Here is a 55,763-nt window from a genome sequence, read left to right on the forward strand (position 1 = left end):
CAAGATTGGCGTACATTCTCTCGAATGCTGGATGCCTATCTTTGACCTGATTAATAAAATCAAAATTTGCACCAATAAGATCAAGTCGATGCTTTGCATATAGAGACATCACGGTAGCCAATGATCCGGAGCGTCCAAACGCCTGAGCTTGACTGTCGCCCCCAAAGGTCAAGAACCCCGAAAACGACAATAGCAAGATTAAAAAACCGCCAACCAATAGAACCACAACAAGTCCCAACCTATAACTAAGTCTAGCATCGCGACCACTCAGCTCCCACCCGGCTATTTTTGCAAACAAACCAATAAATAACATTCCAATTATTTTAAGTACGAACATATCCCACCTTTAAAATTCCACTCAACCCTAATATAGCCACTTCATTATAACGGCGGAGCTATTAACCTGGCAAATAAATAGGGCATATTAGATAATCTGTCTCCATGAAAATAGATGCCCGTAAACTCAGCCCCCAAGAACAACGTGAAAAGCGCTCCACGGCCCTACGCATGCGTGAGCAGGGTTACACCTACAAGGCTATTGGCGAAGCGGTTGGTGTTCACCCCCGCACTATTGCTCACTGGGCGCAGGTCGCAGAACATAAAGGCGAAAAGGCTGCCATTGCCGGCGGCCAGCGTGGTGTGCGCCAGGGTGATCGCCGCAGTTTGAGCTCCAGCCAGGAAGTGCTGATTCGCACCTTGATGACCGATAAGATGCCCGACCAACTCAAGCTCGGCTTTGCGCTCTGGACGCGTGATGCGGTGCGAGAACTGATCCGCCAGCGCTGTGGTTTTCTCATGCCGGTTCGAACGGTTGGTGAATACCTCAAGCGTTGGGGCTACACCCCGCAGCGCCCACTGCATCGGGCTTATCAGCAGAAACCTGAAGTGGTTCAGCACTGGCTGGATAATGAATATCCACGCATCGCACAGCGGGCCAGGGCTGAGAATGGTGAGATTCAGTGGGGCGACGAAACCGGTATGCGCAGTGACAGCCATGCTGGCCGCAGCTACGCCCCTATTGGCGAAACGCCGGTGCGCCTGGTCAGCGGCAGTCGTTTTTCCACCAACATGATTTCCACCGTGACCAATCGGGGCAAACTGCGCTTCATGCTGTATCGGGAAACGCTGACAGCCCCAGTGCTGATTCGCTTCCTGAGTCGCCTGATTCGCGATGCTCAGGGCCGCAAGGTGTTCCTGATTCTCGACAACCTGCGCGTACACCACAGCAAAAAGGTGAGCGCCTGGGTTGGCGACCGCAAAGAGCAAATCGAACTGTTCTTCTTGCCGGCCTACGCCCCGGAGTTGAACCCTGACGAGTATTTGAATTGTGATTTGAAACATCAGGTTCGCACGGGCTTGCCGGCGCGTAATCAGGACGAACTGGAAAGGCGTGTTCGCTCGGTCATGAGACGATTGCAATTACGCCCTCAAAGAATCCGTTCTTATTTCCGGCATCCACGTATCGCCTACGCAGCATGATTTGGTGTATTTGATTGCCGGGTTAATATGACATGAGCATCGACAAAGAAAAGCTGAAGGCCCTGGCTGAGGCATTCCCATCCGATCTGGATTGGGGCAGCAACACCGTCCCTTTCAGCCAACATCCGGACAGAAGCGTAATAGGTGGCGAGTCTGATGGCACCTACACCGTATATGGAAAACCGTTCCTGATTGATAGCGACGACTATGAGTACGACGGACCGACCTATATTGATCGCTGCGGAGCGGACTTTGCAGAGTTCATGGTCACGGCTCGCGAAAGTGTTCTGGCCCTGCTCGCTGAGATCGAGGCGCTGCGTGAAAGCGCAACCTTCCGGGCGGTGCAGAGCCTGCGCACTGACTGCGAGGCGCTGCGCAAGGACGCCGAGCGGTATCGGTGGCTGCGCGCGCAATTTGGCGTCACGAAGCTACCATGCGCGATCAGCGCATCTTTGGTGGCGAGGCCTACGTGGCAGACGGCAAGGCGAGTATCGATGCTGCTATCGATGCAGCCCTGGCCCAGGAGGTGCAGTCATGACCGTCTACGTGGACGACATGAACGCAACGTTCGGGCGCATGACAATGTGCCATATGTTCGCAGACAGTACCGAGGAACTGCTGGCCATGGCCGACAAGATCGGCATACAGCGGAAGTGGATCCAGAAGGCCGGCATCATCCGTGAACACTTCGACATCTGCCTCAGCAAACGCGCTCGAGCAGTTGGGATGGGCGAAGTGGAGATCAGCTACCCGGGTGACGTTGCCGAGCTGATGCGCAAGCGCAAGACCGCCGTGCTGGAGGTGCAGCCATGATCCTCCCTGTCCTGCTCTACCTCGTATGGAACATCTACAGGGGGCCAAGGCTATGACGCCACGCATCGTTTACCAGTTCAGCTGTGGCGCCGCCTCGGCGGTGGCCACCAAGCTGGCCCTGGCCGAATACGGGGCGACCCATGACATGCAGATCATCAATGCGTTCCTCGCAAACGAGGAAGCCGACAACCGCCGGTTCGCCCAGGACTGTGAATCCTGGTTCGGCCGACCTATCACAGTGCTACGCGACGAGAAGTACGGCGCCGTTCAGCTCTCAAGGAGCGCTTATCCGCAACGGAAATCCGTACGATTCGAAAAGATCCCAAACGTCCTCGCGATCGAAGAGCCGCCACCCCAGTGTAGTGAACCGCATCAGGTCATCCTCGCTGGGAAAGGAGTAGTAGGCCCCGGCAGATGGATCTTGAGACGTCCCCGTCATGGGCTCACCGCGTTCCAGGCGCCTGATGGCGTTCATGATGAGACGCGCGCCTGGTTGATAAAGTGAAAGGATGTGCCACAGCAAGGAGCGCTCCTTTTCGACTGCCACACGCGCAGTCTCAATGATGCGACCAACATCAATGCCGGGACTGTCGATCCAATGGAGAGTACAGCCGATCTCCAGGTCCCCGTTCAGCAGCGCCCGGAAGGTCGCGAGAACACCTCGATATTGAGGTAAGAGGCCAGAGTGAAGATTGAGGACGCCGCGTGGCGGAATTGCCAACGCTTCATTCTTCAGAATTTGACCAAAGCGGATTGAGATGAACAGATCCGCTCCCGCATCCTGCAGCATTTGCAGGCCCGCAGGATCCCCCAAGCTGGGCAGTACCCGCACAGGAACCCCAAAGCGTTGCTGCAGTTCTGCAAAACCGAATCGATGCCTGCTGCTGACCGGGTCACTCGATCCGATTAACCCAGGGGCCAAGGCATTGAAGAGGTCCTGCTCGATCAATGCCAATTGTCCGAGCATGCGTGGCACCTTCCTGCCCGATCCCACTTTCTCCGAGAGGAAAATTCCCACTGTGCTCTCGTGAATCTCGGGTAACAGGAAATTGAGAGTGAGATTGCTCTCCACGTCCCGGTTTACTAGAAAAGCGATTCGCAACTTCAGACCTCCGGCAGACCTTCCTTGAGATGGAGCAACGGCCGATTCAACACAAGCGAATCGATCCCACTCCCATTGTTTTGCCATGACGTATGGACGCAAGGCCCGACCTGCTCGATCAATTCCGGCATCGGACCTAGCATAGTTGCTCTTTCGTCATTGCTACGTCCGCCAGCAGCTCCTGGCCGTTCTCTGCCGATCATGGTTACAAAGCGTGCTGGTGAAATCCGATGCGATCGGTGATCAGAACGAATGCAAATGACTGGTCAAGTCGAATGCAAACGGGGGGTCAAGTGGAGTGCAACTGCGCAAAGGAGGAGGCCGAAAGCTGCCGCTCGTGGTCGGATGAGCGCGATGTCCTGCCGCCGCGCGAGCTAGCCAAGGGCACCTTGGGCCTTTACGCCGTCCACTTTCGCCGCTTTCGAAAGCACTTCGAAGGCCAGGCCCTCGACCAGATCACAATCCGTATGATCGCTAAGATGCTAGACGCCCTCACCCCGCGCACGGCCAACCAATGCCGCGCCCTGCTGATCAACATCTTCAATCATGCCGCGGCGAAGGGGCTGTGTCCGGACACCCCGGCAGCCAGCACCATCAACAGAATCGAGAAGAAGCAACGTAAACGACACACCATTGAGGGTTTGAAAGCCATTCGGGAGAAGTCGCCGCCCTGGCTGCAGAACGCAATCGACCTTGCGCTGATCACGGCGCAGCGTCGTACTGACATCCTCAATATGCGATTTGATGGGGTTCGGGAAGGGTTTCTGTATGTGGTGCAGCAGAAGACGGCCAAGGCCAGTGACGCGGCATGGATACGGTTCAAGGTGACTGATGAGCTACAGGCCGTAATCAGCCGGTGCCGGGATGACATCGTCTCGCCTTACCTGATCCACCGCCGGCCTGACCGTAAAAAGCAGGTGCAGGCGCAGACGAAGGACCACTGGACGCAGGTCGAAGAACGATATTTGACGCGCGCCTTCAAAGAAGCCCGGGAAGCGGCGGATTGTTACAGGGGATGGAAAGAGGAGGAAATGCCTGGCTTCCATGAAGTGCGGGCGCTGTCGCTGCACCTGTATCAAAAAGCCGGGAAGGATGGTCAGAAGATCGCCGGCCATGCCAGCGAGGCCATGACCAAAAACTACCAGAAGGACCATGCTGAAATCGTCTGGTCGGAAGCCATTCCTGACCTGAATATCAGCGAAATAACGGGGTAGTTTTGCGTCAGTTTTGCGCAGGCACAAAAAAGCCGATCATAGGATCGGCTTAAGTGTCTGATTTTACTCAGGAATATGGTCGGGACGGAGTGATTCGAACACTCGACCCCTAGCACCCCATCTCCTTTTTCATACTTCTTGAAAGACTCCAAAATTTTACTTTGGATTTTTCTAAGCTAGTATTTACTTGAGCTCCAGCGGTGTTCTGCTCTACGAGAGTCCAGGAACGTCCATCAAGAGCCGGCGTTTTTGTGGGGGTAAAAGTAGGGGGAACCTATTTTATGGTTAAAATCACCATCAAAGAACTCGAGTCGCTGACCGTTGAAGATGCCGGCCGAATACTCAGGGAGGATGGCAATCTGGCCGGTCGAATCTCAGTGCGCAAGAACGGCGTGTCGGTCAGCTTTTTCTATCGCTATCGGTGGGGCGACCAAAACAAAGAGTACTCCTGCGGGTCCTGGCCGCGCAAATCCCTGACGGACATCCGCAAGGCCCGCAACCAGGCCCGTGCGCTCATCGATGAGCAGATCAATCCCAACGAGCACAAGAAGACCGCCAAGGCACAGGCGCATGCCGCTGCTAACGTTGAGGCCGAACAGGAGAGGACGCGCAAGGTGCAAATACTGACCGTCCAGGATCTGGCCAAGGCCTGGCTGTTGGATGGCGTGGCGCGTAAAGACGGAAATGCCGAGTTGCAACGACGCTTTAACAAGGACCTTTTTCCGGCACTCGGCAAGACAGCGGTGAACAATGTTTCCGAACACGATGTTCGGGCGCTGATCCGGGCCGTGGTCAACCGCGGCGCTCACCGGCAAGCCATCAGCTTCTTCGCCGACCTCACCCAGATGTTCAGCTGGGCTAGAAAGCGCCAACCCTGGCGGGCCTTATTGATCGAGGGTGATCCAACTGAGCTGGTCGACATCTCCCCCCTGATCCCGGCCGACTACGAGGCCGAAAGAAGCAGGATCCTTTCGTCGGCTGAGCTGTCGGAACTGCACAACCGCTTCCAGCAAATGACCGCCGACTACAACGCCCTCCCCGCGGGTCAAAAGTACGACGGCATTCGGCCGCTAAAGAAGGAAACCCAACTTGCGCTCTGGATCAGCTTGGGCACCCTGTGCCGGATCGGCGAGTTGCTGCAGGCCGAATGGAAAAATATCGATCTGGACCGGCAGACCTGGTTTCTCCCCAGCGAAAACGTCAAAGGCACTCGCGGCAAAAAGCAGGACCACCATGTCTTCCTCTCCCCCTTCGCCCTGCATTTCTTTCAAGAACTCAAGACCCTGACGGGAGACTCACAATGGTGTTTTCCGAACAAGCAGGATGATGGGCATGTGGACGTGAAAGTGGTGAGTAAACAGGTCGGTGATCGCCAGGCCCGGTTCAAAAACCGCAAGGCCCTCTCAAGAAGGCGTCACGACGACACGCTGGTCCTCGCCGACGGCCAAAACGGCGACTGGACGCCGCATGATCTGCGCCGCACGGGCGCGACCATGATGCAGGCTTTGGGGGTCAGCCTGGACGTCATCGATCGCTGCCAAAACCATGTGTTGGCCGGCTCTCGGGTGAGACGCCACTACCTGCATCACGATTATGCCGAAGAAAAGAAGCGCGCCTGGAACCTATTAGGTGATCGCCTCAGTGCAGTGCTGTCCTCAACCTATGAGCACACACCGACTGAGTCGATGATGTCTTTTCCAGACTACGCCGCCAATGGATCCCAGACGCCCTCAATCGGATAATCAAAGTGGGTTTCCCGAAGATTCCAACTAAAAACGGACGGAGGAATGCTCAGGGTCTTCAACCATCCTAGGAAAAAAACGAGCCGGGTTGATGGACAGAGATCGACTGCCCCGTAATTTTCTCCAGAAACTGTTCTGGAAGAATGCGCTCAACTGCTGAGAGAAACGTCTCGATCAGTGACCTGAAATGATCAAGCTCCCCTTCCTGTATCTGCCGCCATAGGCTTGGACGATAGCGAACCAGAATGGACAACGCATAGAGCAACACCAAACATGTCGCTCGATACTCATTTATCGTTCCAAAGAGAGGCAGCATTAGCGCATGTCTTTTAAATGGACTGTGATGTAGCTGAAGTGCATCCCACCAAATACTCGACTCCGGATGATCAATTGCCACACGGAAATGGCTTGCTGATGACCTAGACGAAACTTGGATGATCTCGCGAATTGCCCCAGGAAAAGCAGCAATATCATCCATAGTCATTCGCCCAGACTCATCTATCAAAAGAGCGTAGGTCGTCGTCGCACGGTGGTGTCGACCATTACTTTCTTGATCGTAAGCAGGAGTAACCCAAGAAGGTTTACCTTCAAATATGTCCTCAAAAAGATCCGCAACCTCAGGTATCCGAGAAAACAGCTGCTCCATCGTAAGCCAGCTTTCAACGGGCAGTGCTTTCAGTGCATCCAGACCGTCTGGTTTCCGTTTGGCAGCGACAAGTGAGTTTGCAGTCATCGATTTAACCCAACTTGGGAAAAAACCCGAGACGAGCGCGCCAATGGCCAGACTCTCAAATCGGTCATCTAAACCATCATGGGTGTAAAGGCCATGCCCTTTTTTGGTTGTTGCCTCCAACTCTGAAAGGGTTTGAGGACCACCTGGTGAAGCAAGCATCTCGGCAAATGCGAACGACATTGTGCCGTAATACAGATTGAGTACACGTTGACTGACATTTCTTCGATTAATGGCACTGAAATAATCGGTGGCATTTCGGAGCGCGAAAGCAACGCCCTCTCCCTTTGACACAATGGTCGACGGCTCAAGACTTAGGCTTTCAAGTTGAGCGCGACGGTCGACCATCTTTCGAGCAAGAGTTGCACTTTTTAACTGAGCAAGCCTCGCCCAGACTGCTTCTATCGGAGTCTCTGAAAGCAGCACTCGCCGCGGTGCTTGCAACTCTTCAAGGCTCGTCTCTTCTGCTTGCGTTGTCGTAGGAGCAAACTTTCCAGTGCTGCTTTCACGGTTCCATTCGATGAGAAAGGGTTGAAAATCGTCAATCGGCTTCACGGGAATGGATACCCCCATAGCGAATGACTCAACCATGTACGGCTGTCCGTTAAAAAAGATAACGGACACCTCTCCAGCCAGTTGCTTGTATACATTGTTGCTCGTCGCTGACGAATAGAGTACTGCGGCCGAACGCTCCGCCCCGCCTCTAGACGCCTTTACGACCACATACTCTCCTGCGGCAACCTCACGGACTATGGACGCTTCCCAGCCATGTCCGACTAGCTTATCAAGCATATTTCTTTTCACTGCGTCCCGCAGAATATCTAAGCGCGCCTTCCATCCGCTGTCTTGCATATGCCTTCTCCTTGCTCTGTCTCTCTACCAAACACTATCGCAGCTTCATTCATAGCATTGATCGATCGAATCCACAGCCAATAGCGGCCATACACGCTCCGTTACTGAATAATTGGTTTTCGTAAAAAGCGGGTGGCAGAAGCCGACGCGACATTACGCTCCGGCTACTTCCATTACCGCCATTTCACTTTTTGATGGATACAATCGTGGCTCGGCCACCCTCTAACCGGAATGAAAACGACACTCGGTCTCCGGCCGTCAGCCCTGTCAGCTGATCTTCCGTTACGGAAAAAGCCATGGTCATAGCAGGCCACTGCACGGCTGGCACGGCGCCATGAGCGATAGTCACTGTCTGCTTCTCGGAGTTAATTGACTTGATCGTGCCCTCCGCTTTGGCTATCGGAGCCTGCTTTACGTCCTGCTTCATCTCCATGCCCTCCATACCGTCCATTTTCATGCCCGGCACGTCCTCTGCCAGGGCAGAAAGAGACAGCGCAAATACGGTGCTTGCAACTGCAATCAGGGTCAGTTTCATAGGACGTTTCCTTGAGAGTTAATGGGTTCAACTGAGAGGTGCCGGCGACGCATCAGGCGATAGGCTGCCGGAATGACAAACAGCGACAGCAAGGGTGCGGTGATCATGCCGCCCACCATGGGCGCGGCGATGCGACTCATCACCTCGCTGCCGGTGCCGCTGCCCAACAGGATGGGTAACAGGCCGGCAATGATCACGGCCACGGTCATGGCCTTGGGTCGAACGCGCTGCACGGCCCCTTCACGAATGGCCGCAATCAGCCCACGCTCAGTGTTGTCACCGAGGTCTTCACGTTCGGCCCAGGCGTTTTTCAGGTAGAGCAGCATGATCACGCCAAATTCGGCAGAAACACCGGCCAAGGCGATAAAGCCGACCCCGGTGGCGACCGACAGGTTGAACCCCAACAGATAGAGGAACCATGCCCCGCCAGTCAGGGCGAATGGCAGAGTGGCCATGATCAGCAGGGCCTCGTCGAAGCGGGCAAACGTCAGGTAAAGCAATACGAAGATGATCAACAGCGTGGCAGGCACCACCAGTTTGAGTCGTGCGTTGGCCCTTTCGAGAAATTCGAACTGTCCTGAGTAACTCAGGCTCATGCCGGGCTGAAACTTGACCTGCTCGCTGACGACCCGGCGTAGATCGGCGACTACCGAGGCAATGTCCCGGCCACGCACGTCGATGTATACCCAACCAGAGGGCCGTGCATTCTCGCTCTTGAGCATCGGCGGGCCGTCGCTGACCTTGACCTTCGCCACTGTGCCGAGGGTGATCTGGCTCCCTAGCGGGGTGTAGATCGGCAATTGCTCCAGGGCGCCGAGCGAGTCACGCCACTCCCGAGGGTAACGTACGTTGATCGGGAAACGTGCGAGCCCTTCAATGGTCTCCCCGACGTTCTCACCGCCGATAGCACCGGCCACGATGGATTGCACATCGGCGATGTTCAGCCCGTAACGAGCGGCTGCCTTACGATCGATATCCACATCGATATAGCGACCTCCCGTCAGACGCTCGGCCAGCGCCGAACTGACGCCGGGCACATCCTTGGCCACCCGCTCGACCGCCTGGGTAGCGGCATCAATCTCGGTCAGGTTGGTGCCGGCAACTTTCACCCCAATAGGACTCTTGATCCCCGTGGCCAGCATGTCGATTCGGTTGCGAATCGGTGGTATCCAGATATTGGTCAGCCCAGGAACTCGCACCACTCGATCCAGCTCTTCCACCAGTTTTTCCTGAGTCATACCTGGGCGCCATTGCTCCTGTGGCTTGAACTGGATGGTGGTTTCGAACATCTCCAACGGCGCCGGGTCGGTGGCAGTTTCAGCACGACCGGCTTTACCAAAGACATGTTCGACCTCCGGCACGGTCTTGATCAGGCGGTCGGTCTGTTGCAGCAGTTGCGCCGCTTTCTGCGCCGACAATCCCGGCAGAGCCGAAGGCATATAGAGCAGGTCGCCCTCGTCCAAAGGCGGAAGAAACTCGCCACCCAAGCGCGACATTGGCCATAGTGCGCTGATAAAAACCAGCAACGCGACCAGCAGCGTGATCTTCGGTCGTCGCAAGACTGCATCCAGAGCCGGCTGGTAGATCCGGATTAGCCAGCGGTTCAACGGGTTCTGTTGTTCACTGGGAATTCGTCCCCGAATCCAGTAGCCCATCAACACCGGCACCAAGGTCACTGACAATCCCGCCGCTGCGGCCATGGCGTAGGTCTTGGTGAAAGCCAGCGGGCCGAATAGCCGCCCCTCTTGGGCTTGCAGGGTGAACACCGGAATGAACGACAGGGTAATGATCAACAAACAGAAGAACAGTGCTGGTCCAACTTCAGCCGCCGCTTCGGTCATCACGTGCCAATGACGTTCACCCTTCAGTTCCTCCCCCGGATTGGCCACGTGCCAAGCCTCAACCTTCTTGTGCGCGTTTTCAATCATCACCACGGCAGCGTCGACCATGGCACCGATGGCGATGGCAATTCCGCCCAGGGACATGATGTTGGCGTTGATCCCTTGATAACGCATCACGATGAAGGCGATCAGCACCCCCACCGGCAGGGAGATGATTGCCACCAGAGATGAACGCAGGTGCCAGAGGAAGATGCCACACACCAACGCGACGACGATGAACTCTTCGAGCAGTTTGTGGCTGAGATTTTCCACCGCGCGGTCGATTAGTTTGCTGCGGTCGTAGGTGGTGACGATTTCCACCCCCGCCGGCAAGCTGCTTTTCAACTCGTCGAGTTTGGTCTTGACCGCCGCAATGGTTTCGCGAGCGTTCTTGCCGCTGCGCAGAATTACCACACCGCCAACCGTCTCGCCTTCGCCGTCGAGTTCGGTGATGCCACGCCGCATTTCCGGACCCAACTGGATCGTGGCGACATCGCCAAGGGTCACAGGCACACCACCCGATCCCAGCTTGAGTGGGATCGCCCGAAAATCATTGAGCGTTTTCAAGTAGCCGGAAGCACGCACAATGAACTCGGTCTCTGCCATCTCCAGGACGGCGCCACCGGTTTCCTGATTGGCCTTGCCGATCGCTTCGGTCACCTCAGCCTGAGTGATACCGAGGCTGGCCAGTTTGAGGGGATCAATCTGGACCTGGTACTGCTTGACCATGCCGCCCACGGTGGCCACTTCCGCAACGTTGGGCAGGGTCTTGAGTTCGAACTTGAGGAACCAGTCCTGAAGTGCGCGTAGCTGCGCCAGATCGTGTCCTCCACTGCGATCCACCAGTGCGTACTGATAGATCCAGCCCACTCCCGTTGCATCCGGCCCCAACGCCGGTTTGGCGCTGGCCGGCAAGCGACTTTGTATTTGGCTCAGGTACTCCAACACCCGCGAGCGGGCCCAATACAAGTCAGTACCGTCTTCGAACAGCACATAAACAAAGCTGTCACCAAAGAAGGAGTAGCCGCGCACGGTCTTGGCGCCAGGCACCGAAAGCATGGTGGTGGCCAACGGATAGGTCACCTGGTTCTCGACGATCTGCGGTGCCTGTCCCGGATACGGGGTTCGGATGATCACCTGAACATCGGAGAGATCCGGCAGCGCATCGATGGGCGTGCTCTGCACCGACCAGATGCCCCACGCCGTGACAAACAGTGTCGCCAGTAGCACCAGGAATCGGTTGGCTACTGACCAACGAATCAGGGCAGCAATCATAGCTGGCCCCCTGATTTCTCTAGACGCTCAACACGCAAGCCATCGTCGGTTTGACTCACTGCAATCCGGACCTTGTCGCCCGTTTTGAGGCCCTGCATCAGCGCCGGATTGGCGAGCGGGAACGTCATCGTCATGCCAGGCATGCCCAGCGTTTTGAAGGGGCCATGGGCGAGTGTGACTTCTTTGTCGTTGATCTCAACGATCTGCCCATCCGCCTCATGAAAACTGGAGGCTGTCGCGTTGATTGGTGACTGTTCCTCTGAGTTTGCAACGATGCCCTTAAGACTGGCCTCCGAGTCGAGCAGGAACTGGCCAGAGGAAACCACCTTCTGGCCCTCTTCCAGACCTTTCAAGATCGCCGTCTTGCCATCGTTTTCCTGCCCAATCAACACTTCAACAGGACGATAGCGGCCAGCGTCTTCAGCGAGCATCACCAGGGCACGTCGACCGGTGCGAATGACGGCCTCGCTCGGCACCCACAACACACTTTGCTCCGTTGAACGATTGAGGCTCACTCGTGCGGTCATACCCGGCCTGAGACGGCCTTCTGGGTTAGGTAACTCGACGCGTACGCGAAGGGTGCGGCTATCCGGATTGGTTTCCGGAAGAATCGCGCCGACGACGCCCTTGAGCACAACCCCAGGGAACGCGGGCAAACGCGCCTCTGCCGCTTGCCCCATGAGGATTGATCCAGATTCAGTCTCCGGAACGGCCAGGGCCAGCCAGACGCTACTCAAACCATTAACGCGTGCCAGTGTCTCGCCGGCGGCCACCGTCATACCCTCGCGCACATTGAGCTCTTGCAGCACACCACTAATAGGGCTGGTGAGGGTCAGGTTTGGTTGGACTTTGCCACTGCGCTCTACTTGAGCAATTAATGCCGCCGGCATCCCGGTGAGCCGCAAGCGCTGGCGAGCCGCTGCCAGCAAGCCCGCATCGCCACTGCGCTTGAGTGCGAGAAACTCCTCCTGAGCCGCAGCCCACTCAGGTACAAGGATATCCGCCATGGCGGCATTGGCTTTGATCACGTCGCCAGGAGCATGGGCATACACGCGCTCGACGAAACCCGCCGTACGGGCTTGAATGACGGCGACGTCCCGCTCGTTGAAAGCCAACACACCGACAACGTCCAGACTCGAAGCAAACACACCTCGACTGACGGTAGCCAGTCGCACACCGAGATTCTGAGTCAGGCTTGGATCAATGCGAACGGCTGCGCTGTCCCCTTTGATGTCGGCGTACTGAGGGACCAACTGCATGTCCATGAAGGGCGACTTACCCGGCTTATCGAACTTTTGCTGCGGGGACATAGGGTCGTACCAATACAGCACTTTGCGTTCGTCCAGAGAGGGGAGGCTCTGCTCCGGGGCTGCCCCAGGTACTTCGCTCATGCCCTGCTGAGCGAACCAGTAACCACCGGCAACACCCAATACCAGCGAGAGGCCTACCAGCAATGCCCCGTTCCACTTTCTAAGGTTCATTGGCTGGACTCCCCGTAAGCAAAATACAGACGCGCACTGGTCAGCGCTCGCTGCTCTTCCACGTCAATCTGTTTGAGGCGGGCTTCGATGAGCTCGCGCCGAGCGGCCACGACGGAGCTCAAATCGCCTTTGCCGGCGCGGTAGCTGGCCATGCTGAGCTCGACCTTCTCCTTGGCCAAGGGCAGCAAACTGTCCTGGGTTCGATGGACGGCACGATTCAAGCGTTCATAGTCGGCCAGCTCGTCCTCCAGTTGCTGGGTGTGCTCGCGTGACAGGGCTTCACGCTCAGCCTCAAGCTGGTTGAGTTCAGCGTGCTTGGCCGCAATTTTGGGGTTTTGCCGAGAGTCAGGAAACAGTGGTAGATCCCAGGAAAATTGCACGCTGACCATGTCGCCGAACTGTCGGCCGCGATTCTGATAGTCGACTTCCCAGCTCCAATCCGACTGTTTTTCCGCTTCGGCTTCACGGACCTTGGCTTGCGCTTCGCGGGTCATTGGCGCAAAAGCAGCCAATTCTGGGTGGTGTTGCAGCTTATGAGAGTAGTCAGAGGCTTCGACAGGCCATTCAGGCAAGCTGCCCACAGGTTTGTCATTGGCGGCTGGTCCAATCCAGCGCTTCAGGGCCGCTCGGGCCTGTGCTCTCTGACGAATCAGATCGTCCTGCTGCTCTTCCAGTTGTGCCGCTTCCTGTTTGGGCGTTACTGCATCAGCAGGTTGAGCGCGGCCGCCGGCAATTTGTGCCCGGACGGTATCGGCCAGCAGACGGTTTTCTTTGTAGAAGTCCTGAAACAGCGCGTCTTTACGCTCAACCGAGTAGCTGTTGATCCAGGCCAACGCCGTGGCCTGACGAACCTTTAGACGTTCGACCCGGCGCTCAGCCGCGGCGCGGTCAATGGCCGCATCAGCGACCTCGATTCGGGCTTTGCGCTTGGCGCTGTTGGGCATCTCCTGACTGACTCCGACCATTCGCATAGTCATGAAGTCCTGGTCGATGCTCCAGCGATCCGGCCCCCCAATGGGGTAGTTCTGTACGCCTAGCAGCAACTTGGGATCGGGTAGTTCACCAGCGGGGATGGCCGCACTACTGGCAGCCTGAATTTTCGCGTCTTGTGCAGTCAGCGACGGCGCATTGTTTTCAGCCAGCTGCAAAGCTTCATCGAGTGTCAATGCGGCAGCGAGACTCGGCAATGCCAGTACGCTTGCCGCCAGGCCGGCCACGAGGGACCACCCTGTGCAATAGCACTTGGAGTTCATGTTCACGATTCCTGTGATGATCCACTGCGCGCTTCATCAGAGATGCACGCAGATATGCCATCCCGCTAACGCGGAATGAGGCTCAGTGTGGTACAGGAATCAAGTGCGGGGCGGTCGCCATACCCCTGACGGGGTTTGTACTGGATGGGAGTCTAGGGAGAAGGACAGTACGAGGGGGCTGGATAAGGTGATAGGAGGCTTGATGATGGAGACTTGCAGCATGCCACCAGTCTTGCACTCCTGACCTGACTTACAGGGTTTGCCGTGCTCGGTGGGACTTTTCATGTCCTGGCAGCAGTCTTGCTCCATGCCGTGCATCATCGCCATGCCCATGGTTTTCATGGGGCAGGGCTCAGTCGGCGCCTGAACACCCGCCATCCCGCTGAGGGGGAGCGCCAGGCTAATCAGGAAAATCAGGCAAAACCGTAGGTAGCGTTTCATGGGCTGGAGTGTAGCCGGTGGAAATGGCCCTTACAATTCACCTTCTAGACTCCTTAGTCGGCTGTCACCAACCTCTATTCCGCGCTCATTTCCATTTCCGGACTTAAAGTGCCTAACCATGCGACAAGACAAATTATGACGACTGCCATTAAAAACTCGAGTGTCATGCTGCGGCGCAAGGCATTGACTGCGGCAGAGTATTCTCCATTTCGAACTGACCGCTCCAATACCGGACTTAGGTGAAAGCGGTTCAGCGTGGCTAAAACGATCATCCCAGCAAAGAGCAATATTTTCAAAAACAGCAGCTGGCCATAAGTACTGAGCATCACTTCATCGAGATTTGGACCAATGACAAACAGGTAATTCACTACGCCTGTGATGCTTATGATCACTACGATTACAGCGCCGGCCGATTCAAAACCAGTCAGCACCCGTGCAAGAATTCGAGCTTCCTGTTCGCCCTTTAGCGATTTCAACCGCAGCAGTAGAGCGAATGCCAATAGAGCACCCAACCAGCCACCGGCGGCTAAAAGATGGAATATATCGGTGATGAAATGCCAGTAGCGTCGGCTGCCTTCATCCATGGCGCCGTGCCCTGTCCATGCCAACGTCGCCAACGCAATCGCTCCGCATACGGTGACGATCCAGAGACTGGGTGTCGGAAATCGCTTATTCAACGCGACGCCAATAATTGCCATCACCAAGACAGCTATTCGGACCATCCAGGTCAACCCGACGTCGGTCCCCATGAGGACCATTTCAAAAATATGGTGATGTAGCTCCATAAGCTCCGACACACCGCTCATTGCTTTCGCAAGCAACAACATGGCGACAAGGGATAGAGCTACACCTGCAACAGAAGTACCGTAAAGAAGCGACTCAAAATTCAAGGCCGTGCCCGATACTCTTTCCTTTCCCCTGAGGCTGTACAAGCCGAAAATTGCCAATCCGAATAACAACATCAGGTCGAAATAAAGAGCAAAGCGAACCACAATATTTATTGAGTCGCTCATAAATCATTTCACTTTAAATGAGAAGTTGCCGGTGATCGGGTGAGTGTCCGAGGAAACAGCACGCCATTCGACTTTGTAGGTACCGGTGGTCAGAGGTGCTGCCGGTGTAATCACCATCGTTTTCGGATCACCGCCACCAGCGACGGCGGCCTTAACACCCATTGGGGAGTTCGGCATGCCAGGCATATCGGTCATGATCAGTTTTGCACCGGAAAACTGAGTGGTGAGATTCTCAGAAAAGTGCAGTTCAATTTTCGAAGGGGCCGCCGCATTCGAGCCTTCTGCCGGAGTAGAAGAAAGGAGCTTTGGATGTGCTTGAGCAACTGCACTCAGAAGCAAACCAGCGGTAAGTGCAACAGCTACGGTCGTAGTTTTAAGGAATGACATGCAAGACTCCTCACAGCAAGAGCTGTTGATTCGAGGTTTGTTTGGGAATATCTAATTTTTACTTTTCGATTCTTGTTAAAACCACTGATGATTAGCTAGTAGCCTCCGTGTTCTAGGTCAGGTTGAACACGAGAAACTCACTAGACCCCAACGTCACAGTGCAAGAACACGATGCCACACGAACGCAAACTGTTCGATTACATTTCAGTCAGCTTGACGCGGTGTTTGGCCTCGAATTGGCGGGCGTAGCGAGACTTAAAGACGAGACCGCGTGCCCCAGATACTAGGGTTCTCACTCATTCAAAAATAACGAAAGTGGACGCTGGGCGCAGGCTGAGAGATCGCCGTTGATCACAAATGCGCCGTTGATCAGCTGACCTTCAAGTCAACACTAGGAAACTCTAGATGAAAGGCCGTTTTCCCGTCACATGATGTACACCAGATTTTGCCATCATGCGCCTCAACAATTGATCGGGTAATCGACAGCCCTAGCCCTGCGTTGCTTGGACTCCCTTCTCGCCGCGCTGGGTCCACGCGATAAAAACGATCGAAAAGCTTCTCAAGATGTTCGGGGGCAATGGGTTCTCCGTGGTTCTCCACGACGACCAATACCGACATCTCCTTCTGGAGGATTTCGACACTGATCGTCTTCCCTTCAGAGGTGTAGCGAAGCGCGTTAGAGAGCAGGTTAGAAATCGCTCTGTGGAGCATAAGAACATCGCCTCGGACGCTGCCCCTTCCTGAAACCTTGAGTTCAATCCCCCGCTCATCAGCCAAAAGGCGGTAGTACTCAAGCAATTTTTCCACGACTTCCACCAGGTCTATTGGTTTGTTCTCGTGTGTGATCAGACCGTTGTCAGATTTCGCCAGAAAAAGCATGTCATCAATCATCCGACTCATACGCTTCAAGTCATCAAGATTTGAGTACAGGTTGTCTTCGTAGTCCTCAATATTCCTTTTTCTTGAAAGCACCACTTCGGTGTGGGTCATCAAGTTGCTCACGGGGGTCCGTAGCTCGTGGGCAATGTCTGCGGAAAAGTTCGATAACCGGACAAATGCATCGTCGAGCCTGGACAACATTGCGTTAAACGACAGCACCATTTGCTGAAGTTCTTTCGGAACGGGTGCTAAGGGGATGCGCTCTTTGAGTGATTTTGCTGACATTGAGGCAGCGACCCGCGTGACCTGGCGAATGGGCCGCATGCCACTGCTTGCTACCATCCAGCCGAGTGCAGCACTGACCAATGCGCTGATCACCAACCCTATCCAAAACCATCGTTCAAGCGTCTCGAAAAAGGACATATGCCGAGTAACGTCAAAGATCAAAATGACTGTCAACGGCTTGTTTTGCCCCGTCACAACGGCTTGTGCCGTCACTCCACGGAACATCTGCCCTTGCTCCCGCCACTCCCAGACGTTGTTGTTTGTGGTTGTGCGGAACTCCTTCGGAATATCTACCGGACCGGGATCAGCAAACAGCAGCTTGCCGTCACTATCGATTATTAGGGCAGTCAAATCACGGTGAGCCCCCAGCAGCGCCTCCAGCTCAGGCTTAAATTCGCTGAATTGATCGATGCTGTTCAACCCGGACAAAATTCTCTGGGTCGAGTGGAGCTTTTCGTTCAATGCCTGCTGATCCAGCATCTTAAAGTGATGCCGGCTGAGGTTATTGAAACTGAGTCCGGCGACCGTGAGCACGGCCGTTACCGCGAGCATGAACATCAGACTCATGCGGGTCGTCAGGGACATTCGGTTCATTCCGATTCCGAATCAGGCGCGTCGAGCATGTAACCCATTCCCCTTGAGGTATGAATCAACTTGACCTCAAAGTCGTCATCTATCTTGGCCCTCAACCTTCTCACTGCAACCTCGATAACGTTGGTATCGCTGTCGAAGTTCATATCCCAAACCTGGGAGGCGATAAGTGACTTTGGCAGCACCTCCCCTCGACGTCGTAGCAACAGCTCAAGCAACGCAAACTCTTTGGCCGTAAGGTCTATGCGCTTACCTCCACGAATGGCCCGACGCTTGAGCAGGTCCACCTCCAGATCAGCCAATTTCATATAGGTTTGCGAGGGAGCGCCGTTACCCCGACGCAGCAACGTTCTGACACGGGCCAGCAATTCAGAAAATGCGAAGGGTTTGATCAGGTAATCATCTGCCCCGAGTTCAAGTCCTTTCACTCGATCTTCAACGCGGTCTCGCGCCGTGAGGAAGAGCACGGGAACATCTTTTCCGGATGCACGAACCTTCTGAAGTACTTCCCAGCCATCCAGCCCAGGCATCATGACGTCTAGAATCAGCAGGTCATAGGCCTCGCTCAAAGCGTGCTGAAGCGCCACTTTGCCATTGGTAAAGCGATCCACATTGAACCCCGCCTCCGTGAGTCCTTGCTGCAAATAGATACCTATTTTGGGTTCGTCTTCAGCAACCAGAAGTCTCATGAGGGTGGCTCTCGGATAATGATGAAGCGCAGTCTGCAACGAAACACGCCAGCCAACCAGCAACTGACAGAAAAGTAATATTGGCTTCAGGTAGATGTCAGCGAGCGCTGTCTAGGGTTCAAGCATGAGTACTTCCTGGTGCTCGACCGACTCTTCAGCATGAAACGTTTGGGAGCCGGAAAACAATTCCATAAGGAGTTGCCCCATGAATCGCCTGAAAATGCTGTTTTTTGTGAGCTCGATACTCGTCTCAGCTTCTGTATGGGCTGAAAGTGGCGGAGACCGGGTGATAGAGCGTATGGAAGGCCTGCGCGACAGGGCTGAAGCCGTACTGATTCAAGCTGAAAAAGCCCCTGAAGGACAGCGTCATGTCCACATGGCCGAGCATATGAAGATGCTCGGCGACATCATGAGCCAACTCCATAAAGATCATCCAGACGCATCAATGCCACCTCAGCAGCACCTCGCCTGGATGGAAAAGCACGACAAAATCGTCGATGACGTTTTGAGCCAAATGCAGCGCGAGCACAAATTGATGCTTTCAGAGTGCCATCAGTAATAAGTGCTCGACGCATTTCTTGGTTAGAGCTGATTAACACGGCGTCACCTGAACGCCGTGTTTTTTTGAAAACTGACAGAAATGTAGTGTTCAGGTCAGTTAACTGGCAGCTCCGTGTCTTTAGCATAGCCAGTGCTCCCACTCTTACTCTCGAGGTCACTATGAAAGCTAATCTCGTTTCCCCTGTCATCGCAGTAATCACTCTACTCTTCGGTGCTACGGCTATGGCCAGCGCAGGGCATGGAAAAGAGGACATCGGCCAGCCCGGAGTCGCCTCTGAGGTTACCCGTACGGTGGACGTCGAGATGGGCGATGTTTTCTTCAAACCTGAAAGCATCGACGTAAAGCCTGGTGAAACTATTCGATTTGTACTTCGCAATGAGGGTTCGCTGCTGCACGAGTTCAACATCGGCAAAGCCGCTGCTCATGCAGCACACCAAAAAGAAATGGCAAGCATGTTCCAGAACGGGACGCTTAACCCCACCGGTACCGGGAAAACGATGAGCGGTATGAGCCACAGCATGGGTGGAATGAAGATGGTCGGAATGGAGCACAACGACCCGAACAGCGTCCTGATTGAGCCTGGCGCAACCCAAGAGCTGATCTGGACCTTCAACAACAGCACAGGCCTTCAGTTTGCCTGCAACGTGCCGGGGCATTATCAGTCAGGGATGGTTGGTCCGTTTGACCTGAAGTAAGCCGGAACTGGCTGCTAACACCGCTTCGACGCACGAGTTAGCTACGCTCTGTCGCAGAGATCACAGCAACGCTCGCACAGTGGGGTTTAGATCATGAATAACCATCAGCATCCGGATGGAAACACCACCGCACCATTTTGGAGGCGCAAAACAGGCGTTTTACTAATCATGCTCATTGCGATTGGTGCCTTCTACGTGTTGCGGGAGCATTTCAGCCACGTTTATCCATTTTGGCCTTATCTGATTCTGTTGATCTGTCCATTGATGCATTTTTTTGGACATGGACATGGCGGACATAGCCATGGCGATCAGGCAGCAACCCACAAGGACGAAAAAGGGAAATAGCCATGCCTACCATATCGAGCCACCACGACCACAGTCACGCCCATGCTGCTCCGCTCAATGACGATGATCTACGTGACCCGGTGTGCGGAATGGCAGTCACTTCATCAAGTAAATTTGGTGAGTCTTATCAGGGACAGACATATCAATTTTGTAGCCTGAAATGCCAGGAGAAGTTTCGAGCTGATCCTGAACGCTTCAGCGGTAATGTTTCGAGCGCCGAATCCCGCGTCACCACTCCAGAGTCTGCGGTACAAACAGGCACTGAGTTTACCTGTCCGATGCACCCGGAAATACGCCAGCCCAGACCCGGCAACTGCCCTAAATGTGGCATGACATTAGAGCCGGTCATGCCCGCGCTCGATGAAGAAGAAAATCCTGAACTCCGGGATTTCGCCCGCCGCTTTTGGTGGTCGCTGCCATTAACCGTGATAGTGACCGTGCTCGCTATGGCGGGACACTCGTTACAACTCCTCCATGGCTCGATCCAAAACTGGATCGAGTTCGCTCTGGCGACACCGGTGACTTTATGGGCAGGTTGGCCCTTTTTTGTAAGGGGCATAGCCTCTATTAGAAATCGCAGTCCAAACATGTGGACTTTGATTGGTTTGGGTACCGCCGCAGCTTACCTTTACAGCGTCATGGCAACGCTCTTACCCCAAAGCTTTCCCGCCACCTTCATGCAAGATGGACGTATCGGCGTCTACTTCGAAGCCGCCGCGGTCATCATCTCGCTCACCTTGCTTGGGCAGATTCTTGAGCTCAAAGCCCGATCGCAAACTTCCGCCGCCATTAAGTCCCTACTCGGCCTGTCGCCCAAAACCGCACGCCGGATCAATGCCGATGGCCAGGAGGAAGACATTCCTCTCACCCATGTTCACCTAGGAGACCACTTGCGGGTCAGACCAGGTGAAAAGGTACCCGTTGATGGTTCAGTAATAGAGGGTGAAAGTGCGGTGGATGAGTCCATGCTCACTGGCGAGCCAGTTCCGCTAATGAAGAGAGCTGGAGATAGCCTGATCGGCGCCACGCTGAATACACATGGGAGCTTGGTAATGGAGGCGCAGAAGGTCGGCGCCGAGACTATGCTGTCACAGATCGTACAGATGGTCGCTCGGGCTCAGCGCTCCAAAGCACCAATGCAACGAATGGCCGACTCGATTGCCGGCTACTTTGTGATGGGTGTTATCGCGATTGCGATACTGACATTTGTCGGTTGGGGGCTTTTTGGCCCTGAGCCCAGTTGGGTGTTTGGTCTGATCAACGCTGTCGCCGTGCTGATCATCGCTTGTCCCTGTGCGTTGGGTCTTGCTACGCCCATGTCGATCATGGTTTCGACAGGCAAAGCAGCCAGCATGGGCGTGCTGTTCAGGGATGCCAGTGCCATCGAAAACCTTTGCAAGATCGACACGCTGATTGTCGATAAGACAGGCACCCTGACAGAGGGACGGCCAGTGTTTCACAGTGTGGAGGCCACACCCAGTTTCAATCCCCACGATGTTCTTCAGCTGGCTGCCAGCCTTGATCAGGGCAGCGAACATCCCTTGGCTCATGCAATCGTCGATCACGCCCGAACCGAGAACATTAAGCTCATCAAACCAGAATCCTTTGAGTCTGGTTCAGGTATCGGGGTCAGTGGCATTGTTGATGGCAAGAAGATCCAGCTGGGGAACACCGCGTTAATGGAAGCCGCAGGCGTGAGGACCAAGCCCTTACAAGAGCGTGCAGAGCTTTTGCGTCTTGATGGCATCAGCATCATCTACCTCGCAGTCGACGGGGTATTGGCAGGGTTGTTGGCAGTATCAGATCCAATTAAGCCGACCTCCAAAGAAGCAGTCACCAAGCTCAAGGCTGACGACATCAAAATCATCATGGCTACTGGCGACGGGCTCACCACCGCTCGGGCTGTCGCCAGGGAGATGGGGATTGAAGAAGTCCACGGTGAAGTGAAACCTCAGGATAAGGAGCGTCTGGTCGCAGACCTCCAGCAATACGGCCGGAAGGTCGCTATGGCTGGTGACGGTATCAACGATGCTCCGGCCCTGGCGCGAGCAGATGTGGGCATTGCCATGGGGACAGGGACTGACGTTGCGATGAATAGCGCGCAACTCACGCTGGTAAAAGGCGACCTGATGGGGATTTTACGAGCAAGGGCTCTTTCGGTCGCAACAGTAAAAAACATGCGGCAAAACTTAGGTTTCGCCTTTCTTTACAACTCGATGGGTATCCCTCTAGCCGCAGGCCTGCTCTATCCACTGACTGGGCATCTCCTGTCGCCGATGATCGCTGCCATAGCCATGAGCGTCAGTTCTGCATCTGTAGTTTTCAATGCATTGAGACTGAGGAATACCCGAATTGACTGAGCTTCAATTGCGAAATTGCAGCGCACTTGCCATGCGTTTGCATACGACCTGACCAGTCATTTGCATTTGACTGACCACCGATTGCAGAGGATTTGACCAACCAGACATCAAAGCTGAGGGACTCATAACGGCCAGTTCCGGTCGTTCGCCAGTCCCGTCGAGCAGTCATTCCAACGGCTGATCCGCTCCGAAACTTGCCCGGTAGAGACAATGCCGTTTCGCTGACCTTAGCTGGGGCGAAAACATTCCGGAAGTAATGCGACCAACCTCACTTGTCTGTCGCCATTACATCTGTCTGCCATTGCGGGCAGCGATCGCAACGGTGGTCGGCGAATCAGCAAGTGAAACGAATTGTCGTGTCGCCCCATCAAGCGCATCGATGCAACCCGCCTCGATGTCGTAGACCCAGCCGTGCAGATTCATACGCCCCTGCTCGAGCGCGAGTGCCACCGATGGGTGCGTACGCAGATTCGCCAGTTGCGCGATCACGTTTTCGCGCACGAGGCCGTCGAGCTTCGCGCGAGGCGTGTCGAACTCATGCGCCCCGTTAATCGCTTTCGCGGCGTCCGAGTGACGTAGCCAGTTAGCGACCGCCGGAAGATGGTCCAGACACGTGCAGCGTGAAATCGCGCCCATCGCTCCGCAGTCCGAGTGGCCGCAGATCACGATGTCCTGTACGCCCAGCACTGCGACCGCATATTCGACGGTAGCCGAGACGCCGCCCGGTTCGGGACCATACGACGGCACAATGTTACCGGCGTTGCGAATTACGAACAGCTCGCCCGGTTCGCGCTGTGTAAGGAGTTCAGGTACAACACGACTGTCCGAGCAGGTGACGAACAACACCTTCGGATTTTGTGTCGTCGCGAGCTGCCTAAAAAGCTCGACGCGTTGCGGATAAACCTCGCGCTGAAAGCGCAGAAAGCCGTCAATAATGTCACGCATGGAGTCCTCCAAACCTGCCGGATGCCGGATGCTGGCACGAGCCCTCGATATGCCATCGCGCCGCTGTGGTCGTCATTATCGCAGACCTCCCGCGCCTTGGCTGTACTCGATCAACGATGGACTTCGAGCCGCGACCAGCGCGGCGGATGTCCGATGCACCCCGGCAGCCACCATTTATCTATCGCTGGCCTGCAAGGCGAGTGAATTGCCCCGTTTTTTATAGACATCCCATTGCTTCTGGCCGTTCTCTGCCGGCCATGGCCAAGAAGCGTACTGGTCGAATACGATGCAAATGGTTGGTCAGGTCAAATGCAAACGGGTGGTCACGTCTGTGCAATTATCCATCAATGACGCTTGCAACTCGAAACAGATAACTGTTGACCTTACTATCGTGTGAACGTTGATGCTGTCGGTGCGGTGAAAAGAGACCGCTCAGCACGAGAGGAATAACCATGTTCGTCTTAGATGTATCAGGCATTGGATGCGGCAGTTGCGTCAGCAAAATCACCAAAGCGATTCAGTCACTGGACAACGAAGCTACGGTTTCCGTGGACCGGTCAGCCAGTAAGGTGAGTGTTGAAAGCAGCGAAAGCCCAGAGCAGATTCGTAAAGCTGTCGAGGCGTTAGGTTTTCCTTCCCAGATCAGCGCTTGAATGCTGACACCTGCCCCTGGTCAGAGCCCCGTATGCAGAGGGCTCCCCTTGGTGAACCCTCAGGGAGTACCGAAGCAGCCGCGTCGGCCACAATTACCGCTCGCAAGCCCCTGCGCTGCTAATCACCTCGCAGAGCTTTGAGCAAACCTTTGAATGCTCCATTCAACCGAGTAAAAGCGGCGTCGAAACGTATTCCATTTTCTGCGTACTTTGCGACCTCGATCTGCTGATCGACAGTATTTTGATCAATGGCAGGTTGAGCCGGTGTGCTGTAAAGCAAATCACCTCCATAAATATCACTTGCTGATTCTTTTCCGGCAATGTGTTTTTCATTTGTTGCTTTCAAAGAAAACGGAGTAGCAGGTGTTTTTTTGTCTGGCTTGCAAGCACAGTAGAAAAATCTAAATCTCGGGCCTTGAAGTTCGGCGTATCAGCGTTTGTGATATTGTCACTCAGGATCTCAGCTCTTTGACTACGATAAATTAACGCCCTTTCTGCGGAGCCAAGCGCTTTCTCAAAATTAATACTCACACTCAATCACCCTCAGCAGCGCTACTATTCCCCATGAACATCGAACACTTAAGTGTTGACACGGTGCATCCAGGTTCACATATGCAGTTCCAGTGAAGAAACTAAAAAAGTCTTCACCTTGAAAATTAACGGAAACTTACAAAGTTACGCACCTCAAACTGATACTCAGTAAATAGCGGTGTGACGCTGGAAGATCGAAAACTTACGGATTAAATAGCGTGTTCCTCAAGAGAAATATCGCAACCTGACACAACTGTAATATTCACCTAAGGCTCCTGACAGGGGATGAGTCTTATAGTCCTATTGAGCCTTAAGCTCTCCCCTAAGAATCATCACTTGATGTGGATCCGGGGGATTACCAATACTCATCAGAGGAAATTCAAATGAACCCCATCAAAACTTTGTTCGTCATCGCAGCCCTGACCGTCTCTTCTTTGGCAATGGCTGAAGGCGGTGGTGACCGGGCGTTCGCACGTATGGAAGCGGCTAGGAATAATTCAATGGAATCGTATCAAGTAGCCCAAAAGCAAAGCACCCAACCTCCCATCGCAGAAAGCCAAGCCAAAGCGATGGACCACAAGAATTGCTGAATAGCTTGCTGCGTTCCCAAGCTGACAGAAATGTAATCACTGTGGTGGTTCAAATGTGGCAATTTCTAAGCTCGCTTGCCGTAAGAACTCGTTTTTAGTGACGGCGAGCGAGCTCATTCGGGCTCATTACACCCCCCGAAAGAGTGCCTTCACCTGTTTGAGCAACTCATTGGTTGTTTCGCACGGCTTCCCTTTTGACTGATCGGACATAAACGGCATGCATTCCAAAACCTCTAGGCGGACATTCGTTAAAGGCCTGGCCGCTGGTGGCATTCTCGGCGGCCTTGGTCTGTGGCGCACTCCTGTATGGGCAGTGACCAGTCCTGGTCTGCCGAGCGTTCTCACCGGTAACGAATTTGATCTGTTTATTGGTGAAACCCCTGTAAACATAACTGGCTCGCCGCGTACAGCCATGACCATCAATGGTTCGTTGCCCGGACCTTTGCTGCGCTGGCGCGAAGGCGAGACGGTCACACTGCGTGTGAAAAATCGCCTAGACCAAGACACCTCCATTCATTGGCACGGGATCATTCTGCCCGCCAACATGGACGGTGTGCCGGGTTTGAGTTTCCATGGCATCGCGCCCGATGGCATGTACGAGTACAAATTCAAGGTGCATCAGAACGGTACGTACTGGTACCACAGCCACTCTGGTTTGCAGGAGCAGGCAGGCGTTTACGGTCCAATCGTCATCGACTCGAAAGAGCCTGAGCCTTTTCAATACAACCGCGACTATGTGGTGATGTTGACTGACTGGACCGATGAAGATCCTAGTCGCGTCATGGCCAAGCTCAAGAAGCAATCGGACTACTACAACCACCACAAACGTACCGTGGGTGACTTTATCGACGACGTCAGCAAGCAAGGTTGGTCTGCTGCCGTGGCCGATCGGAAGATGTGGGCTGAAATGAAAATGAACCCCACTGATCTCGCAGACGTCAGTGGGGATACTTACACCTATCTCATGAATGGCCAGGCCCCTAACGGTAACTGGACCGGTATTTTCAAACCGGGTGAAAAGCTGCGCCTGCGCTTTATCAACGGCTCAGCTATGAGCTATTTCGACGTCCGCATCCCCGGTTTGAAAATGACCGTGGTGGCGGCTGACGGCCAACATGTCAAACCAGTCAGCGTCGATGAGTTTCGCATCGCCGTGGCAGAAACGTATGACGTGATCGTAGAACCTGCCAGCGAAGAGGCTTACACAATCTTCGCCCAGTCCATGGATAGAACCGGTTTTGCACGTGGAACCTTGGCAGTTCGCGAAGGATTAAAGGCACAGATACCGGCGATCGATCCTCGGCCGCTTTTGACCATGGATGACATGGGTATGGGCGGTATGGCGGGCATGGACCATGGCAGCATGGCTGGTATGGGCGGCGGCGATATGAAACAAGGTGACATGTCAGGCATGGCTGGCATGGACCACAGCAAGATGGCGGGAATGGACCAAAGTGACATGACCGGGATGACCGGCATGGACAGCGGTGACATGACTAACATGGCCGGCATGGACCACAGCAAGATGTCGGGCAAGGACAAAGGCGACATGTCCAACATGGCCGGTATGGACCACAGCAAGATGGCGGGAATGGACAAAGGCGACATGTCCAACATGGCCGGCATGGACCACAGCAAGATGGCGGGAATGGACAAAGGCGACATGTCCAACATGGCCGGCATGGACCACAGCAAGATGGCAGGAATGGGCGGTATGGGGGGCGAAATGCAGACTCACCCAGCGTCCGAAACCAACAACCCCTTGGTTGATATGCAAGCCATGAACCCAACGCCCAAGCTAAACGATCCAGGCATCGGCTTGCGGAACAATGGTCGTCGAGTACTCACCTACTCAGACCTGAAAAGCACGTTCCAAGACCCTGACGGTCGCGAACCCAATCGCACCATTGAGCTTCATCTGACCGGTCACATGGAGAAATTTTCGTGGTCCTTCAACGGCATCAAATTTTCTGACGCCGAGCCGCTTCGTCTGAAGTATGGGGAGCGTCTTCGCATCACCCTGGTGAACGACACCATGATGACCCATCCCATCCACCTTCACGGCATGTGGAGCGACCTTGAGGATGAGAACGGCAAGTTCATGGTGCGCAAGCACACAATCGACATGCCACCAGGTACCAAGCGCAGCTATCGAGTTACCGCTGATGCCTTAGGTCGCTGGGCTTATCACTGCCACCTGCTTTTCCATATGGAAATGGGCATGTTCCGAGAAGTACGGGTTGATGAGTAAAGGAGACGATCTGTGAGCACATACCTAAATCGTAAATCGCTGGTCGGTTGCCTCTTTGCCGTCGGCTTGATGGGTGAACTCTCGTCCGTGGCGCTGGCAGTCGAAGATAGTAGTGATCATTCACCTGCTACTCCTGCAAAAACAACGAACAAGCCTGCAACTACGACAAACGAGTCAAAGCCCGATCACGGGTCAATGGACCACAGCAAGATGAGCCATGAGTCGATGGATCATGACCAAAAAACCAAAAAGGCAGATTGAGATCATGACCAGTAAGTTTCTACGCCCAACGTTGATGGCACTGGCAGTCTCTACCAGTCCTGCTTTCTTTGTCGTGGCTCACGCCGCTGAAGAGATGGATCACTCCAAGATGGACCACGGCTCAATGGGAGCTATGGACCATAGCAAGATGGGGGCTATGGATCACAGCAAGATGAGTATGGGTGACGGGCAAATGGACGGAATGGAAAGTATGGATGGAGGGGCTACCACCAGCCGAACTCCAATCCCTGTACTGACCGACACTGACCGTGCTGCCGCCTTTCCAGATGTGGCTGGTCATGGGGTTCACGACAAGAAGGTCAACTCCTTCATGCTGCTGGATAAGTTTGAGTATCAGGATGCTGACAACGGTAGTGCATTGGCCTGGGATGCAAAAGGATGGATCGGCGGTGACGTTGACCGACTGTGGTTGCGCTCGGAAGGCGAACGTACCAATGGCGTAACGGAAAACGCTGAACTCTCAGCACTTTGGGGGCACTCCATCGGTCCATGGTGGGATGTCGTCACCGGCGTACGACAAGACTTCAAGCCCGGTTCACCACAGACTTGGGGAGCGCTCGGTATTCAGGGCATGGCCCTCTATAACTTTGAAGCCGAAGCGACTGCCTACATCGGTGAGAACGGTCAAACCGCTGCTCGATTGGAAGGCGACTACGACATTCTGCTGACCAATCGCCTGATCTTGCAGCCGACGGCCGAAGCCAATTTTTACGGAAAAAATGATCCTCAGCGCGGCATTGGGTCTGGATTGGCAAACACCGAAGTAGGGCTCCGATTGCGCTATGAGATTGTTCGCCAATTTGCCCCTTACATTGGGGTTAGCTGGAGCCGCTCATACGGCAATACGGCAGACCTGGCCAGCGATGAAGGAGAGGATGCGAACGAGGCGCGATTTGTCGCCGGTATTCGGATGTGGTTTTGAGGGCCTGACATGAAAAGAACATTGAAAACATTGACTGCTGCCGGGGTGGTCGCCGCAATAGTAGGTGCCGGCGTGGTGTATTTTGGTGTGATCAATGTTGGGGCGGATGATCCGCATTTCGGCCCCGTTCACTCACTTCTTTCCACTGCTCGGGATCGCTCGATTGCTGTGCGCTCACGCGATATTAAAGTCCCCGACCTGAGCGAAGAAGCTCTCATCCGCGCAGGTGCTGGCAACTACAACGCTATGTGCATCGGTTGCCATCTGGCTCCGGGTATTGCAGGAACCGAGTTAAGTAATAGCCTTTACCCTGCACCTCCGAATCTTTCAAAACTGGGCGTTGATGGAAACCCTGCCGCAGCTTTCTGGATCATCAAGCATGGAATCAAATCCACAGGCATGCCCGCTTGGGGTAAAAGCATGGCCGATCCCTACATCTGGGGAATGGTCGCTTTTCTCCAGCAGTTGCCTTCATTGGATGCAGAGCAATACAACGCTCTAGCAACCAGCAGCGATGGTCATCAACACGGTGGCGGCGAGAGCAAAATGCATAACCATGAAGGCCAGCATGAGGGCCAAAAAGGGGCTGCCGCTGGGCATCATGATGCGGGTGCAGCCGAAGAGATAGCCGAAGCAGGCGACCATCATGGCGAGAGAAACAGCGCCCATGCCCATGAGGCGGCCTCAGCGCCTTCTCAGGATGAAAGTACCGAACACGCCCATCCTCAGGTTGTGGAGGCTTCACATGACGCTCCTGCAACTCCGGCCGTTCAGCCAAAAACTCATACCCACGCTGATGGGAAGGAGCATACCCATGCGAAATAACTTTCTTCGTCCCGGTCGAGCACTTCGCCTCGCTGCATACGCGGCTCTGTTTATCAGTTCAGCTGGTCATGCAGCAGAGTCGCTGACGATCGACGTCCATCGTGACGCTAACTGTGGATGCTGCAAGAAGTGGATCCAGCACCTTGAAGCTAACGGCTTCACCGTCGTTGATCATGTAGAAACCAACATGAGCGCGGTCAAGCAGGATCTCGGTGTTGCTCCACGACTCTCGTCCTGCCACACAGCAATGATCAATGGAAAGTTTGTTGAAGGTCACGTGCCCGCCGAGCAAATCATTGCGATGAGCAAACGTGACGACCTTCTTGGGATCGCCGTTCCTGGCATGCCAGTTGGATCTCCAGGCATGGAAGTCAACGGAAAACGTGATGCTTATCAGATAATCGGCCTGACCAAAGCCGGCGCGGATCAGGTCCTTGCTGAATACCCCGGCAATTAATCTGGCCCTGTCCATCTAACACTGCATGGCTACCGTCCACCATGGCCATGCAGCGAGAAATGCTTTTTCCATTACGTGTTCAAGCAGTAGAAGAAGTCGTAAGGGGGCCGAGGACAGCAACAAGGGAGGACGCAGTACAACTGTGGCCTAAACTGCGGCGTTCAATTGTGTTTTTTTTTGCAAGCTTTTCAGGCGCTGGGTCGCACGTTGTACAGCGGCCATCTTTTCTGGACGCTTCATCCGCTTCCATTTTCTGATGTCTTCCTTGGTGCGACCGCAGCTCAAACATAGTTCGCTGTTCAGCTGGCAAACGGAAATACATGGGTTTTCGATGTCCTTGGCCATGGTTTAACTCCGCGTGGATCGTGTACGTGTTAAACGCTGCCGCCAGTCACCGGCATTCGACCGCTGACATTGCTCTTCAGTATCGAAATGCACGTTGGCCGACACCTGACTGACGTGAACATTCGCTTCACTTAATGCCAGGGTCGTCAATTCGAGCATCCGCTTGTCTTGCCCATTGGCAAGCACCACATCCCTGTTGGCATCGGTGTCGAAGACCCAAACAACCATCAGACTGGAGGGAAATCGCGCGTAACCCACATCGTGAGTCAACCAAGAGAAGCCTACTATCTCCGCTTTGGCCGTCTCGCAGGTCTTGGTCAGGGCAGCAATCAGACGACGTTCGATTTGCGCCTGATCCCGTTTGCTCACAAGCATATCTCGATCCTTATTTTCATTTCAGTCGACTATGCGTTCATTTCTATGCCGGAACGGAGACTTGTACCGGTGAGTCAGCTCCCAGCTTCGTGCGGTATTCAACAGTCAGATGCGTGACTTCATGAACCGTAGCAAGCCGTTCTCGTATGTCTTCGGCATTCACTGCGGGGCTGCCCAGAACACTCACAATCGCGGCTCGGGCCTGAGGCCCTACCTGCCAGACATGAAGATCAATGATCGAAGCATCTCCAGGCGTTTCAACCAGTTCACGAATTTCTTGGGCGACATGATCATCTGTCTGGTCGAGCAATACACCCGCAGTCACCCGCATCAACGACCAAGCCCAGCGTGCAATGACAATTGCACCCAAAATCCCCATTGCAGGGTCGAGCCATACCCAACCAAGGTATCGGCCAGCAAGCAGAGCAGCGATGGCCAGAACCGAGGTCAGGGCATCTGCAATGACGTGAACGTAAGCAGAGCGCAAATTATTGTCGTGACCATGTGCATGGTGAGATTGATCGTGGCCATGCCCATGGTGATGATCATGTCCGCCAGAAAGCAAAAGCGCGCTCACGACATTCACTGCTAATCCGACAACTGCGATAAGAGTCGCTGTCCCGAATTGCACTTGAGTCGGTTGAAAGAGACGGAATAGCGATTCTCCAGCAATTCCCAAGGAGACCAGTCCCAAAATCAGAGCAGAGGCGAAGCCACCCAAGTCTCCCACCTTGCCAGTTCCAAAACTGTAGCGAGCACTTGAGGCATGTCTTTTTGCGTAACCGTAAGCAGCTGCGGCTATGCCAAGTGCTCCAGCGTGCGTTGCCATGTGAAAACCATCGGCAAGCAACGCCATGGAGCCAGTGAGATAACCTGCGGTGATTTCAGCAACCATCATTACGACGGTCAGAGCCACCACCCACAACGTTCGCTTAGCGTTTTCTTCATGTGATTTCCCCAGGAACATATGGTCGTGGGAATAGTCGGCGTACGAATTACTCATCTGGGCAAATCCTATTTGGAATAGCGGCGAATGGCTTCGAGCAGCTCATCGACGCCTTTCGCTCTTTCTTCGTTGCTGAGTGTCGGATTCGCGACATGTTCACGAGCGTGGTCTTCAATGATTTCATCCATCAGCCCATTGATCGCGCCACGGGTCGAAGCGACCAATAGCAAGGTTTTCGAGCAGTCATCATCAGAGTCGAGTGCTCGCTCAATCGCCTGGATTTGCCCAGCGATTCGCTTTACACGCTTAAGAAGATTGTCTTTGCTCGATCTCACATGACCCATACCATACCCCCCCTACCTATAATGAAAGTATGATCACACGTTCCAACAAGCCATACAAGCCAGGGAGGGAATACATCCGACCGGCAGCGTCGCAGCATTTGAATGCTGCAATCGAAACATTGAGCCCGTCGCCTCGCCGTGCAGAACCAATACAAGCCGGCGGGCGGGCCCGCACTTCAGTAATTCGATAGATGGCGTAGCACCTATTTCTTGAGCTGCCATGGACTATGATTTAGGATCGAACCATATCCCCCCAGGGGGGATATTCGCACTGAACAGAGACGAAACCAGCTGATTGCGTCTCTTCGTGAAAAGTTAGGTAACCGCCTGGTCACGCACGTCGCCACCTGAGATCTTCCATGCTGAAAATCCTAGCCAGCCGAACCTACCGTCATCTCTTTCTCGCCCAAGTAATCGCGCTCGTAGGGACTGGACTCGCCACTGTCGCGCTGGGCCTGCTGGCGTTCGACCTTGCGGGCGCCCAAGCAGGTGCTGTCCTCGGTACAGCGCTGGCGATCAAAATGACGGCCTACATTGCCGTTGCACCAATCGCAGCGGCTTTTGCTGAACGTCTACCCCGTCGAGCGATGCTGGTCTCGCTGGATCTGGTGCGAGCACTGGTCGCGCTCGCTCTGCCGTTTGTGACGGAAGTCTGGCAGATCTACGTGCTGATTTTTGTTCTCCAGTCAGCCTCGGCGGCGTTCACACCGACATTTCAGGCAACCATTCCAGACATCCTGCCGGATGAAGACGACTATACCCGCGCCTTGTCGCTATCACGTCTCGCCTATGATCTTGAAAGTGTCGCCAGCCCTATGCTCGCCGCCGCGTTGCTGACCGTTATCAGCTTCCATAACCTGTTCGCCGGCACTGTCATCGGTTTCCTCGCTTCAGCGGCCCTGGTCGCCACAGTACTGCTGCCAAAGGCGAAGCCGACGCCACGACGCAGCATCTACGAACGAACTACCCGTGGCATGCGCATATTCCTGGCCACCCCTCGCCTACGGGGGCTGCTGGCTCTTAATCTGACAGTAGCTGCTGCCAGTGCCATGGTCATCGTCAATACGGTGGTGCTGGTGCAGTCGCGCTTCGCTCTGCCTCAGAGTTCTACGGCATTGGCGCTGGCCGCGTTTGGTGGTGGCTCCATGATCGCGGCCCTGGCCTTGCCACGCCTGTTGGAAAACATCAAAGACCGAACGGCCATGCTGTTTGGTGGAGGAATACTGGTTGCAGGTTTGGCCGTTGGCATCAACCTGAGCACCTACAACTTCCTGCTGCCGCTGTGGATGGTACTGGGCGTGGGCTATTCCTTGGCTCAGACCCCAAGCGGTCGGCTGTTGCGTCGCTCAGCACATGCCGAAGATCGCCCGGCGCTGTTTGCCGCCCAATTTGCGCTATCCCATGCCTGCTGGTTGATTACCTACCCATTGGCGGGATGGCTGGGTGCCAATATCAGCCTCACGGCCTCGTTTGTTGGGCTCGTTGTCGTGGCTGGTAGCGCATTGGCGGTCAGTATAGTGATCTGGCGTCCAGCTCATGACCAAGAGTCGATCAAACACACCCATGAGAACCTGCCGGATGATCACATTCACCTCGACGGCCAAGATGGTGCAGATCACGAACACCCCTATGTGATCGACGATCAGCATCGCCGCTGGCCAAGTTGAGGGGTCTTTAGTTTCAAAGATTTGCCAAACCTCAGACCAGAAACCGTAAAGCTTGCAGAGCGACAAGATGGCCCGAATAGAATCTTTAGCCCCACTGCCGCACAGGCCAAAACGTGTAGGTGAACGTCTGACACAGAGGCCAGAGTCTGATCAGCGGCGCAACGAACGCAGCGCTTAAGACCAGAGATGAATAGACTTCCAAACCCAATGCCCTGGTTACGATGCCGCTACGAGTGCTGCCCAGCAGACATAAAACCGCTGGTAGCAACCAAAGAACACCAGACCTCTTGATCGCTAACAAGACAGGCATGTGCCCTGCCCTGTTGCAGCAGTTCAGCGAAGCTGGGCATTTCAGACCTAGAGATACTTGGTGATTTGCTTGAAGGCTTCCAGTGGTGCGCGCTCGCCATTGTTCAACGCCGAGACGGTGTCCTCCAGGCAATGATCAATGTGATCCTGGATGAGCGTGCGTTTGGCTTGGCACACCGCCTTTTCCACTGCATGCAGCTGCTGAGCAATATCGACGCACTGACGACCTTCTTCAATCATGGTGATGATGCCGCGTAAATGGCCATCTGCCCGCTTGAGGCGCTTGATGATCGCCTCGTGACTTTGGTGGGTGTGGGGATGGCTATGTTCGTGTTCTTGTTCACTCATGACTTGAGCCTCAGGCCTCAATGAATTACGCTGGCATCCTATCCCCCCTAGGGGGATATGGTCAAACGTATTGCGGCCACAACAAACGAGTTAGAACCCCGGACACTATGCTCAACAGATCCCTGACAACGACAGTGGTATTCGCACTTGTTCTCGCCATGTTTGTGGCCTGGGCTGGGCATACCTATACGTTGTCGGTAACGACGAAACCGCCTGCCTGGGAGATCGCACAAGACGCCTATCACTCCCATGAAGAGCAAGCCGAGATGTCGTGTGCGAGCTGCTCGGATCACTATCACTCCCCGTTGACCCCTGACCATCAGCACGAAACGCCACAGCTCACTTCCGCGTTGAGTTTGGCCGCGCAACCGAAGCTCTCTATGCAAGTCGATGCACCACGCTATTCCGTTCCCCGCCCGCCGATTTTCTTGATCGAGCGGCCGCCCCGTCCTTCGTTCGCATCCTGACCATGGCCGCACTGCGGCCTTTGATTCCTGCAACGTAGGATTGATCTATGTATTCGCACTCGATGAGCGGCGTTGACGCATTTACTGCGCCTTCGCGTCGCCTGCTACCGCTGCTGTTTTTATTTGTCGCATCACTTTTCCTTGCAATGCCCGAGGCGATGGCTCATGCCGTCGCCGAAGGTGACAAGGGATTCATCCAGGAAAGCTCCGGCGTCATGTTGCTGCCCTTCATCTACATGGGCGCCAAGCACATGATGACGGGCTACGACCACTTGCTGTTTCTGTTCGGGGTGATCTTCTTCCTCTACCGCCTGAAAGATGTTGGGCTCTACGTCACGCTATTCGCCATAGGCCACTCGGTCACGCTGCTGCTGGGTGTACTGACTGAGATCAGCATCAGTTCTTACATCATCGACGCCATCATCGGTTTTTCGGTGGTGTACAAGGCGCTCGATAATCTGGGCGCATTCCAGCGCTGGTTCGGTTTCCAACCCAACACCAAGATGGCCACGCTGATCTTCGGTCTGCTCCATGGTTTCGGTTTGGCCACCAAGATCCAGGAGTACGAAATCTCGCCTGACGGCCTGATTCCGAACCTGGTCGCCTTCAACGTTGGTGTCGAGATCGGCCAATTGCTGGCCCTCAGCGCGATTCTCATTCTGATGGGGTATTGGCGGCGCACCGGCAGTTTCTGGCGCCACGCCTATACCGTCAACGTCGCCATGATGAGTGCCGGTTTCCTCCTGATGGGTTACCAGATCACCGGCCTATTTGTCTCCGCGTAAGGAATTCTGACCATGTTCAATACTCCGCTTCCAACTGTTAATGAATTGCCCAGCACTCGCAAACTGGTGCGCTCGACTGTCATTGCACTGCTGACTGCGATCGGCCTGCTGGTAACCGTGGTCATGCCTTCGGAATATGCCGTTGATCCTACAGGCGTGGGCCGCGCACTGGGTCTGACCCAAATGGGCGAGTTGAAGATCATCCTCGCGCAAGAGGCGCTGGCAGATGCAGCGCCGCCGCAAGCAATAGCTCCAGCTCCAGCTCCAGCTCCGCAGATTGCGCAAATACAACCTGCTGCGTTACCTGCGACCCAACCAGCGGCGGCAACTGCCCCAGCTTTGAAGACCAATCAAATGACCGTCACGCTCAAGCCAGGTGAAGGGACAGAAATCAAACTGGAAGTGCTGAAGAACAAGACTGTTAGCTATGAATGGACAGCGGTTGGTGGGCCTGTGAACTACGACACGCATGGCGAGCCCTACAACGGAGAAAAGGGTTACTTCCACAGCTACAACAAGGGCAAGCAGGTCAAAAGTGATAAAGGTGAATTCACCGCCATTTTTGACGGCACCCACGGCTGGTTTTGGCGTAATCGCAGCAACAACGATGTGACCATCTCACTGAAAACGACCGGCGATTACTTGAGCGTCAAACAGTAACTCGAAGCGGCGATGGCTGTTTTACTGCCGAAAATGCAGCGCTCAGCCTTACCACAGCCCATTTATTTCATCCATTTTTGAAGAGTCTTCCCATGCCCCCCCCCAACAACGCTGATTCGTTCGATGGTCCTGATCTGCTTCCTTGGTCTGATGACGGCATGCGGTGGTGGAGAGAAAGGCGCAACCTCCGAAAGCGCTGAGCACGGCCATTCACACGAGTAACACCCTAAAAAACAAGGCCGCAAATGCGGCCTTCGTTTCTACATTTATTCTTAACTCAACAACACCCTCCTCACCCGGTACTCTTCAACCTCTACAACCGTCATGCTCCACTCCTGCCACTTGAGCTTATCCCCAACTCATGACCAACCCCGCGAGCGTCTGATAGTCATCAGTTGAGGTCAGCTCAGATTATTTGATTCAAAAAGCAGCTTCAGTCACTGCGACCGCTTGCACTCAACTCACCATTAATAAAAAGGGCAATGAAGAGGCGGTGCCCCACAAGCTGCTAGTAAAGAACGGCAAAGAGGGGTAAACCTTTGAAAGGTCGACGTAGACCTTACAATTTGACCACACCACAAGAGCCGACACCCGGCTGCATAAATTGATGTGGATCAACCGTGGCACTTCGATGTGCTGTAATGTTGAAAAATCAAAACCCGCTAATCAGTACCGGAGATTCTCCATGTTCTGGTTTCGCCATCGTCAACCAACGTTCATACGCCTCGCCATCGTGCTGTGGGTGTTAGCGTTTGGTCTGGCAGCGACCCAGGGATGTCTGGTACAGCCCAGCCACAATCCGGCAACTCATGTCTCGCTGAACACCGCGCAAGATCACGATAGCCACGACACCCATGCCCTCGGTTGCCTTCAGCACTGCGCCGATGCGGCGATAGCTGTAAGTCCTTCGCTCCATCTTCAAATATTTAACCTGTCCAGTTGGACGTTTCTGTTCCTGATCCCGGCGTTGCTGATTTCGTATCCCGCCAACCCCTCCGCTTTTGCCTTTCTTGCATTACGGCGCCCTGTACCGGCCAGACCGCCTGCCCGCTTGATTTTCGTCCGTTCCAACGATTAATCCGACCTTCTGCGCGCCGATCTTCGGCGCACTGTCTGACTGCGCCAACCCGGTGCGGCTTGGTATTACCTGAGTTGTCCTCACCCTTTGGAGATTGCCATGCATGCCTCATTGAAATTTATCCTCGCCACCCTGCTCGTGAGCAGCCCACTCATGGCCTCGGCAGTCGATGAGCATCACCCGGAGCAGGCGCCGACCACGCCCGCCCAGACAAGCGAAGCAGCTACACCGATGCAAAACAATGTCATGACCGAGCAAATGCAAAAAATGCAGGCTGCACATGACAAGGCAGCCGCCGCCAAGACCCCTGCCGAGCGACACGCCGCCATGCAGGAGAGCATGAAGACGATGAAGGACAGCATGGCCATGATGCATAAGAACTGTCATGGCATGGGCATGGCCGGCAACAAAGACGGCATGGAGATGGGAATGATGAACATGATGATGAAAATGATGGATCAGCAATCGAGCATGATGAAGATGCCGATGAGCAAGTGACGCGTACAAGCCTGTAGGCAATGCAACGGCGGTTTTACCTTTGCCAATATGCCAAGGGTAAAACTGCCGCCCGTTGACCTATACGACGCATCACTAACAGCACTTCCCTCAGGAGTACAGAACCATGATGAATTCACCACATTCCGCTAACACCTCCCCAACATTTTGGAGGAGCAAACCCGGCATAGCACTCGGCATGCTGCTGGTGATCGTGCTGTTCTATCTGGCAAGAGAACACTACGGCCATATGCTGGGCTTACTGCCTTACATGATTTTGCTGTTGTGCCCGCTGATGCATTTTTTCGGGCACCACCACGGTGGTCACCGTCATCACGGCGAAACCTCAGCCTCAACCAAGGATGCGAACAGGAGTTAGCTCATGCCCACCCCTGAGCTTCGTTCAGAGCACGACCCATTACAGAAGTCTGAACCCCAACTCACCGGCTCCCATGATCCGGTATGTGGCATGACCGTCAGTAACGACAGCCAGTTCAGCACGGAATATGAGGGGCAAAACTACCGGTTCTGCAGCCAGAAATGCCAAACGACCATCAGGGCAGCGCCCAAGCGTTATCGAATATCTCAACTGAAAATCGAACAAGTCCAAATTCACCACGATGCTCGCGCTGGTTTCCGCCGGACTCGGCGTCGGGTTACTACCCGCCCATGCCGGGCGGGCGCTGCCCGCCAATGTCATTTTCAAACCCTTGGAACTGGGGAGTTGGTTGATCCGCCAGCTCAAAAAAGTGCGCGGAATGCAGCCTACCGGTGTGTCCAAAACCCTCGATACCCGTAGACAGGGTCGCACCACGCAGGCCCATTTCTTTGGCCAAATCAACAATCCATTCGCCGAGCATCTTCCCTTGATAGCGACGATTCTGTTGAGTAAAGAAAACCACTAGAAAACCTTTCATGTTCATCTCCTCAGCGCGTGCCAATCATTTGATAGGACAAAAGCCCGGCAGCGGTCATTACCAACGAGCCTACGACGTGTAATGAAATTGAGCCGAACGCCCAGAGCAGTCTGCCCTCCTGAATCAGGGCAACTGTTTCGGCTGAAAACGTGGAGATAGTAGTAAGCCCCCCACAGAACCCCGTGATGATCAGCAGGCGCCACTCAGGGCTTAGGGAGGGGGATGCGGCCAAGAATGCGAGGGCCAAGCCAATGATGTAGCCCCCGACCATGTTTGCCACCACAGTCCCAGGGGGAATTGTCGGGAACAACGCGTTTAGCTTTATACCTAGGAGCCAACGTAACCAGGCACCAAGCGATGCGCCGATAGCGATAACTAGTAGTGATTTCATCATGGTTGCATGTCTCCTCTGGGCTGATTTAGCCGAGGAGGTGCTGATAACCGCACAGTACGAGAGGGGGCTGATATGAGATTTGAAGTCACGATCCTGTCCTAAATTGGAGGACAGGGACACACCTACGCACCCTGTCCAGGGTTCACGTAGGCATCATCAGCACGAAGGCGGTTAAAGGAGGAATGCCATCTCCTGTTTTTATCCTATAGCAGCGGCGCTAAGACTTTCAAGCCACCAAATGTTGATAGGCACGTACTTTTCAAGACTAGCAGTTGTGACCAGGCGGTTATCGACTGAACAGGTTTCGCATCCACAACGCCGACCAGAATACCCCACGCCCCTCGCATTGCCGTTCAAGAAATGGATCGTTTTCCAATTGATCATTGAGTCGAGGCATCAATACAACCCGCTTTGGTGTATACACCCGACTGCTCCGGGACACCTTTGTTGACACTCGACAATGAGGCGTACAACTCGACCTGTGCCTGACAATTTCCTTTTCGGTTCAGGGTTATGCTGTGAGGCACTGGGCTTACCGAACAAGAGCCCTCTTGCTTGAGTACAAGGTACGCATGTTTTTCAATTGGGCTTAGCAGGCTCTGGGTGGAGAAGGAACACCCACTCAGAATCAGCTTTTCCCCTGAAATCTTGAAGGCAAGGGGCGCCTGATTCTGAGATTCGGAGGTGGTCCATTCACCTTCAGCCCAAGTCCCAACAACCGTTTTATCCATTTCAAACGATTGCTTAGGGGATGACTCTTTTTGATCGCAGCCACTGCCTAGCAACACTGCGAGCAAAACGGGTGAAACAGTTAAGACACTTGTGAACCGGTTCATGACTTGCCTCCAACACTTGCCTGCCTTACCTCAAATGCCTGGCTGCTGGTAGCGATTGGCTGCAAGCCTTTCAGAGCGGCTTCACATCGCCTCGGCATGCCTCGGTAACCCGATAGAAATCAGTGCTGCGAGCAGCACAAAGGCGCTCGATATCCACAAGCACGCGCCTAACCCATACACCTGATAAACCCAGCCGGAGAGTACCGTGCCGATCAACCGTCCCATGGCGTTGGACATGTAATAAAAACCCACATCCAGCGACACGCCATCTTCCTTGGCGTAGGACACGATCAGGTAGCTGTGCAACGACGAGTTCACCGCAAACAGAGCGCCAAAAACCATCAGTCCGCCGAGCAACACCACCTGTTGCGACAGCCCGGTGTTCAGAGCGAGAGCAATGGCCGCGGGCAGGCCCGCCAGTGCAAGTGCCCACAAAAACGCCGCACGACCATCCGGTACGTGCCCCCGTTTCTTTCCAGTGATGTTGGGCGCGAAGGACTGCACGATGCCGTAGCCAATCACCCAGACCGCCAGAAATCCACCGACCTTCCAGAAGTCCCAGCCGAAGACACTGCTCAGGTACACCGGCAAGGCCACTACAAACCAGACATCGCGGGCGCCGAACAGGAACATCCGCGCCGCTGAGAGGATATTGATCGCCCGGCTTTTGGACAGAATGTCGCGAAACTTTGGCTTGGCTTTGGCTTTGCCCAAGTCCTTCTTCAACAGAATCAAGCTGCTGATCCAGATCAGCGCCAAGACACCCGCCATGGCCAGCAAGGCGCCTTTGAAGCCGATGAGTGCCAGCAAGGCTCCGCCGAGAAAGAAGCCGACACCCTTGAGTGCGTTCTTCGAGCCGGTGAGGATCGCCACCCACTGGTAGAGCTTGCCCTGCTGCCCATCAGGGACCAGAAGCTTGATGGAGCTTTTGGCACTCATCTTGTTAAGGTCTTTGGCAATCCCCGACAGCGCCTGAGCGCCCATCACCCATGGGATGGTCAGCCAGGCTACCGGAACCGTCAGCATCAGCAGCGCCGCGACCTGGATGCCCAGCCCGATGTTCATGGTTCGGTTCAGCCCCAACCGAGCGCCTAGGTAGCCACCCACCAGGTTGGTGATCACGCCAAAGAGTTCGTAGAACAGAAACAACGCCGCGATTTGTAGTGGGCTGTAGCCCAACGCGTGAAAATGCAGCACCACCAACATGCGCAAGGCGCCGTCGGTGAGGGTGAATGCCCAGTAGTTGCCCGTCACGAGCAGGTACTGCCGCACTTCCGGAGCGAGGGCTGACAACGCTTTCATGACCGCTCCTTAGACTGCCAGACCAACCATTTTGGCCAGTTCGACGGTACGGTTGGCATAGCCCCACTCGTTGTCGTACCAGGCGTAAAGTTTGACCTGGGTGCCATTGATAACCATGGTCGACAGCGCATCGATGATCGATGAGCGCGGGTCAGTACGGTAGTCGATGGACACCAACGGACGCGTCTCGAAACCGAGGATGTCTTTCAGCTCGTTCTCGGCAGCGTGCTTGAGGAGTTGATTCACTTCTTCGACGGTCGTGGCGCGCTCGACCTCGAAGACACAGTCAGTCAGCGAAGCGTTGGCTAGCGGCACGCGTACGGCGTGACCATTCAGTCGTCCACGCAGCTCCGGGAAAATTTCGGCGATGGCGGTGGCCGAGCCGGTGCTGGTCGGAATCAAACTCATCCCCGAAGCACGCGCACGACGCAGATCCTTGTGCGGCTGATCGAGAATGCTTTGGGTGTTGGTCAGGTCGTGGATGGTGGTGATCGAACCGTGGCGAATGCCCAGCTTTTCGTGGATCACTTTCACCACTGGCGCCAGACAGTTTGTGGTGCAAGAAGCAGCGGTGACGATTCGATGTTCAGCCGGCTTGAACAGCTGATGGTTGACGCCCATGACGACGTTCAATGCCCCTTTTTCCTTCACCGGAGCGCAGACCACCACACGCTTCACGCCTTGGTCGAGGTAAGCCTGCAACACCGCCACGGTTTTCATCTTGCCGCTGGCCTCGATCACCAGATCGCAGCCCGACCAGTCGGTGTCCGCAATCGCTTTGTTCGCGGTGACCTTGATGCGCTTGCCGCCAATGACCACCTGATCGCCTTCAGCGCTGGCTTCGTTGTGCCAACGACCATGCACCGAGTCGAAATTGATCAGGTGCGCATGGGTTACTGCATCGCCTGCCGGATCGTTGATCTGCACGAACTCAAACTCCGGCCAGTTCCAGGCGGCTCGCAGAGCGAGGCGACCGATCCGGCCAAAACCATTGATGCCAACTTTGATAGTCATGTTGTTGTGCTCTGTATCTGTTGTCAGTGAGAGTTCGACTGAGTGTCGAACTGGCCGATGTATTCAATGTGGGCTGGATGCTGGATGGCCCGCGGACGCAACGACTGAACATCGCGGATGGCATCGCTGAATGGCACACCGCTTTCGATCAACAGTTGAGCCGCGATCAAACCGGTACGGCCCGAGCCGCCCTTGCAATGGATGGCAATGGTTTTCCCTTCGGTCAGCAACTGCTGGAGTCGCGGATGATGCTGTTCCCATGCGGCTTTGAATGCTTCGCCAGGCGCTTGATCGTCTTCTACTGGCAGGTGAAACCACTCGATGCCTAGCATTTGGCATTCTTCCGGCAGCAGGTCGATCTCGTTTTGAAGCAACTCTTCGGTCGGCATCAGCGTCAGCAAGGCCGAGGCCCCCGCTTCCTTGAGGGTTTGCAGCGCCTCGAAAGGCTTGGTGCCCTTCGTGCCTGGACACGGGGTGAAGATCAATTGACCATTGAACTGTGCCAGCGACAGTACGGAATATGGGTGTTGTTGCACGGCTAAAAATCCTCAGATGGAGCGCTGATTGACACGTTTCATAAGTTCTTCCGCCGACTCTTTGCGCTCGGAATAACGATCCACCAGATAGTCCTGGCGGTCGCGAAGCAGCAGCGTGAATTTCACCAACTCTTCCATCACATCAACGACACGGTCGTAGAACGGAGAAGGTTTCATCCGGCCGTTATCGTCGAACTCCATATAGGCCTTCGGCACGGAGGACTGGTTGGGGATGGTGAACATGCGCATCCAACGTCCCAGCACTCGCAGCTGATTGACCACGTTGAACGACTGCGAGCCACCGCATACCTGCATGACCGCGAGGGTTTTTCCCTGGGTCGGGCGTACCGCGCCCATCGCCAGTGGCACCCAATCAATCTGCGCTTTGAACACTGCGCTCATGGAACCGTGACGCTCTGGAGAGCACCAGACCTGCCCCTCGGACCACAGCATCAGCTCGCGCAGCACCTTCACACGTAGATGATCGTCGGGTGCGTCATCTGGCAGCGGCAAACCTGACGGATTGAAAATCCGCGCCTCGGCGCCGAAATGCTCCAGCAGTCGAGCCGCTTCCTCTACCAAAAGGCGACTGAAGGAGCGCTCACGGGTCGATCCGTACAGCAGCAAAATGCGCGGCTTGTGGATGGAGGTCTTTTCGATACCGAGTTTGTCTGTCGATGGGAGATCAACCAGTTCGGTATCGAGTTGGGGGATAGGGTCATCAAACATAGTCTTTGTCCTGCGCAATGGCGCTCTTGGATTCATCGAACCAGCGGCGTTTCAACCAAAGGGCCACACCGACCAGAGAAATAAGTACCGGTACTTCCACCAGCGGACCAATCACCGTGGCAAAAGCGACCGGAGAAGCCAGGCCGAAGGTGGCAATGGCCACGGCAATTGCCAGTTCGAAGTTGTTGCTCGCGGCTGTGAAAGCCAATGCGGTGGTGCGCGGGTAGTCAGCCTTGAGCAGCTTGCCCATCCAGAAGCTAATGAAAAACATCACCACGAAGTAGATCGTCAGAGGGATCGCGATGCGCAATACATCCAACGGCAATTGCAGCACCACATCCCCCTTGAGGCTGAACATGGCCACGATGGTCAACAGCAGCGCCACCAGCGTCAGCGGGCTGATCTTGGGAATGAAGCGTTCCTGGAACCAAGCCTCGCCTTTACGGGCGATGAGAATCTTGCGGGTAAGAAATCCCGCCAGGAACGGCACACCCAGATAGATCAGAACCGACTCGGCAATGGTGACAAAGCTGGTCTCGATCACACTGCCTTCCAGCCCGAACAGCGGCGGCAATAGCCCCAGAAAGATCCAGGCATACACGCTGAAAAACAGGATCTGGAAGATGCTGTTGAACGCCACCAATCCGGCGACGTACTGATTGTTGCCACCTGCGATCTGATTCCAGACCAGCACCATCGCGATGCAACGAGCCAAGCCGATCAGGATCAGGCCGGTCATGTATTCCGGCTGGTCCCGCAAGAAGATGATCGCCAGCGCGAACATCAACACCGGGCCGATGACCCAGTTCTGGACCAAGGACAAAACGAGGATGCGCTTGTCCTTGAAGACTTCCGGCAGCTCCTCATAACGAACCTTGGCCAGAGGCGGATACATCATCACGATCAAGCCAATAGCGATGGGTATGTTGGTTGTGCCCACGGAAAGACTGTTGAGCCACTGCGGCCTGCCTTCGAACAGGCTCCCCAAACCGATGCCCAAGGCCATGGCGAGAAAAATCCACAGGGTCAGGTATCGGTCCAGGAAGGAAAGGCGGCTTTTACTCATGATCATTGCTCCTGTGGTTACAGCGTGCTAATCAGGGCCAGCTCTGCCTTGAGCTGTTCGGCATTCAGTTGGGAATGCGGTAAAGCCAGGAAGGCTTCAATACGGGTTCTGATCTGCTCCAACGTGGCTTCAAAAGCCGCCTCGATCTCTGCTTGAGTTCCGTGGTATTCCGAAGGGTCAGCCAGCCCCCAGTGGGCCTTGGTGGCCGGTCCGAAAAATACCGGGCAGGCCTCACCGGCAGCCTTGTCGCACACCGTGATGACAAAATCGGGAGCCAGGTTCACATGGACATCGCTGGACTTACTGAACAATCCGTCTGTCGAAATAACTGCTTTCTCCAACGTTTTTAGACTCAGCGGATGCACTCCCCCTTTGGGCTGACTGCCAGCGCTGTAGGCTTTCATGCCTTCCGGTGCCAAGTGATTGAAAACCGCCTCACAAAGGATGCTGCGACAGCTATTGGCAGTGCAGAGGAACAGGATTTTCATCGAGCGATCTCGTAGTCGAAGGCGGAATCAGGCGATTTTGCTTTCACAGCACACGGCTGCCCGTTCAGGACGGTCACCCATTTCATCAAGGCGTTTGGCATCAGGGCTCAACCAGTGCTTGTTGCTTTCCAGCACGGTGGTCAGCACTTGATGAACCCAATCAGGGAGATTCGGGTGCAGTCGGTAATACACCCATTGGCCTTGCCGACGGTCCGACAACAGGCCGCAAGTACGCAGTTGCGCTAGGTGCCTGGAGATTTTCGGCTGACTCTCGTTCAACGCGCAGGTCAGCTCGCAAACACAAAGCTCTCCTTCACGGGTGATGAGCATCATCGTGCGGACCCGAGTGTCGTCAGCAAGGCATTTGAAAACAGTGGTCGGTGTCAGATGGTCAGCCATATCGTTTTCTCAGTGTTTGTTTTTGACCAAGACGAACATCTTGATGCGCTCATGAATTTCGTGAAGGGTGTGACGGAAGGCATCGGGTTTGGTGCTGGTGACCGGGTCTTCAAAACTCCAGGCCAATGCCTCACCCGCTCCAGGTAAAGACAGGCATTCCGCTGCGGCTTTATCACACAAGGTGATGACGTAATCGAAACGCTCACCACGGAATTCGTCTATCGACTTGCTACGTAATCCTTCGGTGCTCACACCGATGTGTGAAAGCGCCTCGAAGGTGCGCGGATCTACCTGAGTTGGAGTTGTGCCGGCGCTGAACGCCTCGAAATGCTCCGAATCGGTATGCCTCAGCAACGCTTGGGCCAACTGGGAGCGTGCAGCGTTGGCAGTACAGACGAACAGGACACGGGCTTTGCTGGTCATTGTGAAGCCTCAGCTCATATGCGGTTTAACGAATATATGTTTTTCCGCATGCAAGGTAAAGAGTCAACGACCCATTAATCCATCAAAACGATTGGACTCCGCCGAGCACCTTCAATGAAAGCTGTGTATTAAGGCGCTAGCCAGCCTTCCGTGTCTCTTCAAATATCTGCGGCGGTGCATATATGGTTTCTGTAATGAATCTGTTACTCACCCAGAAATAGGTCGCTCCTTGGTTCAAGGACTACCTGGACGTGCAAAAGAAAATAAGAAGGTCGCCCCTAACCCGCCCCGGTCATCGAGGGCGGGTTCGGTTACTGCGCACTAGGCTTTGCAACAACCCGGCGAGGTACGAGGCGCGGCCTCAAGGATTGTCTCTCCGGTGCCACAACAAGACGTCTGACTTGCCGAAGCCTTCAAGCGATCATCGACTTCATCGAAATCCGAGTTGCAAATGCCCGTTTCCGGGAGGATCAGCTCAACCCTTTTGGCCGCATCCCAATCACCCGCCAGCGCCGCGACGACAGAGCGAACTTGCTCATACCCAGTCATCAACAAGAACGTAGGCGCCCGACCATAGCTCTTCATCCCAACAATGAACAAACCTTCCTCAGGATGGGCAAGTTCTATCGCGCCATGAGGTCTGACCGTACCGCAGCTGTGCTCGTTGGGATCGATCATTGGAGCGAGCAACACTGCGCTTTGAGTTGCGGGATCAAGTGCGATACGCAACTCGGCGAGCAGGCTCATGTCAGGTCGGAATCCGGTCGCCACAATGATTTGGTCCACAGGTGGAAGTATCTGGTCTCCCGCCTTCACAACCAACCCTTGGCCATTGCCTACAACCTGATCAATAGCGACGTTTTTGAACAGCTCGATCACGCCGTCATTCAGCAATTGGCGAATCTTCAGGCCGAGCTTTCCGCGCTCTTCCAATTGATCATTCGCACCACCACCCAGAATGCGCTCAAGAGAATTACCCCGGATCGCCCATAGCACTTTGGTTTGCGGTGCCTCCTGAATCAGACGCACCAGATCCTGTAGGGCGTTAAACGCGGAGTGACCACCACCCACCACCAGCACTCTTTTGTTGGCATAGCGATTCCGCGCACGACCCAGCACCTCCGGAATGCCGTACGCAATGTGCGCTGCATGCTCGATCTCGCCCAATGCAGGGATGCCATGGGCGCCCATCCAGTTTGGTGTCAGGTAGGTGCCCGAGGCATCAATGACAGCACTGGCAAGCACATCCTGTTCACCCGCCGGCCCTGCGACACGCAGTAAAAAAGGAGCTGCCGATCTGCCCTGGGTCTTCATCACATCCTGACCGACGCGAGTGGCTGCCAGAACACGGGTATTGAACTGCAAGTGACGCTTGATCTGTTCGAGGTCGGCGAAAGGTCGAACAAACCGGTCCAGCAGTTCACGACCCGTTGGATACTCGTTCTCCGGTGGTGGAGTCCAACCATCGGCCAGCAGAAGATTGGCCGCCTCCTTGTCCACATTGAACTGCCACGGAGAGAACATCTTCACATGCGCCCATTCTTCAATGCTGGCCCCAGCCTCCGGACCAGCTTCCAGGATCAGCGGAGTGATACCTCTGGCCAGCAGGTGAGCGGCTGTGGCGAGGCCCACTGGGCCTGCACCGATTATGGCGACGGGAAGGTGAGTGTTATCCATGATCGACTCCTTCAGGTTGGCTGATTGTTCGCGAACAGGCGCTCGACAATCGCGCAGTCGAGCCAACGTCCTTCTAGGCAGGCGTGTTTTTCATATACCCCCACTTGGCGGAAACCGCAGGCTTCGCACAATGCGAGGCTGGAGTGATTGAAGGTAAAAATGCGTGAAAGGACTTTCCAGAATCCGCGAGCTTCGGCTTCTTTCAGCAGTGCCTGAAGTAACTGTTTGCCTAGCCCCTGGCCGCGAACACTGCGATCTAGGTAAATGGAAAAATCCGCAATGCCGTCGTAACAGGCACGAGCGCGATAACTACTGAGTCCTGCCCATCCAACAACCTGATCCGTCTCATCGACCATGACCAACACTGGATAGCGCTCCATTGATTTGATGCGATCAAGCATGTCTGCCGGGCTTCGAGGAGTCGTTTCAAACGTAGAGCTACGCTCCTCGATCCCCTGGTTGTAGATGGCGGCTATTGAAACAGTGTCTTTAGTTTCAGCTAAACGAACTCGCATTGTTGGAGCCCCATTACGTTGGTAGTAACAACATTATTGGCAAAAAAAGGGAAGTTCTTCCCTTTCATTCCTTGCTCTTCACGGCTGGGCAGCACTCATTCACGAGCCCGCAGCGAATCTCCGTGGCCCGCGTAATCTGTCTGAGTAAACTCAGCGCTCCCTGCCTAGCCTCAGCTGAGAGGTTCTCGATCATCGCTCGCTCCTCTGCAATCAGGTCAGCTCTGATTTTCGCGTATAGCTCACGCCCAGCATCCGTTGCCTGGATTCGTACTGCACGCCGATCTTCATCATCCTCAACACGTGACACATACCCCTTGCGTTCCAGGGTATCGATCACTCGACTCGCCGTGCTCTTGTCCAAGAACATTTCTTCGGCCAAAACCTGAAGGCGCAGTGCGCCCCTTTTGACCAGCGTCTCGACGGCATAGCATTGGGTGACCGATACGTCGTAACAGCAAATCCGATCACGATCACGGAACTGATGGACGCGAACCAACTGATTCAACGCTTCGTATAGGTCCTCGGAATCCTGAGTCAACTGATCGTTTTTACGCTTCGTCATAACCGTCACAAATTAGTTGTTAGCTGCAACAATAATCCTGGTATCCCGAAAGCGTCAACACCGATCTCTCGGTTGACGATAACCAAAGGAAGGCGATAGCTTGTTGTTACTGACAACAAAAAAATGAGCACGTCGGTCATGACACTTCCAGAACAGATCCATCCCCCGATCAATCGCTCCAGACTCGTATGGGCGATGGGTTTTACTCAAATTCTCGCCTGGGGTTCGACCTACTACTTGCCCGCAGTGCTTGCGTCTCCGATAGCCAAAGAGACGGGATGGTCCATCACCAATGTGGTGGGCGGTCTGTCCTGGGGACTTTTGGTAGCGGGAGCCTCCTCGCCGGCCGTTGGTCGTCAGATTGACCGCCACGGCGGACGCTCTGTCCTAGCGGCCAGTTCACTGCTGCTGGCTCTCGGCATGCTACTAATGGGACTGGCGGGCAACGTTGCCACTTACTATGTCGCCTGGACGTTGATCGGTGTTGCCATGGCGGCGGGTTTATACGACGCAGCCTTCTCAACCCTGGGACGACTGTTCGGCGAAGGGGCTCGAACGTCAATTACCGGGCTGACCTTGTTAGGTGGGTTCGCCAGTACCATAGGTTGGCCGGTGATCGCAGGACTGGAAAGTTGGATCGGCTGGAGAAACGCCTGCTTTGTTCTCGCGGCTGCTCATCTCTTGATTGGGCTACCCATCCACTCGCTGTTGATTCCTGGAAGCACAAAACAACCACCCCACCCCGTCATAACAGAATCACCCAGCGCGTCCGAGCTTCACCCCAAGACCACCAATTATCTATTCTTATTGATTGGCGCCATGCTGACGGTTCTAGCGCTGGTCGTATCAGGTATCTCAGTACACCTGCTTAATGTCCTCAAGCAGCTGGGAATCGCGACCGCTGTGGCCTTGGCCATCGGCATGGTGATTGGTCCCTCGCAAGTCTTGGCACGGGTGGCAGAGTTTTCCATAGGCAGAAATCTCCACCCGACCTGGTCAGCGCGGGTCGGTGTGTTTCTATGCCTGGTCGGGTTGGGATTATTGATCTCAGGGATGCCCTGGATGGCCTTCGTGGCGATCGCACTCTACGGCGCAGGCAACGGCATCCTAACGATCGCTCGCGGCACCCTCCCCTTGGCGCTGTTTGCCCCGCAAGGCTACGGAGCGAGAATGGGGCTTCTCGCCAGGCCGGTACTCGTGGCCCAGGCCGGCGGCCCGATAGCCGCCGCATTTGTTTTGCAGAACTTTGGAGCCTCGGCACTGCTTGTCGTTATGTGCGGTTTGGTTTTGCTGTGCTTCATCGCCAGCTGGCGCCTTCCAACGACTCGACGCACTGACTAAACGTTGCTGCGGTTGAGATTCGTCAACTGCCAAGTTGTCTTCTAAACAGGCATACCGCGGACAAATCGCATCAAGCTGGGCATGATGTAAGACGCATCCTGGCCGACACCTCTGAGGGTCGCTGAAGCAAAGTTCCGTTGCTTCGGCAGACCGACAAAATACAGCCCAGGTAGGTGCTCGGCCTGCCCGTTACGATGAGCCCAATATTCATCGCCTGGGCATTCCAACCCGCTCAAAAATTCCAAGTTCGGGCGAAATCCGGTAGCAAACACCAGGCTATCGGCTTCAGTGTGCTGCCCATCAGCCCAGATCACGCCGGTTGGTGTTATCGCCTCGAACATCGGCTTACGCTCGAACAACTTTTTCTTAAGGGCTCGACGATAGATCCCGTCATCAAGCACCGGCGTACTTTGGTCATTCAACCAACGGGTCTTTTCCAACCCCGACCATTTCAACCACGCATGAAAATCCAGACCCAGTATCTTTTGTGGAAAAAACCGGATTGGCTCCCTGCTTGCCAGCACGACTTTGCTCACATGGGCCAGTTCATAAGCAATTTGAACAGCCGAGTTCGCAGCACCGACCACAACCACTCGTTGATCACCAAAGCCTTCGGCATTTCGATATTCCGCGCTGTGCAAACTGCGCCCGAGAAAGCCCTGAAGCCCTTGAATATCTGGAATGAACGGCTGATTGAATCCCCCCGTACACACGACCAGCGCCCTGGAGCAGAAAATTTCTCCATCGTCCGTTTGAAGCTGAAACAGCCCGCGCGCTCTTCGTACATGCTGCACGCGGGTGTACTGACGAACTGGCAATCTGAATGCCTTTGCATAGTCTTCCAGATAGCGTACGACATCATCACGAAGCGGGTAATGATCAGGTTCTGCCGGGAAGCGCATGCCTGGCAATGACGAGTAAGCAGCTGGAGAAAAAAGCTTCAGACTGTCGTAGTAATTGCGCCAATTCCCTCCCGGTGACCGCTCAGCATCCAAAATCAGGAACCTAAGGTTTTGCTGCTGTAAGTGCCAACCGCACGCTAATCCTGCCTGGCCTGCACCGATCACAATGACATCCAAGATTTCATTTATTACATTCATATATGCACACTCATGCACACTACAGAGCAAAAAAAACTATCCGGACGTACCTGGGCAGCAGAATGGGGCGAGGCTTTTCATATGCTGAAGAATGGCTTCGAGGCGTGTCACCACTGCCGGACCATCCACCTCGTAGAACATCTGCCTGCTGACCTTGGTACCGCGGACGATACCTGCCTCTAACAGTACTTGCAGATGCCGGGAAACAACTGAGCGTTCCTGGGGCAGTGCTTCCGCAATCTCTCCGATGTCGGCGCGCCCCAGTTGCATCACGCGCTTGAGCACAGCTACACGCGAAGGCTCGCAAAGCGCCTTGAAGAAAGCGCCATCGAGAGACTCGATTGCAGCGTCAATTGCGCGGGTTCGGTTAAGGATTCGATTAGTCATGCAACCGACTATATGTGCATATCCATGCACACGTCAACACTCTGCAATTGCACCTCTCCTAAGGCTAAAAGCTGTGCCGTGAAGGTAACCAACTCACCGAGAAAGCCAACAATTTAGGGTGTAACCCCAGGTGGTGTTGGTAAAGATTCCACCGAGAGCCAGTCGTTTTGTAGGGGTAAAAACGCTCGAAAATAAAAAGGGGTCGCGAGATAAAGTCTCGCAACCCCTTGATTTATATGGTCGGGACGGAGTGATTCGAACACTCGACCCCTAGCACCCCATCTCCTTTTTCATACTTCTTGAAAGCTTCCAAAGTTTTACTCTGGATTTTTCCAAGCTAGTATTTGCTTGAGCTCCAGCGGTGTTCTGCTCTACGAGAGTCCAGTAACGTCCATCAAGAGCCGACGTTTTTGTGGGGGTAAAAGTAGGGGGAGTCCGTTTTATGGCTAAAATTACCATTAAAGAACTCGAAGCACTGACCGCCAATGATGCCGGTCGCATCCTCCGCGAGGATGGTAATCTCGCCGGTCGAATCTCAGTCCGTAAGGACGGCGTATCGGTCAGCTTTTTCTATCGCTATCGGTGGGGCGACCAGAACAAAGAATACTCCTGCGGGTCCTGGCCGCGCAAATCCCTGACGGACATCCGCAAGACACGCAACCAAGCCCGGACGCTCATTGATGAGCAGATCAATCCCAACGAGCACAAGAAAACCGCCAAGGCACAGGCCTACGCCGCGGCTAACGTAGAGGCCGAACAAGTAAAAACGACGAAGGTGCAAACGCTGACCGTCCAGGATCTGGCCAAGGCCTGGCTGTTGGATGGCGTGGCGCGTAAAGACAGCAATGCCGAGTTGAAACGACGCTTTAACAAGGACCTTTTGCCAGCACTTGGCAAGACAGCGGTGAACAATGTTTCCGAACACGATGTTCGGGCGCTGATCCGGGCCGTGGTCAACCGCGGCGCTCACCGGCAGGCCATCAGCTTCTTCGCCGACCTCACCCAGATGTTCAGCTGGGCTAGAAAGCGCCAACCTTGGCGGGCGTTACTGGTTGAGGGTGATCCGACTGAACTGGTCGACATCTCCCCATTGATCCCTGTCGACTACGAAGCTGAAAGAAGCCGCATCCTTTCCCCGACTGAGCTGTTGGAATTGCACAACCGCTTCCAGCAAATGACCGCCGATTACGACGCCCTCCCCGCGGGCCAAAAATACGACGGTATTCGGCCGCTAAAGAAGGAAACGCAGCTCGCGCTCTGGATCAGCCTGGGCACCTTGTGCCGGATTGGCGAGTTGCTACAGGCCGAATGGAAAAATGTCGATCTGGACCAGCAGACCTGGTTCCTCCCCAGTGAAAACGTCAAGGGCACCCGGGGCAAGAAGCAGGACCACCATGTCTTCCTCTCCCCCTTTGCCCTGCATTTCTTTCAGGAACTCAAAACCCTGACGGGAGATTCACAGTGGTGTTTTCCCAACAAGCAGGATGAAGGGCATGTGGACGTGAAAGTGGTGAGCAAGCAGGTCGGTGACCGCCAGGCTCGCTTCAAAAACCGCAAGGCCCTCTCTAGACGGCGTCATGACAATACCCTGGTCCTGGCCGACGGCCAGAACGGCGACTGGACGCCGCACGACCTGCGCCGTACGGGCGCAACCATGATGCAGGCTTTGGGGGTCAGCCTGGACGTCATCGATCGCTGCCAAAACCATGTGCTGGCCGGTTCTCGGGTGAGACGCCACTACCTGCATCACGACTATGCCGAAGAGAAGAAACGTGCCTGGAATCTGCTGGGCGATCGACTCAGTGCTGTGTTGTCCTCCACCTACGAGCACTCACCGGCGGAGTCGATGATTTCTTTCCCAGCCTATACCGCGACTGGATTGCTACCGACTTCATAAGTCGGCATCTTCAGTACTGAGTACTCATAGTTTCGTATGACATCGCCGAGCGCGCTATTTGGCTCGATTTCTGCCCATCATGACCGGCAGAAATCGGCCGGTTCTGTTGAAAAAGTAGCTCCCCTATCTGGCCTGCGGCAAAATATCTGCATTGGCCAGCAGGGAAGCACGCAGCATGATGGGACAGTTATCGAGTGGGCAGGATCGGCTGTTTTACTCGTTCAACCTTGAAGATCACATTCCAGCCAATCACCTTCTGCGCAGCATTGATCGGTGTCTCGATCTGAGCGACCTGCGCCATTACCTCGCCGATTTCTATAGCCCGATCGGGCGTCCGTCGATTGATCCTGAACTGATGATCCGCATGCTGATCGTGGGCTATTGCTACCGCATTCGCTCAGAGCGGCGGTTGTGCGAAGAGGCCCATTTGAACCTGGCGTATCGCTGGTTCTGCCGGTTAAGCCTTGAAGATGAAGTGCCCAACCACTCGACCTTTTCCAAAAATAGACACGGCCGTTTTCGGGACAGCGATCTGTTTCGCTGGCTGTTCAATGAAGTGCTGCGTCGCTGCATGGACGCAGGCTTGGTCAAAGGTGAAGGCTTTGCCGTGGACGCCAGCATCATCAAAGCGGATGCCAGCCGGCAGCGCGGTGTACCGGGTGATGAACAGGTCAACTGGAGCGATCCGGCCCTGAGCACCCGCGCCGTGCGTGAGTATCTTGAGGCACTCGATGAAGAGGCTCTGGCCGAAACGCTACCAAAGCGCCTATCGCTGACTGATACTCAAGCCCGCTGGACCGCTGCTCCCGGCGGCCCAGCTTTCTACGCTTACTCTACGAATTATCTCATCGATACCGAGCACGGCGTGATCATGGATGTGGAACCCACGCCGGCTCATCGAACCGCAGAAGTCGAGAGCACCAAGACGATGATTGATCGGGTCGAAGCGCAGTTCGACATCAAGCCAGAGCGCCTCATTGGCGACACCGCTTACGGCACAGCGCCGATGCTGGCCTGGATGGTGGAGGAAAAAGACATCGAACCGCATGTGCCGGTGTGGGACAAAACTGAGCGCAAGAACGACAGCTTTTCGAGTAACGATTTCCACTGGAATGAAGAGGCTGAGGAATACCGCTGCCCAGCCGGCAACGTATTACGCAGCGAATGGCGAGCCTTCAAGAACGAGCGTTCGCACGTCACAAAAGCCAACACCATCATCTTCCGATCCAGACAGACCGACTGCGCGACATGTCCGATGAAAGCCAAGTGCTGCCCGAACACTGCGTTCCGAAAGATCGCTCGCAGCGTCCATGAAGCCGCTCGTGATGTGGCTCGACGCATCGCGGCGACGCCGGAGGACGTGCGCTCTCGCCACGAACGTAAGAAGGTCGAAATGTTGTTTGCCCACCTCAAGCGCATCCTGAAACTGGATCGCTTGCGACTACGTGGCATGAGTGGCGCGTCCGATGAGTTCACGCTGGCGGCCGCGGTACAGAACCTGCGACGTCTGGCCAAACTTGCATCTCAAGGGCCACCTTCTACGGGATAGGTGCGCCTGCACGAAGCAAAAAACCTCAAACTAACCCATTAACAGAGCAGCAAAGGTCAACGAAGGGCCGAGAAACCACTCAATGTAGTGATTAGGTTCTCCGGTGGTGGTCGTGCCTGAGCTCAGGTGAGCTGAAAATCCGACTTTTTCAACAGAATCGGCCAGAAGCGGCCATTCGCTCACAACCGTTTTCTGACCGGTCAGCGCCTGCCTCCCTTTGATCGAGGGCTACACATCATCCCGACTATGGACGCGAGAATGGCACATTGCTAGTCTGCGGGGTCGTAGGCACTGCCAGTTGGACAGATGCCTTCAGAACAAGCTACCTCAGCCAGGAAGGTGCGTGTTGATGCCGGAATGCAGCGCCCTGCGCTACCGATATATAGGGTCAGTCATTACAGGAGACAGCCAAGTCCAGATCTTCCCTTCCGGCTACGCCTCCGCATTCCTCCGTGCCGCTACATAACGGACACTCATGCAGCCGGCAGAATGACCTTCGCGGTGGCACTCCACTGAACTCTTAACTCAGGCCTTCTACCGATACCGAGCCCTACATGGAAAGTGAAAGCAGTAACCCCTACAGCAAATTGATTGAAGGCTTCGAACATGCCGTCGTGCATGTCGCTGTGGTTGTACCACCATCTTCGAAGCCTTCTACATCTGACGCCCCGTCTACATCTGAACGACCTCCTCTGAGTTTGCTGTTCGCATCGGTCTGGTTCCTGGCGTCAGGAAGGCAACTCCCTTCGAGAC

General features: G+C 54.8%; 59 protein-coding genes, 5 pseudogenes and 1 riboswitch (2 of these 65 cut by a window edge). Of the genes and pseudogenes, 27 read left to right on the forward strand and 37 right to left on the reverse strand.

Going from position 1 to position 55,763, the window contains the following annotated elements:
- A protein-coding gene (locus tag ATY02_RS21000) for a hypothetical protein (protein ID WP_068586296.1) crosses the window boundary here: on the reverse strand, positions 1–337 show its 5' portion. It extends 107 nt beyond the left edge of the window; the window shows 337 of its 444 coding nt (coding positions 1–337); its start codon is at positions 335–337; the stop codon falls past the left edge of the window.
- A 104-nt stretch (positions 338–441) separates the two neighbouring features.
- On the opposite strand from ATY02_RS21000, the gene ATY02_RS21005 reads away from it, so the two are divergent.
- A complete protein-coding gene (locus ATY02_RS21005) occupies positions 442–1,479 on the forward strand; it encodes an IS630-like element ISPa47 family transposase (protein ID WP_011911785.1) in 1,038 nt (345 codons plus the stop codon).
- A gap of 534 nt (positions 1,480–2,013) precedes the next feature.
- Entirely contained in the window at positions 2,014–2,292 is a 279-nt protein-coding gene (locus tag ATY02_RS21010) for a DUF4031 domain-containing protein (protein WP_068587298.1), read from the forward strand.
- Positions 2,293–2,566: 274 nt separating this feature from the next.
- Here ATY02_RS21010 and ATY02_RS21015 read toward each other — a convergent pair whose 3' ends face one another.
- Complete coding sequence (locus tag ATY02_RS21015) at positions 2,567–3,259, reverse strand: formyl transferase (protein WP_228022209.1); 693 nt, start codon at positions 3,257–3,259, stop codon at positions 2,567–2,569.
- A 365-nt stretch (positions 3,260–3,624) separates the two neighbouring features.
- Between ATY02_RS21015 and ATY02_RS21020 the strand changes: the two genes are divergently transcribed.
- Together ATY02_RS21020 and ATY02_RS21025 are read left to right on the forward strand one after the other, a co-directional pair.
- A complete protein-coding gene (locus ATY02_RS21020; protein WP_228022210.1) occupies positions 3,625–4,608 on the forward strand; it encodes a tyrosine-type recombinase/integrase in 984 nt (327 codons plus the stop codon).
- Positions 4,609–4,889: 281 nt separating this feature from the next.
- A complete protein-coding gene (locus tag ATY02_RS21025; RefSeq protein ID WP_068607818.1) occupies positions 4,890–6,350 on the forward strand; it encodes a tyrosine-type recombinase/integrase in 1,461 nt (486 codons plus the stop codon).
- Between the two features lie 67 nt (positions 6,351–6,417).
- On the opposite strand, the gene ATY02_RS21030 is transcribed toward ATY02_RS21025, so the two are convergent.
- The 10 genes from ATY02_RS21030 to ATY02_RS21075 form a co-directional block, all read right to left on the reverse strand.
- Positions 6,418–7,932, reverse strand: coding sequence for a YaaC family protein (locus ATY02_RS21030; protein ID WP_068588836.1), 1,515 nt, complete (start codon positions 7,930–7,932; stop codon positions 6,418–6,420).
- A 184-nt stretch (positions 7,933–8,116) separates the two neighbouring features.
- Positions 8,117–8,467, reverse strand: a complete 351-nt coding sequence (locus ATY02_RS21035) for a copper-binding protein (RefSeq protein ID WP_048377695.1) — start codon at positions 8,465–8,467, stop codon at positions 8,117–8,119.
- Positions 8,464–11,622 (reverse strand): efflux RND transporter permease subunit, encoded by a 3,159-nt coding sequence (locus tag ATY02_RS21040; RefSeq protein WP_048377696.1) that lies wholly within the window; start codon positions 11,620–11,622, stop codon positions 8,464–8,466. The genes ATY02_RS21035 and ATY02_RS21040 overlap by 4 nt, the downstream gene beginning before the upstream one ends.
- Positions 11,619–13,103: an efflux RND transporter periplasmic adaptor subunit gene (locus ATY02_RS21045; RefSeq protein ID WP_048377697.1), complete on the reverse strand. Its 1,485-nt coding sequence runs from the start codon at positions 13,101–13,103 to the stop codon at positions 11,619–11,621. The genes ATY02_RS21040 and ATY02_RS21045 overlap by 4 nt, the downstream gene beginning before the upstream one ends.
- Complete coding sequence (locus ATY02_RS21050; protein ID WP_048377698.1) at positions 13,100–14,356, reverse strand: TolC family protein; 1,257 nt, start codon at positions 14,354–14,356, stop codon at positions 13,100–13,102. The genes ATY02_RS21045 and ATY02_RS21050 overlap by 4 nt, the downstream gene beginning before the upstream one ends.
- A gap of 99 nt (positions 14,357–14,455) precedes the next feature.
- Positions 14,456–14,797: a hypothetical protein gene (locus ATY02_RS36150; protein ID WP_048377699.1), complete on the reverse strand. Its 342-nt coding sequence runs from the start codon at positions 14,795–14,797 to the stop codon at positions 14,456–14,458.
- 74 nt (positions 14,798–14,871) lie between these two features.
- On the reverse strand, positions 14,872–15,810 hold the full coding sequence (copD, locus tag ATY02_RS21060; protein ID WP_068588834.1) for a copper homeostasis membrane protein CopD: 939 nt from the start codon (positions 15,808–15,810) through the stop codon (positions 14,872–14,874).
- A gap of 3 nt (positions 15,811–15,813) precedes the next feature.
- Positions 15,814–16,197 carry a copper homeostasis periplasmic binding protein CopC gene (gene copC, locus ATY02_RS21065; protein ID WP_019821291.1) on the reverse strand — a complete coding sequence of 128 codons (384 nt, stop codon included), beginning with the start codon at positions 16,195–16,197 and terminating at the stop codon, positions 15,814–15,816.
- Between the two features lie 369 nt (positions 16,198–16,566).
- Entirely contained in the window at positions 16,567–17,955 is a 1,389-nt protein-coding gene (locus ATY02_RS21070; protein ID WP_068588831.1) for a heavy metal sensor histidine kinase, read from the reverse strand.
- Positions 17,952–18,641, reverse strand: coding sequence for a heavy metal response regulator transcription factor (locus ATY02_RS21075; protein ID WP_024078225.1), 690 nt, complete (start codon positions 18,639–18,641; stop codon positions 17,952–17,954). Before ATY02_RS21075 ends, ATY02_RS21070 begins: the two co-directional genes overlap by 4 nt.
- A gap of 205 nt (positions 18,642–18,846) precedes the next feature.
- On the opposite strand from ATY02_RS21075, the gene ATY02_RS21080 reads away from it, so the two are divergent.
- From ATY02_RS21080 to ATY02_RS21095, 4 genes are all read left to right on the forward strand, one after another.
- Positions 18,847–19,200: a co-regulatory protein PtrA N-terminal domain-containing protein gene (locus tag ATY02_RS21080; RefSeq protein WP_048377465.1), complete on the forward strand. Its 354-nt coding sequence runs from the start codon at positions 18,847–18,849 to the stop codon at positions 19,198–19,200.
- Positions 19,201–19,361: 161 nt separating this feature from the next.
- A complete protein-coding gene (locus tag ATY02_RS21085) occupies positions 19,362–19,898 on the forward strand; it encodes a cupredoxin domain-containing protein (RefSeq protein WP_048377466.1) in 537 nt (178 codons plus the stop codon).
- Between the two features lie 93 nt (positions 19,899–19,991).
- Positions 19,992–20,243: a DUF2933 domain-containing protein gene (locus ATY02_RS21090; RefSeq protein ID WP_082149905.1), complete on the forward strand. Its 252-nt coding sequence runs from the start codon at positions 19,992–19,994 to the stop codon at positions 20,241–20,243.
- A gap of 2 nt (positions 20,244–20,245) precedes the next feature.
- A complete protein-coding gene (locus ATY02_RS21095) occupies positions 20,246–22,603 on the forward strand; it encodes a heavy metal translocating P-type ATPase (protein WP_082149906.1) in 2,358 nt (785 codons plus the stop codon).
- 285 nt (positions 22,604–22,888) lie between these two features.
- Here the strand turns inward: ATY02_RS21095 and ATY02_RS21100 are convergent, their stop codons facing one another.
- Positions 22,889–23,548, reverse strand: coding sequence for a carbonic anhydrase (locus tag ATY02_RS21100; RefSeq protein WP_048377468.1), 660 nt, complete (start codon positions 23,546–23,548; stop codon positions 22,889–22,891).
- Positions 23,549–24,000: 452 nt separating this feature from the next.
- On the opposite strand from ATY02_RS21100, the gene ATY02_RS21105 reads away from it, so the two are divergent.
- The gene (locus ATY02_RS21105) at positions 24,001–24,201 is read left to right on the forward strand and encodes a heavy-metal-associated domain-containing protein (protein WP_048377469.1); all 201 of its coding nucleotides are present in this window, start codon (positions 24,001–24,003) and stop codon (positions 24,199–24,201) included.
- 118 nt (positions 24,202–24,319) lie between these two features.
- On the opposite strand, the pseudogene flgB reads toward ATY02_RS21105, so the two are convergent.
- Positions 24,320–24,732 (reverse strand): annotated as a pseudogene (gene flgB / locus ATY02_RS21110) (flagellar basal body rod protein FlgB).
- 383 nt (positions 24,733–25,115) lie between these two features.
- On the opposite strand from flgB, the gene ATY02_RS21115 reads away from it, so the two are divergent.
- The 6 genes from ATY02_RS21115 to ATY02_RS21140 all read left to right on the forward strand — a co-directional run bounded on the left by ATY02_RS21115 (position 25,116) and on the right by ATY02_RS21140 (position 30,059).
- On the forward strand, positions 25,116–25,322 hold the full coding sequence (locus tag ATY02_RS21115) for a co-regulatory protein PtrA N-terminal domain-containing protein (protein ID WP_046056971.1): 207 nt from the start codon (positions 25,116–25,118) through the stop codon (positions 25,320–25,322).
- 217 nt (positions 25,323–25,539) lie between these two features.
- A complete protein-coding gene (locus tag ATY02_RS21120) occupies positions 25,540–27,573 on the forward strand; it encodes a copper resistance system multicopper oxidase (protein ID WP_070414634.1) in 2,034 nt (677 codons plus the stop codon).
- 12 nt (positions 27,574–27,585) lie between these two features.
- A complete protein-coding gene (locus ATY02_RS21125) occupies positions 27,586–27,834 on the forward strand; it encodes a hypothetical protein (protein ID WP_175441898.1) in 249 nt (82 codons plus the stop codon).
- Positions 27,806–28,777, forward strand: coding sequence for a copper resistance protein B (locus ATY02_RS21130; protein WP_048377470.1), 972 nt, complete (start codon positions 27,806–27,808; stop codon positions 28,775–28,777). Before ATY02_RS21125 ends, ATY02_RS21130 begins: the two co-directional genes overlap by 29 nt.
- 9 nt (positions 28,778–28,786) lie before the next feature.
- Entirely contained in the window at positions 28,787–29,602 is an 816-nt protein-coding gene (locus tag ATY02_RS21135) for a c-type cytochrome (RefSeq protein WP_082149907.1), read from the forward strand.
- Positions 29,592–30,059, forward strand: coding sequence for a DUF411 domain-containing protein (locus ATY02_RS21140; protein ID WP_048377500.1), 468 nt, complete (start codon positions 29,592–29,594; stop codon positions 30,057–30,059). The genes ATY02_RS21135 and ATY02_RS21140 overlap by 11 nt, the downstream gene beginning before the upstream one ends.
- Positions 30,060–30,206: 147 nt before the next feature.
- Here ATY02_RS21140 and ATY02_RS21145 read toward each other — a convergent pair whose 3' ends face one another.
- From ATY02_RS21145 to ATY02_RS21160, 4 genes are read right to left on the reverse strand one after another with little or no spacing between them, the layout of a single operon-like run.
- Positions 30,207–30,404 (reverse strand): DUF1289 domain-containing protein, encoded by a 198-nt coding sequence (locus ATY02_RS21145; RefSeq protein ID WP_048377471.1) that lies wholly within the window; start codon positions 30,402–30,404, stop codon positions 30,207–30,209.
- 3 nt (positions 30,405–30,407) lie between these two features.
- Positions 30,408–30,779 (reverse strand): hypothetical protein, encoded by a 372-nt coding sequence (locus tag ATY02_RS21150; RefSeq protein ID WP_048377472.1) that lies wholly within the window; start codon positions 30,777–30,779, stop codon positions 30,408–30,410.
- A gap of 43 nt (positions 30,780–30,822) precedes the next feature.
- Entirely contained in the window at positions 30,823–31,782 is a 960-nt protein-coding gene (gene dmeF / locus ATY02_RS21155; protein WP_048377473.1) for a CDF family Co(II)/Ni(II) efflux transporter DmeF, read from the reverse strand.
- A gap of 11 nt (positions 31,783–31,793) precedes the next feature.
- Positions 31,794–32,069 carry a metal/formaldehyde-sensitive transcriptional repressor gene (locus ATY02_RS21160; RefSeq protein WP_028621219.1) on the reverse strand — a complete coding sequence of 92 codons (276 nt, stop codon included), beginning with the start codon at positions 32,067–32,069 and terminating at the stop codon, positions 31,794–31,796.
- Positions 32,070–32,428: 359 nt separating this feature from the next.
- Here ATY02_RS21160 and ATY02_RS21165 point away from each other — a divergent pair, with 359 nt between their 5' ends.
- Positions 32,429–33,736: an MFS transporter gene (locus ATY02_RS21165; RefSeq protein WP_048377474.1), complete on the forward strand. Its 1,308-nt coding sequence runs from the start codon at positions 32,429–32,431 to the stop codon at positions 33,734–33,736.
- A gap of 357 nt (positions 33,737–34,093) precedes the next feature.
- Here the strand turns inward: ATY02_RS21165 and ATY02_RS21170 are convergent, their stop codons facing one another.
- On the reverse strand, positions 34,094–34,393 hold the full coding sequence (locus tag ATY02_RS21170; RefSeq protein ID WP_048377475.1) for a metal-sensing transcriptional repressor: 300 nt from the start codon (positions 34,391–34,393) through the stop codon (positions 34,094–34,096).
- 514 nt (positions 34,394–34,907) lie between these two features.
- Between ATY02_RS21170 and ATY02_RS21175 the strand changes: the two genes are divergently transcribed.
- Positions 34,908–35,645 (forward strand): HupE/UreJ family protein, encoded by a 738-nt coding sequence (locus ATY02_RS21175; RefSeq protein WP_068588899.1) that lies wholly within the window; start codon positions 34,908–34,910, stop codon positions 35,643–35,645.
- 12 nt (positions 35,646–35,657) lie between these two features.
- The gene (locus ATY02_RS21180; RefSeq protein ID WP_048377477.1) at positions 35,658–36,305 is read left to right on the forward strand and encodes a hypothetical protein; all 648 of its coding nucleotides are present in this window, start codon (positions 35,658–35,660) and stop codon (positions 36,303–36,305) included.
- Positions 36,306–36,577: 272 nt separating this feature from the next.
- Here ATY02_RS21180 and ATY02_RS36690 read toward each other — a convergent pair.
- A pseudogene (locus ATY02_RS36690) lies at positions 36,578–36,704 on the reverse strand (hypothetical protein); the annotation flags it as partial.
- Between the two features lie 286 nt (positions 36,705–36,990).
- Between ATY02_RS36690 and ATY02_RS21185 the strand changes: the two are divergent.
- From ATY02_RS21185 to ATY02_RS36160, 5 genes and pseudogenes are all read left to right on the forward strand, one after another.
- Positions 36,991–37,383 (forward strand): hypothetical protein, encoded by a 393-nt coding sequence (locus tag ATY02_RS21185; protein WP_048377478.1) that lies wholly within the window; start codon positions 36,991–36,993, stop codon positions 37,381–37,383.
- A gap of 99 nt (positions 37,384–37,482) precedes the next feature.
- Positions 37,483–37,881 carry a hypothetical protein gene (locus ATY02_RS21190; protein ID WP_048377479.1) on the forward strand — a complete coding sequence of 133 codons (399 nt, stop codon included), beginning with the start codon at positions 37,483–37,485 and terminating at the stop codon, positions 37,879–37,881.
- Positions 37,882–38,005: 124 nt separating this feature from the next.
- The gene (locus ATY02_RS21195; protein WP_048377480.1) at positions 38,006–38,257 is read left to right on the forward strand and encodes a DUF2933 domain-containing protein; all 252 of its coding nucleotides are present in this window, start codon (positions 38,006–38,008) and stop codon (positions 38,255–38,257) included.
- 3 nt (positions 38,258–38,260) lie between these two features.
- Positions 38,261–38,443, forward strand: a pseudogene (locus tag ATY02_RS36380) (YHS domain-containing protein); the annotation flags it as partial.
- A 43-nt stretch (positions 38,444–38,486) separates the two neighbouring features.
- A pseudogene (locus ATY02_RS36160) lies at positions 38,487–38,606 on the forward strand (LysR family transcriptional regulator); the annotation flags it as partial.
- On the opposite strand, the pseudogene ATY02_RS21210 reads toward ATY02_RS36160, so the two are convergent.
- The 15 genes and pseudogenes from ATY02_RS21210 to ATY02_RS36385 form a co-directional block, all read right to left on the reverse strand.
- Positions 38,601–38,795 (reverse strand): annotated as a pseudogene (locus ATY02_RS21210) (DUF190 domain-containing protein); the annotation flags it as partial. The pseudogenes ATY02_RS36160 and ATY02_RS21210 sit on opposite strands and share 6 nt — an antisense overlap.
- 10 nt (positions 38,796–38,805) lie before the next feature.
- The gene (crcB, locus tag ATY02_RS21215) at positions 38,806–39,189 is read right to left on the reverse strand and encodes a fluoride efflux transporter CrcB (protein ID WP_048377481.1); all 384 of its coding nucleotides are present in this window, start codon (positions 39,187–39,189) and stop codon (positions 38,806–38,808) included.
- A 140-nt stretch (positions 39,190–39,329) separates the two neighbouring features.
- Positions 39,330–39,391: riboswitch (Fluoride riboswitch) on the reverse strand.
- 178 nt (positions 39,392–39,569) lie between these two features.
- On the reverse strand, positions 39,570–40,025 hold the full coding sequence (locus ATY02_RS21220; protein ID WP_048377482.1) for a hypothetical protein: 456 nt from the start codon (positions 40,023–40,025) through the stop codon (positions 39,570–39,572).
- A gap of 81 nt (positions 40,026–40,106) precedes the next feature.
- Positions 40,107–41,327 (reverse strand): organoarsenical effux MFS transporter ArsJ, encoded by a 1,221-nt coding sequence (gene arsJ, locus ATY02_RS21225; RefSeq protein ID WP_048377483.1) that lies wholly within the window; start codon positions 41,325–41,327, stop codon positions 40,107–40,109.
- 9 nt (positions 41,328–41,336) lie between these two features.
- Entirely contained in the window at positions 41,337–42,341 is a 1,005-nt protein-coding gene (locus ATY02_RS21230) for an ArsJ-associated glyceraldehyde-3-phosphate dehydrogenase (RefSeq protein WP_048377484.1), read from the reverse strand.
- A gap of 23 nt (positions 42,342–42,364) precedes the next feature.
- Positions 42,365–42,877, reverse strand: a complete 513-nt coding sequence (locus ATY02_RS21235; RefSeq protein WP_048377485.1) for a tyrosine-protein phosphatase — start codon at positions 42,875–42,877, stop codon at positions 42,365–42,367.
- Positions 42,878–42,889: 12 nt separating this feature from the next.
- Positions 42,890–43,606 carry an arsenical resistance protein ArsH gene (gene arsH / locus ATY02_RS21240; RefSeq protein ID WP_048377486.1) on the reverse strand — a complete coding sequence of 239 codons (717 nt, stop codon included), beginning with the start codon at positions 43,604–43,606 and terminating at the stop codon, positions 42,890–42,892.
- A complete protein-coding gene (gene arsB / locus ATY02_RS21245) occupies positions 43,599–44,672 on the reverse strand; it encodes an ACR3 family arsenite efflux transporter (protein ID WP_048377487.1) in 1,074 nt (357 codons plus the stop codon). The genes arsH and arsB overlap by 8 nt, the downstream gene beginning before the upstream one ends.
- A gap of 17 nt (positions 44,673–44,689) precedes the next feature.
- Entirely contained in the window at positions 44,690–45,160 is a 471-nt protein-coding gene (locus tag ATY02_RS21250) for an arsenate reductase ArsC (RefSeq protein ID WP_048377488.1), read from the reverse strand.
- A gap of 27 nt (positions 45,161–45,187) precedes the next feature.
- A complete protein-coding gene (locus ATY02_RS36165) occupies positions 45,188–45,559 on the reverse strand; it encodes a metalloregulator ArsR/SmtB family transcription factor (protein ID WP_010455862.1) in 372 nt (123 codons plus the stop codon).
- A gap of 9 nt (positions 45,560–45,568) precedes the next feature.
- On the reverse strand, positions 45,569–45,982 hold the full coding sequence (locus ATY02_RS36170; RefSeq protein WP_046056646.1) for an arsenate reductase ArsC: 414 nt from the start codon (positions 45,980–45,982) through the stop codon (positions 45,569–45,571).
- 321 nt (positions 45,983–46,303) lie between these two features.
- A complete protein-coding gene (locus ATY02_RS21260) occupies positions 46,304–47,659 on the reverse strand; it encodes an FAD-dependent oxidoreductase (protein WP_048377490.1) in 1,356 nt (451 codons plus the stop codon).
- An 11-nt stretch (positions 47,660–47,670) separates the two neighbouring features.
- Positions 47,671–48,174: an arsinothricin resistance N-acetyltransferase ArsN1 family A gene (locus ATY02_RS21265; protein ID WP_048377491.1), complete on the reverse strand. Its 504-nt coding sequence runs from the start codon at positions 48,172–48,174 to the stop codon at positions 47,671–47,673.
- A gap of 64 nt (positions 48,175–48,238) precedes the next feature.
- Positions 48,239–48,736, reverse strand: a complete 498-nt coding sequence (locus ATY02_RS21270; protein ID WP_048377492.1) for a MarR family winged helix-turn-helix transcriptional regulator — start codon at positions 48,734–48,736, stop codon at positions 48,239–48,241.
- Positions 48,737–48,741: 5 nt separating this feature from the next.
- Positions 48,742–48,876 (reverse strand): hypothetical protein, encoded by a 135-nt coding sequence (locus ATY02_RS36385; RefSeq protein ID WP_258558634.1) that lies wholly within the window; start codon positions 48,874–48,876, stop codon positions 48,742–48,744.
- Between ATY02_RS36385 and ATY02_RS21275 the strand changes: the two genes are divergently transcribed.
- Positions 48,875–50,077, forward strand: coding sequence for an MFS transporter (locus tag ATY02_RS21275; RefSeq protein ID WP_048377493.1), 1,203 nt, complete (start codon positions 48,875–48,877; stop codon positions 50,075–50,077). The genes ATY02_RS36385 and ATY02_RS21275 overlap by 2 nt on opposite strands.
- A gap of 41 nt (positions 50,078–50,118) precedes the next feature.
- Here ATY02_RS21275 and ATY02_RS21280 read toward each other — a convergent pair whose 3' ends face one another.
- Both ATY02_RS21280 and ATY02_RS21285 read right to left on the reverse strand, forming a co-directional pair.
- Positions 50,119–51,177: a flavin-containing monooxygenase gene (locus ATY02_RS21280; RefSeq protein WP_048377494.1), complete on the reverse strand. Its 1,059-nt coding sequence runs from the start codon at positions 51,175–51,177 to the stop codon at positions 50,119–50,121.
- Between the two features lie 36 nt (positions 51,178–51,213).
- Positions 51,214–51,564 (reverse strand): ArsR/SmtB family transcription factor, encoded by a 351-nt coding sequence (locus ATY02_RS21285; RefSeq protein ID WP_048377495.1) that lies wholly within the window; start codon positions 51,562–51,564, stop codon positions 51,214–51,216.
- Between the two features lie 442 nt (positions 51,565–52,006).
- Here ATY02_RS21285 and ATY02_RS21290 point away from each other — a divergent pair, with 442 nt between their 5' ends.
- From ATY02_RS21290 to ATY02_RS21300, 3 genes are all read left to right on the forward strand, one after another.
- Positions 52,007–53,461, forward strand: a complete 1,455-nt coding sequence (locus ATY02_RS21290; RefSeq protein WP_164823703.1) for a tyrosine-type recombinase/integrase — start codon at positions 52,007–52,009, stop codon at positions 53,459–53,461.
- Between the two features lie 175 nt (positions 53,462–53,636).
- Positions 53,637–55,010: an IS1182 family transposase gene (locus ATY02_RS21295; RefSeq protein WP_068580348.1), complete on the forward strand. Its 1,374-nt coding sequence runs from the start codon at positions 53,637–53,639 to the stop codon at positions 55,008–55,010.
- A gap of 554 nt (positions 55,011–55,564) precedes the next feature.
- On the forward strand, positions 55,565–55,763 hold the start of the coding sequence (locus ATY02_RS21300) for a VPA1262 family N-terminal domain-containing protein (RefSeq protein ID WP_068580346.1). It continues 1,637 nt past the right edge of the window; 199 of the gene's 1,836 nt are visible here — the first part of the coding sequence; its start codon is at positions 55,565–55,567; its stop codon lies beyond the right edge, outside the window.

It is taken from the genome of Pseudomonas sp. BIOMIG1BAC, assembly GCF_001705995.2.
Taxonomy (GTDB): domain Bacteria; phylum Pseudomonadota; class Gammaproteobacteria; order Pseudomonadales; family Pseudomonadaceae; genus Aquipseudomonas; species Aquipseudomonas sessilinigenes.

Bases quoted from the DNA above. Each gene is read 5' to 3' on its own strand.
- ATY02_RS21040 (WP_048377696.1), bottom strand. From the start codon at position 11,622: ATGATTGCTGCCCTGATTCGTTGGTCAGTAGCCAACCGATTCCTGGTG.
- ATY02_RS21290 (WP_164823703.1), top strand. From the start codon at position 52,007: ATGGCTAAAATTACCATTAAAGAACTCGAAGCACTGACCGCCAATGAT.
- ATY02_RS21195 (WP_048377480.1), top strand. From the start codon at position 38,006: ATGATGAATTCACCACATTCCGCTAACACCTCCCCAACATTTTGGAGG.
- ATY02_RS21080 (WP_048377465.1), top strand. From the start codon at position 18,847: ATGAATCGCCTGAAAATGCTGTTTTTTGTGAGCTCGATACTCGTCTCA.
- ATY02_RS21175 (WP_068588899.1), top strand. From the start codon at position 34,908: ATGTATTCGCACTCGATGAGCGGCGTTGACGCATTTACTGCGCCTTCG.
- ATY02_RS21070 (WP_068588831.1), bottom strand. From the start codon at position 17,955: ATGAACCGAATGTCCCTGACGACCCGCATGAGTCTGATGTTCATGCTC.
- ATY02_RS21280 (WP_048377494.1), bottom strand. From the start codon at position 51,177: ATGAATGTAATAAATGAAATCTTGGATGTCATTGTGATCGGTGCAGGC.
- ATY02_RS21020 (WP_228022210.1), top strand. From the start codon at position 3,625: ATGCGATCGGTGATCAGAACGAATGCAAATGACTGGTCAAGTCGAATG.
- ATY02_RS21165 (WP_048377474.1), top strand. From the start codon at position 32,429: ATGCTGAAAATCCTAGCCAGCCGAACCTACCGTCATCTCTTTCTCGCC.
- ATY02_RS21100 (WP_048377468.1), bottom strand. From the start codon at position 23,548: ATGCGTGACATTATTGACGGCTTTCTGCGCTTTCAGCGCGAGGTTTAT.
- ATY02_RS36385 (WP_258558634.1), bottom strand. From the start codon at position 48,876: ATGACCGACGTGCTCATTTTTTTGTTGTCAGTAACAACAAGCTATCGC.
- ATY02_RS21270 (WP_048377492.1), bottom strand. From the start codon at position 48,736: ATGACGAAGCGTAAAAACGATCAGTTGACTCAGGATTCCGAGGACCTA.
- ATY02_RS21030 (WP_068588836.1), bottom strand. From the start codon at position 7,932: ATGCAAGACAGCGGATGGAAGGCGCGCTTAGATATTCTGCGGGACGCA.
- ATY02_RS21230 (WP_048377484.1), bottom strand. From the start codon at position 42,341: ATGACTATCAAAGTTGGCATCAATGGTTTTGGCCGGATCGGTCGCCTC.
- ATY02_RS21260 (WP_048377490.1), bottom strand. From the start codon at position 47,659: ATGGATAACACTCACCTTCCCGTCGCCATAATCGGTGCAGGCCCAGTG.
- arsH (WP_048377486.1), bottom strand. From the start codon at position 43,606: ATGTTTGATGACCCTATCCCCCAACTCGATACCGAACTGGTTGATCTC.
- ATY02_RS21250 (WP_048377488.1), bottom strand. From the start codon at position 45,160: ATGAAAATCCTGTTCCTCTGCACTGCCAATAGCTGTCGCAGCATCCTT.
- arsJ (WP_048377483.1), bottom strand. From the start codon at position 41,327: ATGAAAGCGTTGTCAGCCCTCGCTCCGGAAGTGCGGCAGTACCTGCTC.
- ATY02_RS21015 (WP_228022209.1), bottom strand. From the start codon at position 3,259: ATGCTCGGACAATTGGCATTGATCGAGCAGGACCTCTTCAATGCCTTG.
- copC (WP_019821291.1), bottom strand. From the start codon at position 16,197: ATGTCATTCCTTAAAACTACGACCGTAGCTGTTGCACTTACCGCTGGT.
- ATY02_RS21115 (WP_046056971.1), top strand. From the start codon at position 25,116: ATGAACCCCATCAAAACTTTGTTCGTCATCGCAGCCCTGACCGTCTCT.
- copD (WP_068588834.1), bottom strand. From the start codon at position 15,810: ATGAGCGACTCAATAAATATTGTGGTTCGCTTTGCTCTTTATTTCGAC.
- ATY02_RS21130 (WP_048377470.1), top strand. From the start codon at position 27,806: ATGACCAAAAAACCAAAAAGGCAGATTGAGATCATGACCAGTAAGTTT.
- ATY02_RS36170 (WP_046056646.1), bottom strand. From the start codon at position 45,982: ATGACCAGCAAAGCCCGTGTCCTGTTCGTCTGTACTGCCAACGCTGCA.
- crcB (WP_048377481.1), bottom strand. From the start codon at position 39,189: ATGATGAAATCACTACTAGTTATCGCTATCGGCGCATCGCTTGGTGCC.
- ATY02_RS21140 (WP_048377500.1), top strand. From the start codon at position 29,592: ATGCGAAATAACTTTCTTCGTCCCGGTCGAGCACTTCGCCTCGCTGCA.
- ATY02_RS21190 (WP_048377479.1), top strand. From the start codon at position 37,483: ATGCATGCCTCATTGAAATTTATCCTCGCCACCCTGCTCGTGAGCAGC.
- ATY02_RS21220 (WP_048377482.1), bottom strand. From the start codon at position 40,025: ATGAACCGGTTCACAAGTGTCTTAACTGTTTCACCCGTTTTGCTCGCA.
- ATY02_RS21025 (WP_068607818.1), top strand. From the start codon at position 4,890: ATGGTTAAAATCACCATCAAAGAACTCGAGTCGCTGACCGTTGAAGAT.
- ATY02_RS36165 (WP_010455862.1), bottom strand. From the start codon at position 45,559: ATGGCTGACCATCTGACACCGACCACTGTTTTCAAATGCCTTGCTGAC.
- dmeF (WP_048377473.1), bottom strand. From the start codon at position 31,782: ATGAGTAATTCGTACGCCGACTATTCCCACGACCATATGTTCCTGGGG.
- ATY02_RS21295 (WP_068580348.1), top strand. From the start codon at position 53,637: ATGATGGGACAGTTATCGAGTGGGCAGGATCGGCTGTTTTACTCGTTC.
- ATY02_RS21285 (WP_048377495.1), bottom strand. From the start codon at position 51,564: ATGACTAATCGAATCCTTAACCGAACCCGCGCAATTGACGCTGCAATC.
- ATY02_RS21050 (WP_048377698.1), bottom strand. From the start codon at position 14,356: ATGAACTCCAAGTGCTATTGCACAGGGTGGTCCCTCGTGGCCGGCCTG.
- ATY02_RS21085 (WP_048377466.1), top strand. From the start codon at position 19,362: ATGAAAGCTAATCTCGTTTCCCCTGTCATCGCAGTAATCACTCTACTC.
- ATY02_RS21035 (WP_048377695.1), bottom strand. From the start codon at position 8,467: ATGAAACTGACCCTGATTGCAGTTGCAAGCACCGTATTTGCGCTGTCT.
- ATY02_RS21150 (WP_048377472.1), bottom strand. From the start codon at position 30,779: ATGCTTGTGAGCAAACGGGATCAGGCGCAAATCGAACGTCGTCTGATT.
- ATY02_RS21120 (WP_070414634.1), top strand. From the start codon at position 25,540: ATGCATTCCAAAACCTCTAGGCGGACATTCGTTAAAGGCCTGGCCGCT.
- ATY02_RS21095 (WP_082149906.1), top strand. From the start codon at position 20,246: ATGCCTACCATATCGAGCCACCACGACCACAGTCACGCCCATGCTGCT.
- ATY02_RS21135 (WP_082149907.1), top strand. From the start codon at position 28,787: ATGAAAAGAACATTGAAAACATTGACTGCTGCCGGGGTGGTCGCCGCA.
- ATY02_RS36150 (WP_048377699.1), bottom strand. From the start codon at position 14,797: ATGAAACGCTACCTACGGTTTTGCCTGATTTTCCTGATTAGCCTGGCG.
- ATY02_RS21185 (WP_048377478.1), top strand. From the start codon at position 36,991: ATGTTCTGGTTTCGCCATCGTCAACCAACGTTCATACGCCTCGCCATC.
- ATY02_RS21145 (WP_048377471.1), bottom strand. From the start codon at position 30,404: ATGGCCAAGGACATCGAAAACCCATGTATTTCCGTTTGCCAGCTGAAC.
- ATY02_RS21045 (WP_048377697.1), bottom strand. From the start codon at position 13,103: ATGAACCTTAGAAAGTGGAACGGGGCATTGCTGGTAGGCCTCTCGCTG.
- ATY02_RS21005 (WP_011911785.1), top strand. From the start codon at position 442: ATGAAAATAGATGCCCGTAAACTCAGCCCCCAAGAACAACGTGAAAAG.
- ATY02_RS21090 (WP_082149905.1), top strand. From the start codon at position 19,992: ATGAATAACCATCAGCATCCGGATGGAAACACCACCGCACCATTTTGG.
- ATY02_RS21170 (WP_048377475.1), bottom strand. From the start codon at position 34,393: ATGAGTGAACAAGAACACGAACATAGCCATCCCCACACCCACCAAAGT.
- ATY02_RS21160 (WP_028621219.1), bottom strand. From the start codon at position 32,069: ATGGGTCATGTGAGATCGAGCAAAGACAATCTTCTTAAGCGTGTAAAG.
- ATY02_RS21010 (WP_068587298.1), top strand. From the start codon at position 2,014: ATGACCGTCTACGTGGACGACATGAACGCAACGTTCGGGCGCATGACA.
- ATY02_RS21180 (WP_048377477.1), top strand. From the start codon at position 35,658: ATGTTCAATACTCCGCTTCCAACTGTTAATGAATTGCCCAGCACTCGC.
- ATY02_RS21075 (WP_024078225.1), bottom strand. From the start codon at position 18,641: ATGAGACTTCTGGTTGCTGAAGACGAACCCAAAATAGGTATCTATTTG.
- ATY02_RS21265 (WP_048377491.1), bottom strand. From the start codon at position 48,174: ATGCGAGTTCGTTTAGCTGAAACTAAAGACACTGTTTCAATAGCCGCC.
- ATY02_RS21105 (WP_048377469.1), top strand. From the start codon at position 24,001: ATGTTCGTCTTAGATGTATCAGGCATTGGATGCGGCAGTTGCGTCAGC.
- ATY02_RS21275 (WP_048377493.1), top strand. From the start codon at position 48,875: ATGACACTTCCAGAACAGATCCATCCCCCGATCAATCGCTCCAGACTC.
- arsB (WP_048377487.1), bottom strand. From the start codon at position 44,672: ATGAGTAAAAGCCGCCTTTCCTTCCTGGACCGATACCTGACCCTGTGG.